Origin of the sequence: Glycomyces sp. NPDC021274 (assembly GCF_040641195.1) — a bacterium.
Lineage (GTDB): Bacteria > Actinomycetota > Actinomycetes > Mycobacteriales > Micromonosporaceae > Glycomyces.
Genome location: NZ_JBFADC010000009.1, coordinates 171,284 through 223,818, shown reverse-complemented (window position 1 = coordinate 223,818; position 52,535 = coordinate 171,284). Strand labels below are relative to the sequence as shown.

The 52,535-nt window shown below is 69.6% G+C and carries 59 protein-coding genes (1 of these 59 cut by a window edge); 32 read left to right on the top strand and 27 right to left on the bottom strand.

The features are described from left to right. The 3 genes from AB0I03_RS19945 to AB0I03_RS19935 all read right to left on the bottom strand — a co-directional run. Nucleotides 1-803 (bottom strand): hypothetical protein (locus AB0I03_RS19945; protein ID WP_360414909.1); only part of this gene is annotated, 803 nt, incomplete at its 3' end. Between the two features lie 431 nt (nt 804-1,234). After that, on the bottom strand, nt 1,235-2,074 hold the full coding sequence (locus AB0I03_RS19940; RefSeq protein WP_360414907.1) for a CPBP family intramembrane glutamic endopeptidase: 840 nt from the start codon (nt 2,072-2,074) through the stop codon (nt 1,235-1,237). A gap of 118 nt (nt 2,075-2,192) precedes the next feature. Beyond that, complete coding sequence (locus tag AB0I03_RS19935; protein WP_360414905.1) at nt 2,193-2,741, bottom strand: hypothetical protein; 549 nt, start codon at nt 2,739-2,741, stop codon at nt 2,193-2,195. Between the two features lie 281 nt (nt 2,742-3,022). On the opposite strand from AB0I03_RS19935, the gene AB0I03_RS19930 reads away from it, so the two are divergent. After that, entirely contained in the window at nt 3,023-4,549 is a 1,527-nt protein-coding gene (locus tag AB0I03_RS19930) for an MFS transporter (protein ID WP_360414903.1), read from the top strand. Beyond that, on the top strand, nt 4,527-5,117 hold the full coding sequence (locus AB0I03_RS19925) for a TetR family transcriptional regulator (RefSeq protein WP_360414901.1): 591 nt from the start codon (nt 4,527-4,529) through the stop codon (nt 5,115-5,117). Before AB0I03_RS19930 ends, AB0I03_RS19925 begins: the two co-directional genes overlap by 23 nt. Before the next feature lie 48 nt (nt 5,118-5,165). Here AB0I03_RS19925 and AB0I03_RS19920 read toward each other — a convergent pair whose 3' ends face one another. Both AB0I03_RS19920 and AB0I03_RS19915 read right to left on the bottom strand, forming a co-directional pair. Then, nucleotides 5,166-6,098, bottom strand: coding sequence for a polyprenyl synthetase family protein (locus tag AB0I03_RS19920; protein WP_360414931.1), 933 nt, complete (start codon nt 6,096-6,098; stop codon nt 5,166-5,168). A gap of 140 nt (nt 6,099-6,238) precedes the next feature. Then, nucleotides 6,239-7,417: an MFS transporter gene (locus AB0I03_RS19915; protein WP_360414899.1), complete on the bottom strand. Its 1,179-nt coding sequence runs from the start codon at nt 7,415-7,417 to the stop codon at nt 6,239-6,241. 530 nt (nt 7,418-7,947) lie between these two features. On the opposite strand from AB0I03_RS19915, the gene AB0I03_RS19910 reads away from it, so the two are divergent. Both AB0I03_RS19910 and AB0I03_RS19905 read left to right on the top strand, forming a co-directional pair. Then, the gene (locus tag AB0I03_RS19910) at nt 7,948-8,859 is read left to right on the top strand and encodes an IclR family transcriptional regulator C-terminal domain-containing protein (RefSeq protein WP_360414897.1); all 912 of its coding nucleotides are present in this window, start codon (nt 7,948-7,950) and stop codon (nt 8,857-8,859) included. A 92-nt stretch (nt 8,860-8,951) separates the two neighbouring features. Continuing rightward, a complete protein-coding gene (locus tag AB0I03_RS19905; protein WP_360414895.1) occupies nt 8,952-10,151 on the top strand; it encodes a hypothetical protein in 1,200 nt (399 codons plus the stop codon). 59 nt (nt 10,152-10,210) lie between these two features. On the opposite strand, the gene AB0I03_RS19900 is transcribed toward AB0I03_RS19905, so the two are convergent. The 4 genes from AB0I03_RS19900 to AB0I03_RS19885 all read right to left on the bottom strand — a co-directional run bounded on the left by AB0I03_RS19900 (nt 10,211) and on the right by AB0I03_RS19885 (nt 14,986). Further along, nucleotides 10,211-11,230, bottom strand: coding sequence for a 2-oxoacid:ferredoxin oxidoreductase subunit beta (locus tag AB0I03_RS19900; protein WP_360414893.1), 1,020 nt, complete (start codon nt 11,228-11,230; stop codon nt 10,211-10,213). Beyond that, on the bottom strand, nt 11,223-13,079 hold the full coding sequence (locus tag AB0I03_RS19895) for a 2-oxoacid:acceptor oxidoreductase subunit alpha (protein ID WP_360414891.1): 1,857 nt from the start codon (nt 13,077-13,079) through the stop codon (nt 11,223-11,225). The genes AB0I03_RS19900 and AB0I03_RS19895 overlap by 8 nt, the downstream gene beginning before the upstream one ends. A gap of 348 nt (nt 13,080-13,427) precedes the next feature. Next, on the bottom strand, nt 13,428-14,351 hold the full coding sequence (locus AB0I03_RS19890; RefSeq protein WP_360414889.1) for a hypothetical protein: 924 nt from the start codon (nt 14,349-14,351) through the stop codon (nt 13,428-13,430). Next, the gene (locus AB0I03_RS19885) at nt 14,348-14,986 is read right to left on the bottom strand and encodes a SigE family RNA polymerase sigma factor (protein ID WP_360414887.1); all 639 of its coding nucleotides are present in this window, start codon (nt 14,984-14,986) and stop codon (nt 14,348-14,350) included. The genes AB0I03_RS19890 and AB0I03_RS19885 overlap by 4 nt, the downstream gene beginning before the upstream one ends. Nucleotides 14,987-15,449: 463 nt before the next feature. On the opposite strand from AB0I03_RS19885, the gene AB0I03_RS19880 reads away from it, so the two are divergent. The 5 genes from AB0I03_RS19880 (at nt 15,450) to AB0I03_RS19860 (ending at nt 20,336) form a co-directional block, all read left to right on the top strand. Then, a complete protein-coding gene (locus tag AB0I03_RS19880) occupies nt 15,450-15,818 on the top strand; it encodes an NADH-quinone oxidoreductase subunit A (protein ID WP_360414885.1) in 369 nt (122 codons plus the stop codon). Beyond that, nucleotides 15,809-16,336, top strand: a complete 528-nt coding sequence (locus AB0I03_RS19875) for an NADH-quinone oxidoreductase subunit B family protein (RefSeq protein ID WP_360414883.1) — start codon at nt 15,809-15,811, stop codon at nt 16,334-16,336. Before AB0I03_RS19880 ends, AB0I03_RS19875 begins: the two co-directional genes overlap by 10 nt. A gap of 51 nt (nt 16,337-16,387) precedes the next feature. Beyond that, entirely contained in the window at nt 16,388-17,137 is a 750-nt protein-coding gene (locus tag AB0I03_RS19870) for an NADH-quinone oxidoreductase subunit C (RefSeq protein ID WP_360414881.1), read from the top strand. After that, the gene (locus AB0I03_RS19865; protein WP_360414879.1) at nt 17,127-18,080 is read left to right on the top strand and encodes a complex I subunit 1 family protein; all 954 of its coding nucleotides are present in this window, start codon (nt 17,127-17,129) and stop codon (nt 18,078-18,080) included. Before AB0I03_RS19870 ends, AB0I03_RS19865 begins: the two co-directional genes overlap by 11 nt. Before the next feature lie 72 nt (nt 18,081-18,152). Further along, entirely contained in the window at nt 18,153-20,336 is a 2,184-nt protein-coding gene (locus AB0I03_RS19860; RefSeq protein WP_360414877.1) for a transglycosylase domain-containing protein, read from the top strand. A 73-nt stretch (nt 20,337-20,409) separates the two neighbouring features. On the opposite strand, the gene AB0I03_RS19855 is transcribed toward AB0I03_RS19860, so the two are convergent. Beyond that, nucleotides 20,410-20,733, bottom strand: a complete 324-nt coding sequence (locus AB0I03_RS19855) for an FmdB family zinc ribbon protein (protein ID WP_360414875.1) — start codon at nt 20,731-20,733, stop codon at nt 20,410-20,412. Nucleotides 20,734-20,888: 155 nt separating this feature from the next. Next, nucleotides 20,889-21,491, bottom strand: a complete 603-nt coding sequence (locus AB0I03_RS19850; RefSeq protein WP_360414873.1) for a 5-formyltetrahydrofolate cyclo-ligase — start codon at nt 21,489-21,491, stop codon at nt 20,889-20,891. A 158-nt stretch (nt 21,492-21,649) separates the two neighbouring features. Between AB0I03_RS19850 and AB0I03_RS19845 the strand changes: the two genes are divergently transcribed. The 4 genes from AB0I03_RS19845 (at nt 21,650) to AB0I03_RS19830 (ending at nt 26,671) form a co-directional block, all read left to right on the top strand. Then, complete coding sequence (locus AB0I03_RS19845; protein ID WP_360414871.1) at nt 21,650-23,692, top strand: diguanylate cyclase; 2,043 nt, start codon at nt 21,650-21,652, stop codon at nt 23,690-23,692. Between the two features lie 140 nt (nt 23,693-23,832). Next, nucleotides 23,833-24,723 (top strand): UTP--glucose-1-phosphate uridylyltransferase, encoded by an 891-nt coding sequence (locus AB0I03_RS19840; protein ID WP_360414869.1) that lies wholly within the window; start codon nt 23,833-23,835, stop codon nt 24,721-24,723. Between the two features lie 54 nt (nt 24,724-24,777). Beyond that, the gene (gene glp, locus AB0I03_RS19835; protein ID WP_360414867.1) at nt 24,778-26,016 is read left to right on the top strand and encodes a gephyrin-like molybdotransferase Glp; all 1,239 of its coding nucleotides are present in this window, start codon (nt 24,778-24,780) and stop codon (nt 26,014-26,016) included. 25 nt (nt 26,017-26,041) lie between these two features. Then, nucleotides 26,042-26,671 carry a GNAT family protein gene (locus AB0I03_RS19830; protein WP_360414865.1) on the top strand — a complete coding sequence of 210 codons (630 nt, stop codon included), beginning with the start codon at nt 26,042-26,044 and terminating at the stop codon, nt 26,669-26,671. Nucleotides 26,672-26,696: 25 nt separating this feature from the next. Here AB0I03_RS19830 and map read toward each other — a convergent pair whose 3' ends face one another. Further along, nucleotides 26,697-27,470 carry a type I methionyl aminopeptidase gene (gene map / locus AB0I03_RS19825; RefSeq protein ID WP_360414863.1) on the bottom strand — a complete coding sequence of 258 codons (774 nt, stop codon included), beginning with the start codon at nt 27,468-27,470 and terminating at the stop codon, nt 26,697-26,699. A gap of 53 nt (nt 27,471-27,523) precedes the next feature. On the opposite strand from map, the gene AB0I03_RS19820 reads away from it, so the two are divergent. The 4 genes from AB0I03_RS19820 to AB0I03_RS19805 all read left to right on the top strand — a co-directional run bounded on the left by AB0I03_RS19820 (nt 27,524) and on the right by AB0I03_RS19805 (nt 29,986). Further along, nucleotides 27,524-27,790: a helix-turn-helix transcriptional regulator gene (locus tag AB0I03_RS19820; RefSeq protein ID WP_360414861.1), complete on the top strand. Its 267-nt coding sequence runs from the start codon at nt 27,524-27,526 to the stop codon at nt 27,788-27,790. Nucleotides 27,791-27,897: 107 nt separating this feature from the next. Further along, nucleotides 27,898-29,031 carry a 5-(carboxyamino)imidazole ribonucleotide synthase gene (locus AB0I03_RS19815; protein WP_360414859.1) on the top strand — a complete coding sequence of 378 codons (1,134 nt, stop codon included), beginning with the start codon at nt 27,898-27,900 and terminating at the stop codon, nt 29,029-29,031. Next, complete coding sequence (gene purE / locus AB0I03_RS19810) at nt 29,031-29,543, top strand: 5-(carboxyamino)imidazole ribonucleotide mutase (RefSeq protein ID WP_360414857.1); 513 nt, start codon at nt 29,031-29,033, stop codon at nt 29,541-29,543. The genes AB0I03_RS19815 and purE overlap by 1 nt, the downstream gene beginning before the upstream one ends. Nucleotides 29,544-29,596: 53 nt before the next feature. Beyond that, entirely contained in the window at nt 29,597-29,986 is a 390-nt protein-coding gene (locus AB0I03_RS19805) for a Rid family hydrolase (protein ID WP_360414855.1), read from the top strand. 113 nt (nt 29,987-30,099) lie between these two features. Here the strand turns inward: AB0I03_RS19805 and AB0I03_RS19800 are convergent, their stop codons facing one another. The 3 genes from AB0I03_RS19800 to AB0I03_RS19790 are packed head-to-tail and all read right to left on the bottom strand — an operon-like array spanning nt 30,100 to nt 31,685. Continuing rightward, entirely contained in the window at nt 30,100-30,540 is a 441-nt protein-coding gene (locus AB0I03_RS19800) for a nuclear transport factor 2 family protein (RefSeq protein WP_360414853.1), read from the bottom strand. 54 nt (nt 30,541-30,594) lie between these two features. Next, complete coding sequence (locus tag AB0I03_RS19795) at nt 30,595-31,086, bottom strand: HPP family protein (RefSeq protein WP_360414851.1); 492 nt, start codon at nt 31,084-31,086, stop codon at nt 30,595-30,597. Nucleotides 31,087-31,142: 56 nt separating this feature from the next. Continuing rightward, complete coding sequence (locus AB0I03_RS19790; protein WP_360414849.1) at nt 31,143-31,685, bottom strand: carboxymuconolactone decarboxylase family protein; 543 nt, start codon at nt 31,683-31,685, stop codon at nt 31,143-31,145. A gap of 111 nt (nt 31,686-31,796) precedes the next feature. Between AB0I03_RS19790 and AB0I03_RS19785 the strand changes: the two genes are divergently transcribed. Genes AB0I03_RS19785 through AB0I03_RS19770 form a run of 4 tightly spaced genes read left to right on the top strand, consistent with a single transcriptional unit; the run spans nt 31,797 to nt 33,354 of the window. Beyond that, a complete protein-coding gene (locus tag AB0I03_RS19785; protein ID WP_360414847.1) occupies nt 31,797-32,318 on the top strand; it encodes a CGNR zinc finger domain-containing protein in 522 nt (173 codons plus the stop codon). Nucleotides 32,319-32,331: 13 nt separating this feature from the next. Next, on the top strand, nt 32,332-32,913 hold the full coding sequence (locus tag AB0I03_RS19780; protein WP_360414845.1) for a hypothetical protein: 582 nt from the start codon (nt 32,332-32,334) through the stop codon (nt 32,911-32,913). Next, a complete protein-coding gene (locus AB0I03_RS19775) occupies nt 32,841-33,023 on the top strand; it encodes a type II toxin-antitoxin system RelE/ParE family toxin (protein WP_360414929.1) in 183 nt (60 codons plus the stop codon). Before AB0I03_RS19780 ends, AB0I03_RS19775 begins: the two co-directional genes overlap by 73 nt. A 46-nt stretch (nt 33,024-33,069) precedes the next feature. After that, the gene (locus AB0I03_RS19770) at nt 33,070-33,354 is read left to right on the top strand and encodes a HigA family addiction module antitoxin (RefSeq protein WP_360414843.1); all 285 of its coding nucleotides are present in this window, start codon (nt 33,070-33,072) and stop codon (nt 33,352-33,354) included. Here the strand turns inward: AB0I03_RS19770 and AB0I03_RS19765 are convergent. Continuing rightward, nucleotides 33,351-34,505, bottom strand: coding sequence for a class I SAM-dependent methyltransferase (locus AB0I03_RS19765; protein WP_360414841.1), 1,155 nt, complete (start codon nt 34,503-34,505; stop codon nt 33,351-33,353). The two genes, AB0I03_RS19770 and AB0I03_RS19765, sit on opposite strands and share 4 nt — an antisense overlap. 228 nt (nt 34,506-34,733) lie before the next feature. Here AB0I03_RS19765 and groES point away from each other — a divergent pair, with 228 nt between their 5' ends. Together groES and groL are read left to right on the top strand one after the other, a co-directional pair. Continuing rightward, nucleotides 34,734-35,033: a co-chaperone GroES gene (groES, locus tag AB0I03_RS19760; protein ID WP_270118789.1), complete on the top strand. Its 300-nt coding sequence runs from the start codon at nt 34,734-34,736 to the stop codon at nt 35,031-35,033. A gap of 89 nt (nt 35,034-35,122) precedes the next feature. Then, entirely contained in the window at nt 35,123-36,757 is a 1,635-nt protein-coding gene (groL, locus tag AB0I03_RS19755) for a chaperonin GroEL (RefSeq protein ID WP_360414838.1), read from the top strand. Nucleotides 36,758-37,049: 292 nt separating this feature from the next. Here the strand turns inward: groL and AB0I03_RS19750 are convergent, their stop codons facing one another. Beyond that, on the bottom strand, nt 37,050-38,786 hold the full coding sequence (locus AB0I03_RS19750; protein WP_360414836.1) for an ABC-ATPase domain-containing protein: 1,737 nt from the start codon (nt 38,784-38,786) through the stop codon (nt 37,050-37,052). Between the two features lie 189 nt (nt 38,787-38,975). Between AB0I03_RS19750 and AB0I03_RS19745 the strand changes: the two genes are divergently transcribed. Continuing rightward, on the top strand, nt 38,976-39,596 hold the full coding sequence (locus AB0I03_RS19745; RefSeq protein ID WP_112135091.1) for a response regulator transcription factor: 621 nt from the start codon (nt 38,976-38,978) through the stop codon (nt 39,594-39,596). Nucleotides 39,597-40,106: 510 nt separating this feature from the next. Here the strand turns inward: AB0I03_RS19745 and AB0I03_RS19740 are convergent. Both AB0I03_RS19740 and AB0I03_RS19735 read right to left on the bottom strand, forming a co-directional pair. After that, nucleotides 40,107-41,234, bottom strand: a complete 1,128-nt coding sequence (locus tag AB0I03_RS19740) for an amidase (protein ID WP_360414834.1) — start codon at nt 41,232-41,234, stop codon at nt 40,107-40,109. Between the two features lie 302 nt (nt 41,235-41,536). After that, complete coding sequence (locus tag AB0I03_RS19735) at nt 41,537-41,941, bottom strand: hypothetical protein (protein ID WP_360414832.1); 405 nt, start codon at nt 41,939-41,941, stop codon at nt 41,537-41,539. Nucleotides 41,942-42,120: 179 nt separating this feature from the next. Here AB0I03_RS19735 and AB0I03_RS19730 point away from each other — a divergent pair, with 179 nt between their 5' ends. Continuing rightward, nucleotides 42,121-42,771 (top strand): VOC family protein, encoded by a 651-nt coding sequence (locus tag AB0I03_RS19730; RefSeq protein WP_360414830.1) that lies wholly within the window; start codon nt 42,121-42,123, stop codon nt 42,769-42,771. Nucleotides 42,772-42,793: 22 nt separating this feature from the next. Here the strand turns inward: AB0I03_RS19730 and AB0I03_RS19725 are convergent, their stop codons facing one another. Continuing rightward, the gene (locus AB0I03_RS19725) at nt 42,794-43,549 is read right to left on the bottom strand and encodes an SDR family oxidoreductase (protein WP_360414828.1); all 756 of its coding nucleotides are present in this window, start codon (nt 43,547-43,549) and stop codon (nt 42,794-42,796) included. Between the two features lie 85 nt (nt 43,550-43,634). Between AB0I03_RS19725 and AB0I03_RS19720 the strand changes: the two genes are divergently transcribed. Beyond that, the gene (locus tag AB0I03_RS19720; protein ID WP_360414826.1) at nt 43,635-44,372 is read left to right on the top strand and encodes a TetR/AcrR family transcriptional regulator; all 738 of its coding nucleotides are present in this window, start codon (nt 43,635-43,637) and stop codon (nt 44,370-44,372) included. After that, the gene (locus tag AB0I03_RS19715) at nt 44,260-44,856 is read left to right on the top strand and encodes an SAM-dependent methyltransferase (RefSeq protein ID WP_360414824.1); all 597 of its coding nucleotides are present in this window, start codon (nt 44,260-44,262) and stop codon (nt 44,854-44,856) included. Before AB0I03_RS19720 ends, AB0I03_RS19715 begins: the two co-directional genes overlap by 113 nt. A gap of 55 nt (nt 44,857-44,911) precedes the next feature. Here AB0I03_RS19715 and AB0I03_RS19710 read toward each other — a convergent pair whose 3' ends face one another. The 7 genes from AB0I03_RS19710 to AB0I03_RS19680 all read right to left on the bottom strand — a co-directional run bounded on the left by AB0I03_RS19710 (nt 44,912) and on the right by AB0I03_RS19680 (nt 49,431). Continuing rightward, nucleotides 44,912-45,556 (bottom strand): dihydrofolate reductase family protein, encoded by a 645-nt coding sequence (locus AB0I03_RS19710; RefSeq protein ID WP_360414822.1) that lies wholly within the window; start codon nt 45,554-45,556, stop codon nt 44,912-44,914. A 193-nt stretch (nt 45,557-45,749) separates the two neighbouring features. Next, complete coding sequence (locus tag AB0I03_RS19705) at nt 45,750-46,388, bottom strand: hypothetical protein (protein WP_360414820.1); 639 nt, start codon at nt 46,386-46,388, stop codon at nt 45,750-45,752. Nucleotides 46,389-46,587: 199 nt separating this feature from the next. Then, nucleotides 46,588-46,800, bottom strand: a complete 213-nt coding sequence (locus AB0I03_RS19700) for a hypothetical protein (RefSeq protein WP_360414818.1) — start codon at nt 46,798-46,800, stop codon at nt 46,588-46,590. A 313-nt stretch (nt 46,801-47,113) separates the two neighbouring features. Then, on the bottom strand, nt 47,114-47,362 hold the full coding sequence (locus AB0I03_RS19695) for a hypothetical protein (protein WP_360414816.1): 249 nt from the start codon (nt 47,360-47,362) through the stop codon (nt 47,114-47,116). Further along, nucleotides 47,355-48,152: a DddA-like double-stranded DNA deaminase toxin gene (locus tag AB0I03_RS19690; RefSeq protein WP_360414814.1), complete on the bottom strand. Its 798-nt coding sequence runs from the start codon at nt 48,150-48,152 to the stop codon at nt 47,355-47,357. The genes AB0I03_RS19695 and AB0I03_RS19690 overlap by 8 nt, the downstream gene beginning before the upstream one ends. A 140-nt stretch (nt 48,153-48,292) precedes the next feature. Continuing rightward, complete coding sequence (locus AB0I03_RS19685) at nt 48,293-48,568, bottom strand: DUF397 domain-containing protein (protein ID WP_360414812.1); 276 nt, start codon at nt 48,566-48,568, stop codon at nt 48,293-48,295. Next, nucleotides 48,565-49,431: a helix-turn-helix transcriptional regulator gene (locus tag AB0I03_RS19680; protein ID WP_360414810.1), complete on the bottom strand. Its 867-nt coding sequence runs from the start codon at nt 49,429-49,431 to the stop codon at nt 48,565-48,567. Before AB0I03_RS19680 ends, AB0I03_RS19685 begins: the two co-directional genes overlap by 4 nt. Nucleotides 49,432-49,770: 339 nt before the next feature. On the opposite strand from AB0I03_RS19680, the gene AB0I03_RS19675 reads away from it, so the two are divergent. From AB0I03_RS19675 to AB0I03_RS19655, 5 genes are all read left to right on the top strand, one after another. Beyond that, nucleotides 49,771-50,118, top strand: a complete 348-nt coding sequence (locus tag AB0I03_RS19675) for a hypothetical protein (RefSeq protein WP_360414808.1) — start codon at nt 49,771-49,773, stop codon at nt 50,116-50,118. After that, on the top strand, nt 50,115-50,426 hold the full coding sequence (locus AB0I03_RS19670) for a hypothetical protein (protein WP_360414806.1): 312 nt from the start codon (nt 50,115-50,117) through the stop codon (nt 50,424-50,426). The genes AB0I03_RS19675 and AB0I03_RS19670 overlap by 4 nt, the downstream gene beginning before the upstream one ends. Next, the gene (locus tag AB0I03_RS19665; RefSeq protein ID WP_360414804.1) at nt 50,416-50,685 is read left to right on the top strand and encodes a hypothetical protein; all 270 of its coding nucleotides are present in this window, start codon (nt 50,416-50,418) and stop codon (nt 50,683-50,685) included. Before AB0I03_RS19670 ends, AB0I03_RS19665 begins: the two co-directional genes overlap by 11 nt. A 124-nt stretch (nt 50,686-50,809) precedes the next feature. After that, the gene (locus AB0I03_RS19660; protein ID WP_360414803.1) at nt 50,810-51,415 is read left to right on the top strand and encodes a hypothetical protein; all 606 of its coding nucleotides are present in this window, start codon (nt 50,810-50,812) and stop codon (nt 51,413-51,415) included. A gap of 156 nt (nt 51,416-51,571) precedes the next feature. Continuing rightward, nucleotides 51,572-52,535 carry the 5' portion of a patatin-like phospholipase family protein gene (locus tag AB0I03_RS19655; RefSeq protein WP_360414801.1) on the top strand. 101 nt of this gene lie beyond the right edge of the window, so 964 of the gene's 1,065 nt are visible here — the first part of the coding sequence; the start codon lies at nt 51,572-51,574; its stop codon lies off the right edge, out of view.

Genomic DNA, 52,535 nt, shown 5'->3' with positions numbered 1-52,535 from the left:
AGGGTGGCGGTGTGCCCGTGGCGAGTGGCGGCCTGGGGGGAGGAGCCGTACCCGGCGAGGAGCTGGTGCAGGGCTTCGGCGTGCCGGTTCGCCTGCGGGGGCAGGAGGCCGCCTTCATCCTCGGTGTCCTGGTCTTCTTGGCGCGGAGGCGGGCAGGCGGTCTTCAGGTACTTGTCGAGCAGGCGACCGGTGGCCTCGGAGAGCTGGCCTTCCAAGGCCCACATGCCATTGCCCTGCGGGATCAGCTCCAAGCGCTGCATCGACTGCTCGCCCAGCTCATCAAAGAGTTCGGACTCTTCGGCGATCGCGGCCCACAGCTCATCCAGGTGGCGGCGCAGCTCCTGGAACGAAGCGTGGGCGCAGTACTCGGCGACCATCGCTTCAGGAGTGGTGCACTCGACTGAAGCATCGAAGGGGGAGAGGACCGGTGCCCGGAAGGGGGTGCGGGCGAACAGGCGCATGGCCGGGGTCTGGTCGAGCTGGCGGACGGCATAGGCGACCTGGTCGATCCGAGCCTTCCCCGAAGTGGCAGCCGAAGCGAGGATCCGGAACTTGCCGGAGAGGCGGGCGATCGCGGCGATGTCGGCGGCGGTGCGGTTGTGGAAGTCGAACTGGGAGACCAGGAGATCACGCAGGGCCGAGTACCCGAACTCGGAGCGGTGGAGGTTCTGCTCCTTCATCTCGATCACCGAGGAGAGCACTGCCGCGTGCTGGGCGTTGATGAGGGCTGCGGCTGCATCGAGGGTGGAGCGGATGGCCTGGGCTTGGGTGCGGGGGTCCTGGGTGGGGGTGGTGGTGGCCATCGGTCACCTCCTCGTATATCCGGTTGATTTCGCTTGTTTGTGCTGTACCAAGCATAGATCGGTCAGGCAGGCATTGTCATCACTCAATCGGGTGATACAGCGGTGTTTCTGCTGGTCAACGGTACTGTGCCCCGCGCTCGGGCGTGTCGGCCCCGCCTCCAGGGGTGGATCCGGGGGCCGAGGTCGCAGTGCGACCGAAGCCCGCTCAGACCTCTTATCGCCGGCGCTTGAACGCCGAGGCGAACAGACCGGCAAGCCCGAGGACCCGCCCGAAGGGCCACCTGCCTCCTCGTCGCCGCCCGCCTGAACCTTGATCGAGGCGTACTTGAAGCCGGGGAGTGAGCTGCGTGTGCTCCTGCCTTGTCCTGCAACGGCTTTCGCGACCGCGGGGTAGGAGTGTTCGGACTGGTCAACACGCTCGCGGAAGTTCGCTACCCCTGCATCAGTTTCTCCGGCTGGGCGCGACCCCGGACCAGGAACAGCGACAGGATCGCGATCAGCGCGTAGGCCGGCAAGGTGGCTCCGGCGAGGGTCGTGAAGGTGTTGCTCGTCCCCGCGGCCGTCTCGTCGATGCCGCCGACGGCGAGGAACGTCGAGGGGTCGGTGAGCGCGTGCAGGAGCATCGGCCAGATCAGGAAGCCTGTGGCGCGCAGCGAGAGGTACATGGCGATGCCGAACACGAACGTGAAGCCCATGGTGAGCAGGACCGTGCCCAATGCCTGCCCCGAGATCAGGTTGGTGGCGTGCATCAGCGCGAACAGCAACGATGACAGCAGCATGACCGCCGGTTCGGAGTAGCCCGCCCGGCGGAGCATGTGGATCGCGATGCCGCGCGCGAGGATTTCCTCCGCGAAACCGATGAGGAGCCCGGTGGCGTAGGCCAGCACGATCACGCCCGCCGAATATCGGCCGTAATCGGTGCCGGCAGCGCGCAGCACGATGGCGAGCACGACGACGGCCGGGGCGATCCACATCCAAGCGCGGCCGCGCACCGGTTGGCGGCCGAAGAGGGGCTGGAACCATCGCAATGCGGCCACGGCGGCCAGGAGCAGCGCCGAGCCGACCAGTAGCGAGAGGGTGAGCTCGAAGAAGAGTGTGCTGGTGTCGCCGAAGGGCTCGTCGCCGATCCGGTCGTCGAAGAGCTTTCCCGCGAGCAGTCCGGCCCCGGTGTACAGGGCCAGGTAGACGGCGATGAACACCATCGCCCGCCACAGGCCCCCGCACTCCATGAACCGCTTGAACCGGTTCGAGGTCGACTCCGGTGCTGACATGGCGGTCTCCCTCGCATGTGGACGGTACTGGGCGAAACCTATCCTGCCGATCACGGAGAGTCAACGAGACGAAGGCCGCGGGGAGCATTCGCTCCCCGCGGCTTTCTTCGTACAGCTGCTAGCCGACCTTGGCCGCTTCGAGTTCGCCGGTCTCGGAGAGCTCGCGGTCGATCTCCTCGAACAGCTCCTCGGCGGCGAACCAGGCCTTGGCGGCCTTGGAGCGCAGCAGCAGGAGCGCCGCGGTGGGGAAGGAGCCGCACACGACGAGCATCGCGGCGGCGCTGACGAAGAACGGGGCTTCGTCCGGGAAGGTCGCGAAGTAGGCGCGGCCGAGGATCCAGAGGTACATCGCGCCGGGGACGATCGCGAGGGCCCACCAGGCGGCCTTGACCGCGTGGGCGCGGCGGCGGCCGAGGCGGACGGCGATGAACGGCATCGAGACGGTGACGGCGACGCTGAGCAGGATCGTGACCAGCCGTTCGACATCGATCGAGCCGATCACGTCGAGCATCGTGTCGTGGCTGGAGGAGGACCTGGTCGCGTCGAACAGGAACCGCACGCCGATCGAGTAGAGCAGCACGATCGCGGCGAACTGGAGCCAGATGACCCCTTGCGCGGCGAGAACGGTCTTCGGCTTGGCAGGGGGCCCGTGGTGTCCGAGTCGCACTGCGCTCCCTTCTCGGCCGCGGATGCGCGCCGAAGGATTCCCCCGGCGGACCATGCGGTCGACGCCAGGACGGTTGAGCTGGAGGCACGGCTCGCGAACTTCGCCGTGGCCGGGGGTGCCGCTTCCTGGGGAAAGCGACCTTTGAACGATAGCGAACCGCGTCCACTCGCGGGGACCCGGTGGGAGCCGGAACACGTTATGCGCTCGCTTTGACACGCCTTGACAGGCCCAATTCTGATAGCTACTGTCAAATGATAGTTACTTCCAGAATTGAGGAACCCATGGCTCCCGTCTCCGCCCGCCGCCGCTGGTGGGCCCTCCTCTCGCTCCTGTTCGGCCTGCTCGTCGTCGGCCTCGACGTCACGATCCTCAACGTCGCCCTGCCGACCCTCGCCGTCGACCTCGACGCCTCCACCGCCGAACTCCAGTGGATCGTCGACGCGTTCATCGTCGCGCTGGCCGCGCTGCTCCTGCCCGCCGGACTGCTCGGCGACCGGCTCGGCCGCAAGAAGGTCCTCCTCGCCGGCCTCGCGATCTTCGGCGCGGCCTGCGCCCTCGCCACCGCCGCCGACTCGGTCGGCGTGCTCATCGCCGCCCGTGCGCTCATGGGCGTCGGCGCGGCCGTGGTCATGCCCGTGTCGATCGCGGTGGTGCCCAGCATGTTCAGCGGCGCCGAGCGCACGCGCGCCGTCGCGCTCCTGACCGCCGGCATGGCGATCGGCCTCCCGCTCGGCCCGCTCCTGGGCGGCTGGCTCCTCGAGCACTACTGGTGGGGCTCGGTGTTCCTCATCAACGTGCCGCTCATCGTGCTCGGCTTCTTCGCGATCGCGTTCCTGCTCCCCGAATCGACCGACCGCAGCGCCCCGCGCCTCCAGCCGTTCGCCGCCCTCGCGTCGGTGCTCGGGCTGGGCGCACTGGTCTACGGCGTCATCGAAGCGCCCGTGGACGGCTGGCTCTCACCGGCCACGCTCATCGGCGGCATCGGCGGTCTCCTCCTCATCGCGGCGTTCGTGCTCTCCCAGATCCGTTCGGCCGCACCGATGGTCGACCTCGGCCTGTTCCGCGACCGGGCGTTCCTCTGGGGCTCGGCCATCGCCACGGCCTCCTCGATGCTCATGATGGGCGCGCTGTTCCTGGTGCCGCAGTACCTGCAGATCGTGCAGGGGCACAGCGCCTTCGGCACGGGGCTGCGGCTGCTCCCGATGATCGGCGGGCTCATGGTCGGCGGCCTCGGGGCCGAGCGGCTCGCCGCCCGGTTCGGCTACCGGGCCACGGTCATCGCGGGCCTGGTGCTCTCGGCGGCCGGCTGCGCCGCTGCGACCGCCACGGGCCCGGACACCGGTTTCGGCTTCGTCGCGCTCTGGCTCGCGGTCCTCGGTGCGGGCTTCGGCATGTCCCTCGTCCCCGCCACCGATGCGGTGCTGGCCTCGCTGCCGCCCGAACGCGCCGCGATCGGCTCGGCCCTGATGCAGACGCTGCGCCAGACGGGCGGCGCGATCGGCGTCGCGGTCTTCGGATCGATCGCCGCCAGCGTCTACCGCTCGGAACTCGACCTGCCGCCGCTCCCGGCCGAGGCCGAGCGCGCCGCCGAGGACTCCGTGGCCGGTGCCGCGGCGGTCGCCGATGCGCTCGGGTCGCCGGAGACCGCGGCGGACGCGTTCGGGGCGTTCACCGACGGCATGGGCGCGGTGTTCCTGGTCTGCGCGGTCCTCGCCGTCGTGGTCGCGTGCGCGGCGGGCCCGAGGTTCCCGAAGCACCCGGCGGCGGGCGAGGCACAATCGCAAGATGAACCGTCCCGGGCTGCGTGAGCGCAAGAAGATCGAGACCCTGCACCGGCTGCAGGAGGAGGCCCTGCGGCTCTTCGACGAGCAGGGCTACGACGCGACGACGATCGAGCAGATCGCCGAGGCCGCGGGCGTCTCCCCCTCGACCTTCTACCGCTACTTCCCGGTGAAGGAGGACGTGGTCGTGCAGGACGAGTACGACCCGCTCATCGTCAACGTCTTCGAGAGCCAGCGGGAGGGGGACGCGCCGCTGGAGGCCCTGCGCGCGGTCCTCGCCGTCCTGTTCGGCGAGTTCACGGACGAGGACATCGAGCGCGTGCGGCGGCGCGTGCGCATGATCCTCTCGGTCCCGGCCTTGCGCGCCCGCCAGGTCGCGCAGTCCGCGGCCACCGAGCGGCTGCTCGCCCAGATGATCGCCGAACGCACCGGCCGCGAAGCGGATGAACTGGAGGTCCGCCACTTCACCGCGCTCGTCGTCGCGTCATGGACCGTCGCCATCAGCGCCTGGTCCGAAACCGACGGCACCAAGGACGACCTCGCCGCCAACCTCGACAAATGCCTCGCCCACCTCGAAGCGGGCGCCCCGCTCTGAGCGGCGCGGGCGGTCAGTCGGGGAGAGCAGAGCGCCCGGGCAATCGGGTCAAGCGTCGCGTTCGATCATGTAGTCGCAGATGTCGACCAGGGCCTTCTGGGCCGGGCCTTCCGGGAGGGCTTTGGCCAGCGCGCGGGCGCGTTCCTGGTACTGCAGGAGCGTGGCCCGCGCCTTGTCCAATGCCTTCGAGCGGCGCAGGAGTTCCAGCGCCTCAGGCAGGTCCTCCTCCGGCACGGGGCCGGCGACGAGTTCGCGCAGGCGCGCCTCTGCCGGGTCGTCGCCGCCGAGGGCGTAGATCACCGGGAGGGTCGGCACGCCTTCGAGGAGGTCCGTGCCCGGGGTCTTGCCCGAGGAGTCGGAGGCGATGTCGATGATGTCGTCGGCGATCTGGAACGCCACGCCGATGACCTCGCCGAACTCCGCGGCGGTCGCGATGGTCTCCTCCGCGGCGCCCGCGAACCAGGCGCCGAACTTGGCGCACGTGGCGATGAGCGAGCCGGTCTTCTCCGAGAGGATCTCCAGGTGCCATTCGACCGGGTCGATGCCCTCGGGCTGCGGCATGGTCTCGTTGATCTGGCCGCGCACGAGCCGCGCGAACGTCGCGGACTGGAGGCGCACCGCGTCGATGCCGAGGTCGGCCATCATCTGCGCGGCCTGGCTGAACAGGTAGTCGCCGGTGAGGATCGCGACCGAGTTGTCCCAGCGGGCGTTCGCGCTCGCGGCGCCGCGGCGCACGAGCGCCTCGTCCATGACGTCGTCGTGGTAGAGCGTCGCGAGGTGTGTGAGCTCGAGGGCGACGGCGGCGTCGAGGATGCCCGGCCGGGCCGGGTCGCCGAGGTGCGCGCACGCGAGGGTGAGCATGGGGCGGAACCGCTTCCCGCCGGCGCGGATGAGGTGGGACCCGGACTGGCGCAGCAGCGGCTGGTCGGTGTCGACGGCTTTGAGCAGTCGTTCTTCGACGAGATCGAGCGAGGCTCGGATCTCTTCGGCGAAAGCCTCGTCGGAGAAGGTCAGCGCGGTCTGGGCGTGTCGGGTGGTCACCACAGCCACACCTTATCGCGTGATCGGCCTGGACTGTTCGGCACGGGAACCGGTAGTCGCGCGGGCCGCAACGAGGAACGTCAATGCGCGAGGCGCTTGCCGACCATGCTGCCCGCGACGATGAACAGGGCCGACGCCGCCATCGCGGCGACCACGGCCGTCCACCCCGCGCCCCAGCCGACGTGGTCGACGAGGAGGCCGAAGCAGATCGGGCCCACCGCGCCGCCGAGGAAGATTCCCGTCTGCGTCACCGAGGTCGCCAGCGCGGGTGCGTCCGCGTACCGCTGGACCACGGCGTGGTTCATCAGCCCCGGCCAGGCCCAGCCGAGGCCGTACGCGGCGGCGGTGCCGAACGGCAGCAGCCACGGCAGCTCGAACAGGTACGTGGCGACGCCCGCGGCCCCGGCGGCGAGCATGAGCGCGATGATCTGGAACTCGCCGCCCTTGCGCACGTCGGCGAGGGCGCCGAAGCCGGTGCGGCCGATGACGCCGGCGATGCCGCCGACCATGAGGACCAGGCCCGCATAGCTCTCGGAGCCGCCGGCGTCGACGGTGAAGGTGGTGATGAACGAGCCGATCGGGGTGGCGGCGAGGGCGCCGAGGAAGGTCGCGACCGCGAACAGCAGCAGCTGCGGGTCGAGGGAGCGCGCGCCCTTGTTCTTGGGCCGCACGGTGGGCCGTCCGAGCCCGGCCAGCGGGATGAGCGCGAGGAGCACGAGTGCGGCGCCGATGACGTACGCCCACCGCCAGCCGAGCGTGAGCGCGACGAGGGGCACGCTGAGCCCGCCGAGCATGGTGCACAGCGGCACTGAGGCCTGCTTGGCGCCGAAGAGGAGTCCGCGGCGGCCCTGCGGCGCCCATTCGCTGAGGACGATGTTCGAGGCGAGCTGCCCGAGGCCGTTCGCGGGCGCGCACAGCACCATGAACGCGGTGAGCACGATCGGGTCGTGGGCGAAGGCGGCGATGCCGAGGAGCCCGGCGGCGGACATCGCGATGGCGACGCGCGCGGTCACGAGCGCGCCGAAGCGGTCGACGAGCCGCCCGGAGGGCACGGTGGTGACCGCGGTGACGGTGAAGTAGATGCCGGAGATCCAGCCGATCGCGCTGAGGCCCATGCCGAGTTCGCCGGTGATCTGCACGGCGAGCCCGCCGAAGAGGAAGAGCGGGAGCACGGCGGCGACCTGGACGGTCATGGCGGCGGTGACGGTGGTCGCGGTCCGGGGGCGGGAGGGGAGTCGGGCGGGTGCGGAGGTGGACACGACGGCAACCGTACTCCGCTTATCAGATAACCGGTTCGGTGCGCACAACGGGAAATCGTGAAGGTGCGTCCCCCTTCCGCGTGATCTGCCTCGGCACTGTCTTGACTCGGGCACACAGCGTGTGCGACTGTTGCGTCTGTACGACAGCACTGCCTAACGACAGTCGACTTCGGCCCCACGGGTCGCACGTCACCTGTGGTCTCCTGCCGGAGACCGCCGTATCGTCTTCTCTCCCAGTGACATTGGGGCAAACGAAACGCGGCGGCCCTGGTGGGAGGGAGCCGCCGCGTTTCGGTTATTCGAATGTTCCGCGGCGGCGACGAGGAAGTTTGGTGGGGACTCGACGCCGCCGCCGCGGTTTGTCCGCGACCGGCGTGAACCGGACCGCGAACGGTGCTGACAGATAGATACTGCCCTGTGTGCGAGAGTGACGCAACCGGTTGGTGTTTATATAGTTAGATACGGCCGGACCGGCCGGCGCCGTACCCGGCGCCGAAGTCGGATCAACTGGTGCAAATTGGAGCGGCGGCATGGTGGAGCAGCGGCGACCAGGGGACGAACCGCAGAGCGGCGTCCCGAACTACACGGGTGCGCCCCGGCAGCGGGCGGCCAGAAGCCGGCCCGCCTCACCGGACCACAAGCCCGCCAAGGGCGCCTCGGCGGCCAGCGCCTTCCCGAGCGCGCAGAGCGAGCCGACCAAGATGATCCAGAGCGTCCAGAGGGCACTGCGCATCATGGAGCTCGTGGGCCGCCACGCGAACGGCGTCACCGCCCCGCGCATCGCCTTCGAATGCGGCCTCAACCGCGCCACCGCCTACAACCTCCTGCGCACCCTCGTCTACGAGAACTACCTGCGCCGCCACGAGAACGGCCGCTACACGCTGGGCCTCGAGGTCTCCGACCGCTACTCCGAGCTGACCCGCGCCATCGCCGGGCCGAGCACGTGCGCCGAGTTCATGCGCCGCATGTCGACCGAGACCGGCTATACGACGTTCATCGCGCGCTTCGTCGAAGGCCGACCGGCCGTCACCGACGTCATCGAGGGCGCACGCAGCCCGCACGTGGAGGACCTCATCGTCGGCTTCGACGACGGCGCCCACGCCACCGCGCTCGGCAAGGCCCTCCTCGCCACCCTCCGGCCGGACGACCGCGCCCGCTTCCTCAAATCCGCCGGGATGCGCCCGTTCACCCGCCGCACCCTCATCGAACCGGACGCCCTCGAATACGACCTCGCCGTCTACGGCGAATCCGGGGTGTACGCCGAGATGGGCCAGTTCCGCGAAGGCGTCGGCTGCGCCGGCGTCGTCGTGCGCGAAGGGGAGACGCCCGCCGAGCGGATCGTCTTCGCCGTCGCGCTCCCGCTCGAGGAGATCCGCTCCTCCTGGCCGGAGCTCACGCAGCGCCTGCGCGACGCCGCCCGCGAACTGGAGCCGCTGCTCTAGGACAGGCCCTGGCCGGGCAACCGAACCGCGCGAGGCGCACGTACTCAGGGGGTCGAAAACGCTTCGGCTTCACCTGAGAGGAACGCGGATCGATGCTACGCACGACCCGGGCAGCGGGCGCCTTCGTCGCCGCGCTGGCCCTGGCGGCCACGGCCGCCTGCACTGACGACGCGAAGGACGGCGACGCGCCCGAGGGCGCGGGCGTGACGTTCGAGGCGCCCCGCCTGGTCGACATGGTCAACGAGAGCCAACGGCTGCTGTACGAACTGGAGACCGCTGAAGTTCGGATCATTCAGGCCTGCATGGAGCTCGAGGGCTTCACGGTCCACGACCAGTTCTGGTTCTCGGTCGTCGAACCCGAGCCGCAGGAGGAACTGTTCGGGGCCGGCGACTGGGGCGACTGGATTCCCTCGGTCGAAGAGGCCGCCGAGTACGGTTTCGGCCAATGGGCGCACGACGACGACGCGGACCCCGATGCGGTCGAGGAGTACGCGGCGTACAAGGGCCACGAACTGGGCGATTCGCCCGAGGACGAATTGGCGCTCGAGGGGGGCGCGGGCGGTCTGCCCGACAACAGCGAGTTCGAAGCGCTGGATCCCCAGGAGCAGTTCGACTGGTACGTGGCCTACCAGGGCGAGGCGGCCGCGCTGGACGAGAACGGCTGGCTGATCGGTGAGGAGGGCGAAGTGGCGGACGACGACGACGCGGTCTATTCCGGTGACGACTTCGCCTACGAGCAGCCTGAACCGGGCGGCTGCCTGCGCGAGATGATCGACGCGCTCTACGGCGAGCTGCGACGGGTCGAGGATCCTGAGGGGAGCAAGAGCCGCGGCGCGTACTGGGAGTATCGCCCGGTGAACCCCATGGACGACTTCGCGAAGGCGGAGGACTCCCGGGCCATGTACGACGAGGCGATCGCCGGGGTCCAGGGCGAACTGGTCGACTGCCTCGCCGAGCACGACCGGCACGGCTGGGAGTTCGACGAGGAGGGCTCGCTTCCGGTCGTCGATTACCTCTACGAGCTGTACGAGGGCGAGGGCAGCGTGGTGGGCGACCACCCGAACCTGCCCGGTGACGCCCCTGCCGACCATGAAGGCAAGAAGGCCTTCGAGATCGCGTTCGCCGTCGATCTCGCCGAATGCGGCGACGAGACCGGCTATCGCGAGACGGCGGCGCAGGCGTGGGCCGACTCCCAGGAGGCGTTCTACGTGTCGATCGAGGTCGAGACGTACGCCTGGCAGGAAGAGATCCGCGGTATCCTGACCAAAGCTCAGGAAGTGCTCGAAAGCTAAGCGGCGCAAGCAGAAGCGGGCCGGACCCCGAAGGGTCCGGCCCGCTTCCCATGCCTTGCCTAGAGCACGGTCCAGGTGTCGCCGGAGTGCAGGAGCCGGTCGAGGGCCTCCTTGCGGTCGACGCCCGTGGCGGCCTCGTCGACCTGGGAGCGCACCTGGGTGTCGTACGTGGGCCGCTTGACGTTGCGGAACACGCCGATCGGGGTGTGGTCGAGCGCGATGCCCGACAGCCGCGACAGCGCGAACGCGTACGCCGGGTCGTCCACATCGGCCTTGTGCACGACCACGTCGGCCTCGTCCACCTCTGCGGCGTCCTTGACTTGGAGCCCGTACCCGGACTGCACGACGACCTTGTCGCCGAACCTGATCGGCTCGCCGTCCTGGAGCCGGATGATCGACTCGTCCCGGGTCTCGGGGTTCTTCAGGACCTCGAACGCGCCGTCGTTGAAGATCGGGCAGTTCTGGTAGATCTCGACGAAGGCGCTGCCCTCGTGCTCGGCCGCGGCCCGCAGGACCTCCTGCAGGTGCGCGCGGTCGGAGTCGAGCGTGCGGGCCACGAACGTGGCCTCGGAGCCCAGGGCCAGCGACAGCGGGTTGAACGGCGCGTCGACCGAGCCCATCGGGCTCGACTTGGTGAGCGTGCCCGGCCCGGAGGTGGGGGAGTACTGGCCCTTGGTGAGGCCGTAGATCCGGTTGTTGAACAGCAGGATCTTCAGGTTCACGTTGCGGCGCAGCGCGTGGATGAGGTGGTTGCCGCCGATCGACAGCGCGTCGCCGTCACCGGTGACGACCCACACCGACAGGTCCGGGCGGGAGACCGCCAGGCCCGTGGCGATGGCCGGGGCGCGGCCGTGGATCGAGTGCAGCCCGTACGTGTTGAGGTAGTACGGGAACCGCGAGGAGCAGCCGATGCCGGAGATGAACGCGATCTTCTCGCGTTCCAGGCCCAGCTCGGGCAGGAAGGACTGGACGGCGGCCAGGATGGCGTAGTCGCCGCAGCCGGGGCACCAGCGCACCTCCTGGCTCGACTTGAAGTCCTTGGCCTTCAGCTTGGGGGCGTCCAGCTTGACGTCAGCCATTCTTGATGACCTCCTCGAGGGCGTCCTGCAGTTCGTTGGAGGTGAACGGCAGCCCGCGCACCTTGTTGTACCCGACGACCTCGGTGCCGGGGAAGTTGTTGCGCAGCAGCATCGTGAGCTGCCCGAGGTTCATCTCGGGCACCACGACGCGGTCGTAGCGCGCGAGGATCTCCGCGGTGTTCTTCGGCATCGGGTTGAGGAAGCGCAGGTGCGCGCGCGCCACGGGCACGCCCTTGTCGCGCAGGCCGCGAACGGCCGCGCCGATCGGGCCCCACGTGGAGCCCCAGCCGAGGACGAGCACGTTCGCGTCGCCCTGCGGGTCGTCCAGTTCCAGGTCGGGCACCTCGACGCCGGCGATCTTCGCCGCGCGGGTGCGCACCATGAAGTCGTGGTTCTCAGGGTCGTACGAGATGTCGCCGGTCTTGTCGGCCTTCTCGATGCCGCCGATGCGGTGCTGGAGTCCGGGCGTGCCGGGCACCGCCCACGGGCGCGCGAGCGTCTCGGGGTCGCGCTGGTACGGCAGGAAGACCGGCTCGCCGGCCTTGTCCACACCGTTCAGCTCGGTCGCGAACTCGACGGAGATGTCGGGCAGCGCGGCGGTCTCGGGCAGGCGCCACGGCTCGGCGCCGTTGGCGATGTACCCGTCAGAGAGGACCATGACCGGAGTCCGGTAGTGGAGCGCGATGCGCGCGGCCTCGAGCATGATGTCGTAGCAGTCCGAAGGGGACTGCGGCGCGAGGACCGCGATCGGGGCCTCGCCGTGGCGGCCGAACATGGCCATCACGAGGTCGGCCTGCTCGGTCTTCGTGGGCAGGCCCGTCGAAGGCCCGGCGCGCTGCACGTCCACGACCAGGAGCGGCAGCTCCAGCGAGACGGCGAGCGAGATGGTCTCCGACTTCAGCGCGATGCCCGGGCCCGAGGAGGTGGTGACGCCGAGCGCCCCGCCCCACGAGGCGCCCAGGGCCGCGCCGACGGCGGCGATCTCGTCCTCGGCCTGCACCGTGGTCACACCGAAGCGCTTGTGCTTGGACAGCTCGTGCAGGATGTCGCTGGCCGGGGTGATCGGGTACGCGCCCAGGAACACCGGGAGGCCCGACGCGACACCGGCGGCGGTGATGCCCCAGGCCAGGGCCTGGTTGCCGGTGATGTTGCGGTAGGTGCCCGAGTTGAGCCGGGCCGGCGGGATCTCGAAGCGCACGGCGAACGCCTCGGTGGTGTCGCCGTAGTTCCAGCCGGCGCGCAGCGCGGCGATGTTCGCCTCCGCGATCGCGGGCTTGGCCTTGAACTTGCCGCGCAGGAACTCCTCGGTGGCCTCGGTCGGACGCGAGTACATCCACGAGACGAGGCCGAGCGCGAACATGTTCTTGGAGCGCTCGGCGTCCTTCTTCGAGACCTCGTGCTCGGCGAGCGCGCCGATCGTCAGGGTCGCGAGCGGGACGGCGTGGACCTGGTAGTCCTCGAGCGAGTCGTCCTCGAGCGGGTTCGCGTCGTAGCCGACCTTGGTGAGGTTGCGCTTGGTGAACTCGTCCGTGTTGACGACGATGGTGCCGCCCGGCTTGAGGTCGGCCAGGTTCGCCTTGAGCGCCGCGGGGTTCATCGCGATGAGGACCTCGGGCTGGTCGCCCGGGGTGAGGATGTCGGTGTCCGCGAAGTGGATCTGGAAGCTCGACACGCCGGGGAGGGTGCCTGCGGGGGCCCGGATCTCGGCGGGGTAATTGGGGAGCGTCGACAGGTCGTTGCCGAGCTTGGCGGTCTCCGCGGTGAAGCGGTCACCCGTGAGCTGCATCCCGTCGCCGGAGTCCCCTGCGAAGCGGATGACGACCCGGTCGAGCTGCCGGACGGTATTCACCTAGTTCTCCTCATGCGGGTTCTGGGGCACGCAAGGACTGCGGCATTCGGTTCGGGGAGCGGGGCTCCGCCGTGTCTGCTACTTGCGATGCTACGCGGGCGTCACCTCGCGATGCCAACCCTGCGACGCGGGCGCGATGTAGGCGACACCACTTTGAGCGATCCGGCTCACATGGTGGGACGCCAGGGAGTCCGCAGTGACCTGGACCTCTTGTTTCGGCTGTCCTGGAGCGCCATTTCCTTTGCGGGCGCGTCCCGGATTCTGGACGCGAGGCGCGCTCGCGGACACGCCGGAGTCGCATTTCCGACTGCGGAGCCGACCGTGCCCCCGACCCCGGCGGGTCTCCTATCAGGACCCGCTGGAGGCGGTGGGCGCGGCGCTCTCGTCGGCGGTCGGCGACTCGTCTGGAGCCGGGCTCGACGAGCTCTCCGACGGCGTCGGCGACGCGGGCACCTCGTCCTGGACGGCCGCGAAGGACCCGGACTCGGCATGCCACACGTACTTGAACGAGCCGGTGTACTCCGGGTAGCCCGGGTTCACGGCCTCGACGGTGACGACGCCGTCCGCGATCGCGGTGACCGCGGCCGTCGAGGTGAGCGTCTTCGGCTCCCACACCCAGCCGAGCTGCTCGAGCGAGGTGCCGTCCTCGTTCCACGCGAACGCGGCCACGCCGACGGTGAACACCTCGCCGGTGCCTTCGGGGCGGCATTCGAGCACGGCCGCCACGTCGTCGGCGCCGTCGCCGTCCACGTCACCGAGCACCGGCCCGACGCCCGATTCGGCGTCGAACGCGATCGCCCAGGGCGTCTCGTCGGTGAAGGTCCAGTCCTCGACGTTCAAGCCGAGGGACACGTCGGCGCAGGCGTCGCCGTACTCGCCGGGGTCGGTGATGACGAGGGTCGTCTCGGCCGGGATCTCGGCCTCCTCGGTCGGCTCCTCGCCGCCGGAGGCGTGCGGGCTCGCCGGGTCGCCGATGCTGTAGGTCGGCGTCTCGTCCGAGGTCGAGGCCTCGACCGTGGTGCTCCCGTTGCCGGAGGGCTCGGGACCGAACGCGATCGGGCCGATCGTCTGGGCCACGGCGAAGCCGCCCGCGGTGACCGCGGTGCAGGCGCCGGCGATCGCGGCCAGGGACATGAGCCGGCGGCGGCGCCGCGCGGCCGGGGCGCGGCCGAGCAGCTCGTTGACGGGCGGCGGCGGGAACTGCGCGGCGGTGTCCGCCTTGAAGCTCGCGAAGGCCGCTGCGACCTTGTCGTCCTCAGGGTCGAAGGTCATGAGCGGTCCTCCTTCACGGATGCTCGGCGGGTCGTGGAACGGGACGTCCGCTGCGCGCCGGGCAGGGCGCGCTTGATGCGGATCGGCATGGTGTCGGGGTCGGCCTCGGCGGTCTTCGCGGCAGCGGGCTTCGCCGCCTTGGCGGGCCTGGGGTCGGCCGCGGTGTCGGTGAGCAGCGCGGCGAGTTCCTTGCGGCCACGGTGCAGCCAGGACTTCACGGTGCCCTCTTTCGCACCGGTCGCCGCGGCGATCGCGTTCACCGTCATGTCGGCCATGTAGTGCATGACGAGTGCCTGGCGGCGCTTGGCCGGGACCTGCTTCAGCGCGGCGACGAGCGCGACGTGGTCAGGGCTCGCGGCCGGAGCCAGCTCCGGCGCGGAGGATTTCTGGAGGAACTTGCGCGCGACCTGGTTGCGGCGGTGGCGGCTCGTGGCGAGGTTCCACGCGACGCGGCGGACCCACGCGACCGGCTCCTCGTAGCCGCCGACCTTGTCCCAGCGCTGCCATGCGCGCAGGAACGCCTCCTGGACGAGGTCCTGGGCTTCGGTGGCGTCGCCGAGGTAGGCGCAGACCTGGGCCGCGAGCTCCGAGAAATGCTTCTCGTAGAGGTCGGTGAACTCCGCCTCCGTTCGCACATCCGCTCCAGCGCAGGTAGGTGGGACAAGGGAATCTTCCGGGTCATCGCGTTCGTGCCCGGCGGCAACCATTGTCGCGTTCGGGAAGGGGGAGACGCGAGGCGGGGTCGTTATGTCGACAATCCTCTCAACGGCGACCGGACCGGCCAAGCCCTCGAAGTCGTCGCCGAGGACCACGGGCCGGTCGAGCAGCATCGTGGCGGACTCGGCATCGACTCGGAGCAGCGTCGGTGCGCCGGCGGCGGTCATGTGCGGTGATCCCATTCCTGTTGCCTGTGCGTTCGCCTCGCCCATACCAGGGGTTCGCGGCGTTCGGGTGAATCCTCTTCGTACAACAACACGCCGAGCCGTGCCGGGCGGTTGCGCCCGGTGCGACGAAGTTCCCCCGAACCGGCCCGGAATCCCACCGATTCGCCCGCGCGCACGGGTATCGCGGGGCGCTGCGCGCCGCTATGGTGTCGTTATGCACACGACCCGGTTGAGCGATTACGCCGTATTCGGGGTGCTCCTGCTCGCGGGGTTCGCGTTCGTCTTCGTCGCGATGACCGCCAATCGGCTCCTGAGGCCGAGCGCGCCCTCGCAAGAGAAGGGCCAGACCTACGAATGCGGGGTCGACCCGGTGGGGAAGGACTGGGCGCAGGTCCAGATCCGCTACTACGTCTACGCGTTCCTGTTCGTGCTCTTCGCGGTCGAAGCGGTGTTCCTGTTCCCGTGGGCCGTGGTGTTCCGGGCCTTCGGGCCCGCCGCCGCGGTCGAGATGGGCGTCTTCGTGGGCGTGCTCGCCCTCGGTCTCGCCTACGCCTGGAGGAAAGGGGTCCTGCGATGGCGGTGAAACTCCCGTTCCCTTCGCGCCCGAGCGAGACCAACATCCTCGGCGAGCCGATCCGCTTCGTCCTCAACTGGGGCCGGCGCTATTCCCTGTGGGTCTTCAACTTCGGACTCGCCTGCTGCGCCATCGAATTCATCGCGGCCTCGATGAGCCGCCACGACTTCATGCGCCTCGGGGTGATCCCCTTCGCGCATTCGCCGCGCCAAGCGGACCTCATGGTCGTCTCCGGCACGGTGACGGACAAGATGGCACCGGCGATCAAGCGCCTCTACGAGCAGATGCCCGAGCCGAAGTACGTGATCTCCTTCGGCGCCTGCTCCAATTCCGGTGGGCCCTACTGGGACTCGTACTGCGTCACCAAAGGCGTCGACCAGATCATTCCCGTCGACGTCTACATCCCCGGCTGCCCGCCGCGCCCCGAAGCCCTGCTCTACGGCATCGGCCAACTCCAGAAGCAGATCGCGGCCGAGCCCCTGCGGCGCAAGCCGAGCATGCGCGCGCTCCTGAGGAGGCCCGAGTGAACCCTATAGGATATATCCTATTTCCTATAGGATCTGACCCGAGGGGGCGTCGTGCCTGACTTCTGGGAGGACCGCGTCCGCACCGCCCTCAGCGCGTACACGGGCGACCGAGAACTCGGGGCCGACGGCCCGCGCGCCGTCGCCGACGTCGACCCCAAGGACTGGCACGAGGCCGTGCGCGCCTGCCGCGACGAGGTCGGCTGCGACTTCTTCGACTGGCTCTCCGCGGTCGACGAGGGCCCGGCCGAGCCCGCGACCGCAGACGGTCCGCCCGGCCCGATCCGCTTCCGCATCGTCGCCCACCTCTGGTCGGTGAGCGAACGCCGCGGCGTCCTCCTGCGCGCCCTCCTCACCGAAGGCGCCGTCGCGTCCGTCGTCGACCTCTACCCCGGCGCTGACTGGCACGAACGCGAGACCCACGAGATGTTCGGCGTCGACTTCCCCGGCCACCCCGACCTCCAGCCGCTCCTCCTCGCCCCCGAATTCGAGGGCCACCCGCTCCGCAAGGACTTCATCCTCGCCTCCCGCGTCGTCAAGCCCTGGCCGGGCGCGAAGGAACCCGGCGAGGGGCAGGGCCAAGTTATGGCTCGCAAGCATCGCCAAGAGGGCACGGTCCGCAAGCGCGCCCCCAAGCGCCCGCCGGGCGTCCCCGAAGACTGGATCGAACCTCGGCAGGCCGACTCGCCAGCGACGCCGGCCGCGACCGAACCCGATCCGAGCAATGGGCCGATCAGTGGCCCGCCCGCGTCGCCTGGCGCGACCGAACGGGACCCGCGATTGAGGCGTCCCGATGCTTCTTGAGATCGCGGTCAAGCTCGCCGCCGTCCTCGCCGCGTTCCTCGTGCTGCCCCTGGTCGTCGGCCAGACCGAGCACAAGCTCATGGCCCACATGCAGGGCCGCCTCGGACCGATGCACGCCGGCGGCTTCCACGGCTGGGCCCAGCTCATCGCCGACGGCGTCAAGTTCGCCCAGAAGGAGGACCTCGTCCCCGACGACGCCGACAAGCCCGTCTTCAAGCTCGCGCCCGCCGTCGCGCTCCTGCCCTACCTCCTGGTCATCCTCTTCATCCCGCTCGGCCCAGGCGACCTCGTCGGATCGAGCCTCGACATGGGCCTGTTCATCGTCGTCGCGCTCGTCGGCGTCGGCGTCCTCGCGGTCCTCATGGCCGGCTGGTCCTCCGCGAACAAGTACACGCTCGTCGGCGCGCTGCGCGGCGCCGCGCAGCTCATGGCCTACGAACTGCCGCTCGTGCTCGCCGCCGCCTCCGTCGCCGTCGCGGCCGGGACGCTCAGCCTCCCCGAGATCGTGGAGGCCTGGAACCCCTGGTGGCTCCTCTGGCAGGCCCCCGCCGCGCTCGTGTTCTTCACCGCCGGGCTCGCCGAGATCCGCCGCCCGCCGTTCGACGCGCCCGTGGCCGACTCCGAACTCGTCTTCGGCTACCTCACCGAGTACGCCGGGCTGCGCTTCGCGCTCCTGCTCCTCGCCGAGTACGTCGGCATCGTCGTCATTTCGGCGCTCACCGTCGTCCTCTTCCTCGGCGGCTGGAAGGGCCCCGGCCCCGAATCACTGGGCTGGCTGTGGACCCTCCTCAAGACCGGCGCGCTCGCGGCCGTCGTCATCTGGCTCCGCGTGGCCTGGCCGCGACTGCGCGTCGACCAGATCCAGGCCCTCTGCTGGAAGGCCCTGGTGCCGATCGCGCTGGCGCAGCTCGTGCTGACCACATCCGTCGCACTGGCACTATGAGGCACTTGCATCCCATTAGGAATCCTTCAAGCCGCCGCAACCCTTTGGCGAGTTTCGCGCGTATTCAGCTGCATGGAATCAGGTCGAGACGCAACCGAGACCGACGATCCCGGACGCACGATCAACTTGCGGCCCTTCAGGAGACGGCCCAAGGCCGAGCCCGAGGCGCCCCCTGAGCGGCCGCCGGGCTCCAAACCGAAGCACCGCCGCAAGAAGCGCACGATCGCGGCGCTCAGCCTCGCGGCCCTCGTCCTCGCCACCACCGTCTCCGTGGTCGGCTCGGTCTTCTACGCCAATGTGGACCTCCCCGAGGAGCTCGACGACGCCCTCAGCCAGGGCTCCACCGTCTACTACAGCGACGGCACCACCGTGATGGGCGAGCTCGCCGCCGAGCGGCGCACCTCCGTGGCGCTCGACGAGATCGCCGACGACGTCGAGCACGCCGTGGTCGCCGCCGAGGACGCCAACTTCTACGAGCACCCCGGCGTGGACGCCAAGGGCGTGCTCCGCGCCCTCGTCAACAACGTCAAAGGCGGCGACAAGCAGGGCGCCTCCACGCTCACGCAGCAGTACGTGGGCCTGGTGGCCGACATCCGCGGCGACGGCTCCTACCTCCGCAAGGCCCGCGAAGCGGCCATGGCGATGAAGATGGAGGACGAGTTCACCAAGGACGAGATCCTCAACCACTACCTCAACATCGTCTACTTCGGACGCGGCGCGTATGGGGTCGAGGCCGCCGCGCAGGCGTTCTTCGGCACCTCGGCCGCCGAGCTCTCGACCTCCCAGTCCGCGCTCCTGGTCGCCCAGATCAAGTCCCCGGACGGCCCCTTCGACCCGCGCGACCCCTACGGCCGGGGCGGCGACCTCGAGGCCGCGACCGAGCGCTGGGCGTACGTGCTCGACCAGATGGTCGTCACCGGCGAGCTCGAGCAGGTCAAACGCGACGCCATCGTCGACCTCCCCGAGACCCTCGACCCGACGAACGACCCCGAAGGGCTCGGCCCGGAAGGATTCATCACCAACGGCTTCGTGCTCCGGGAGCTCGCCGACGCCGGGATCGGCACCGACGAGGTACTGCGCGGCGGCTTCGACATCGTCACCACCATCGACGCCGAACTCCAGGAGCTCGCCGTCGAGCAGACCGGCATCCGCGAGGTCACCGCCGCGGACGAGAACATGGCCGCCGCGCTCACCGCCGTCGAGCCGGGCACCGGCCGGGTCCTCGCCTACTACGGCGGCGAGAACGGCGCGGGCCTCGACCTCGCCGCCGACGTCGGCCACCGGCCCGGCACCGCCTTCAACACCGTCGTCCACGCCGCCGCGGTCGACGCGGGCATCGACGCCTGGTCGCCCGTACTCGACGGCTCCTCGCCCCGGCAGTTCGAGACCTACCTCGACGACGAGGGCGAGCCGATGGACCTGGTGAACATCGGTGGGGCACAGGACCACGAGGTCAGCCTGACGGACGCCGTCACCCAGAAGCTCGACACCCCCGTCTACGAGGTCGCCGAGGAGCTCGGCGGCGACGCCATCGCGCGGACCGCCGCGTCGCTCGGCATCGACCGCATGTGGGACCCGCACGACCTCGACGAGCACGGCGTGGCCGCCGAGATCGACCCCGCGCAGGCCACCGGCGTCCATCCGGACATCGGCATCGGCGCGTACCCGATCACGACACTCGACGCGGCCGTGATGCACGCGGCGGTCTACAGCGGCGGCGAGGTCGCCGAGCCCTACTTCGTGGAGACCGTCAGCGGCCCCGAAGGCGGGCTCTACGAGGTCGAACCGGCCGCCGTCGACGCCGAGATCGACCCGGCGGCAGCCTCCGAGGCCCAGCTCCCGCTGTACCTGAACGGCGCCGAGCGCGGCGGGTACGGGGTCGGCGTGAACGCCTCCGCCACCTGGCACACCGGCTTCGCGCCGGGCCTCGCGCTCGCGGTCTGGGCCGGGGACGAGACGAAGGAGGGCGACGGCAGCTCGCACGAGGGCACGATCGCCGAGGGCATCTGGTGGCAGGTGATGGACGGCCGCTCCGACGAGTACCGCGGGCCTCCCGAAGGGGAGATCGCCGATGCGGAGTCCCGGCGGGAAGCGGAGTGGCAGGCCGACGAGATGGCAGAAGAAGCGGTGACCTACGAGGAGCCCGGGCTCGACGAGCAGACTGAACCGGAGGCCCCGACGACCGAGTCCACCACCGATGAGCACTCAGCGAACGAGGAGACGACGGCGTCCTCGCAGTTCGGGGAAGGCGACTAGCACGCGGTGAGCACGCCGGTGCCCGGCCGCGTCACGCGACCGGGCACCGGTGGAAGTTGCAGCTGTGCGCCGCTCAGGCGGCCTTGGCGGCGCTCTTGGACTCCGACTTGGCGGTGGAGGCGGCGGCCTTGGGCTCGGACTTCGCCTCCGACTTGCCCTCGCTGGGCTTCGCGCCGTTCTTGGAGCCGTTCGAGCTCAGGGAGCTGGAGTCGCTCGACCTGGAGTCGGTGCGGTAGAAACCGCTGCCCTTGAAGGTGACGCCGACGTTCCCGAAGACTTTGCGCAGCGCGCCCTTGGCTTCGCAGCTCGGGCAGTCGCTGAGGCGCGCTTCGGAGAACGACTGGTGTTTGTCGAACTCGTAACCGCACTCCTTGCAGCGGTATTCGTAGACAGGCACGTCCTAGACCTCCAGCACTCAACACAGATCCCGATCGACATTAGCAGTCAACGCCGAAGAGTGCTAATCCCATCCCGTGCGACCTGACAGGTCACAGGAGCGCCGGCAAGCGTGCGGGCGGTGGACCGGCCCGGCCGCGGCCCGAGGTGTGCGGCCTATCTCAGCGAGATGAACCCCCGCGCCGGGGTGACCACGCCCGTCACCGGCCGGTCGTGCGGCTCGGCGGGGACCATGAAGCCGAACTCGCCGTCGCGCAGGAGCGCCACCACGGGCACGTCCGGGCCGACCCGGGCCAGCGCACGATCGTATGAACCGCCGCCCCGGCCGAGCCGCATCCCATCATCTGAGACGGCGACGGCGGGCACGATGACCGCCGCGGCCTGCTGGACCGCCTCCGGTCCGAGCACCGCCCCGCCCGGGTTCGGGCCGTCCCCGCCTTCCGAGTTCGCGTCCGGTTCCCCTTGGCCCCCAGGGCCTCCGGCCTCGCGCCAGGCGAGATCCTTGTCCGGCAGGAGCACCGGTTCGAGGACCTTGTAGACGACCGCGAGGCGTTCGGGCAGTTCGGGTTCGAGCACCGCGCCCGGTTCCGAGCCGAACGGCCGGTACGCCGCCACGACGGCGCCTTCGTCCACGACTTCGATCAGGAAGTCCCGCAAGGCCTTCCATGTGGCCAGATCGGCGTATCCGCGCTGCTCCCCGGGCATCGCGTTCCGCGCCTCGAGCAGCTGCCGACGTGCGGCGCTCTTCGCCTCTTGCATGCCGTTCCTTCCCTTCTGTCGCCGGTACCTGGGAGGATTCCCCTGAACGGAGATCTCCACTCACCCTTTCGGTTAGTCCCGTTTACATAGCCTTGCCGCGTCGTGTCGAGTCGGTAGCTCTAGGTAGTCTTCTAAGTAGTGAACTTGAGGGGGATTCGGTGTCGCTGCGCTCACGGCTCACCACGGCGTTCCTCGTCGTCGTGCTCGGGCCGGTCCTGGTGGGGGCCGTCTTCGTCGCTGCCGTCATGTCCCATCTAGCGGACTCCCGCGGGGAGGCCCTGGCGAACTCGGCGGTGACGATGGTCGACTCGACCCTCGGCACCATCTGCGAACGCATCCAGGCTTCGGCGGCGGCGGTGGCATTGAACTACCGTAACGGCGATCAGGAGAACGCGGTCGAAATGGCGCAACTCCTCGTCGACCGGGCGGTGGTCGACGGCGTGGTCTTCTCGAGCCTCGCGTCGGTCGGCACCAGCCCGGGCACCGACATCGGCGCGGAGGCCCCGGACGGCTCGTGGGTCGACTGCGGCGAGGCGGTCGCCTACGCCGGGGCGGGCCCGATCGTGGCGCTCGGCGCGCAGGCCGAGGTCCAGAACGCCGACGGCTCCACGTCGGTGTTCACCGCGTTCCGCGAGGTCGACCAGACGTTCCTGGCCCGCCTCGCCCGCGTCGCGGACGCCGACCTCATCCTCCAGGACTCCCGGACCACTCCGCTCTCGGTCGGCAGCGCCGACGCGGGGCGCTGGGACTTCACGGACTCGTTCCTGCCCTTGAGCATCGGCACCGTGGCCACTGACGTCACCCCGATGTACTGGACTCTCGCCGCGATGGTCACCGCCTCGGCGTTCTGCGCGGTCGGCCTCGCCGCGTGGCTCGCCCGCTCGACCACGAGGCCGCTCGCGGAGCTCTCGGCCGCCGCCGAGCGGGTCGCCCAAGGCGACCTCAACGTGCGCGTCCCGGTGCACGGGCGCGACGAGGTCGCGCAGCTCGCGTTCGCGTTCAACCGCATGACCGCCCAGACCCAGTCGTACGTCAACGCCCTCACCGCCTCCCGCGACCAGATGCGCGGCCAGCTCGGCCGCCTCGGCCAGACCCTCACCGCGACCCTCGACCTCGACCGCATCCTGGAGGTCATCCTCGACACGGCGATGGTCACGGCCGGGGCCGAGGCCGGGGTCATCATGCTGGTCGACGTGGACGACGCCGACCAGCTCCGCGAACGCGCCGGCGAAGGCGACCTCGGCATCACCGAGCCCGCGAGCATCCGCATCGGCGAAGGGATCATCGGCGCGATCGCCGCGGGCGGCGTGCCCGCCCACGGCCGGATCGTCGACGGCCGCTTCGAGGGCCGCCACCGCGCCGCGACCGAACCGGACGCCCACACGATCGTCGCGGTGCCGTTCAGCGGGCGCCAGCCCGTTGATCCCGAGCTGAGCAGTGGACGCCATCCTGTGGACCACGAGGCGGGCGTCGACCAGGCGCGCCGGGGTCGACCGGTCGAACACGCCCGCGGCGGCGAAGGCGAGTTCGGCGGCGCACCGCGCACCGACGCGGGCGTCCTCGGCGTGCTCGTCCTCTACAACCGGATCGCCGGGGACGAATTCGAACCGGGCGACGTGGACACGCTGCGGACCTTCGCCGGGCAGGCATCGGTCGCGGTCGAGAACGTCCTCCTGCACCGCCACGCCGAGCGCCTGAGCCTCACCGACCCGCTCACGGGCCTGTGGAACTACCGGTTCATGCAGACCTCGCTGCGCCGGGAGGCCGAGCGGTCCCGCCGCTACCAGCGGCCCTCCGCGCTCCTGGCGATCGACCTCGACCGCTTCAAGGACGTCAATGACACCTACGGCCACCCCGTCGGCGACCAGGTCCTCGTCGAGCTCGCGCGCCGCATCACCGGCCAGATCCGCGAAGTGGACCTCGCGTTCCGCCACGGCGGCGAGGAGTTCATGGTCCTGCTGCCCGAGACCGACGCGGGCGGCGCCTCGGTCGTCGCCGAGCGCCTCGGCAAGGCCGTCAACGCCCGCAAGTTCAAGGTCAACGACGCCTCCGGCGGGCGCGAACTCAACATCACCGTCTCCATCGGCATCGCCGTCCTCGGCGACCACGCCGAGACGGCCACCGGCATCCTCGCGGCCGCCGACGAAGCCCTCTACGCGGCCAAGGCCGCGGGCCGCGACACCTGGAGGGTCGCGGTCTGAACCGTCCGGCAGGCGGAGGCATCGCCCCTGGCAGCCCAATGGCCCCACGCCCGGTCCCGGACCACCCGACATGAACGTTCACCCGGTGTTCGGCAGGGTGGCTGACCGCCGACGCAGCGTGTGCACGCTACCCTCGCGGTATGTCAGCAACCGCGCCCCGCGCCACGAAAGCCGTCATTCCCGCGGCCGGCTTCGCCACCCGCTTCCTGCCGGTCACCAAGGCCATCCCCAAGGAACTCCTGCCGATCGTCGACAAGCCCGTCCTCCAGTACATCGTGGAGGAAGCCGCCGCCGCCGGCGCCGATGACGTCACCCTCGTCACCGCCCCCGGCAAGGACGCGATGATCGACTACTTCGACGCCCGCGCCGACCTCGACAACGCCCTCAAGGCCAAGGGCAAGGACGCCATGCTCGCCAAGGTGAAGGCCCCCGAGAGCATCGCCGAGATGACCGCCATCCGCCAAGGCGGCGCCAAGGGCCTCGGCCACGCCGTCGGCCGCGCCGCCGGGCACGTCGGCGACGAGCCCTTCGCGGTCCTGCTCGGCGACGAGTGGTGCCACCTCGACGACAAGCTCCTCCCGCGCATGATCGACCTCCAGGCCGAGACCGGCGGCATCGTCCTCGCCCTCATCGAGGTCCCCGACGACCAGGTCTCCCGCTACGGCGTCGCCGCCGTCCGGGCCACCGACGCCGAGGACGTCGTCGAAGTGACCGGCCTCGTCGAGAAGCCCGCCATCGAGGACGCGCCCTCGAACCTGATCCTCATCGGACGCTACGTCCTCCCCGGTGCCATCTTCCCCGTGCTCGAGCGGACCGAGCCCGGCAGCGGCGGCGAGATCCAGCTCACCGACGCCATGGAGGCCATGCGCGCCAAGGGAACCCCCGTCCACGCGGTCGTCTTCCGCGGTCGCCGGTACGACACAGGGGAGCCTGTCGCGTACCTCCAGACCCTGGTCGAGCTCGCAACCCAGCGGGACGACTTGCCCGGCTTCAACGCCTGGCTGCGCGAATTCAGTGCGACACTTGACTGACCCGGCGACCGCGAGGCGGCGCTGAGAGGAACTTGACCGACGGGGGGATGAGGAGTGAAGGGGACCGGCGAGGCGACACCATTGGCCGACTTCCTGGCGAAGGCGCTGGCCCTGGTGCGACCCCTGCCGCCGGTCGACATCGACATGACCCAGTCGACCGGGTCGGTCCTGGCCGAGAACGCCGTGAACCCCGGCCCGCTCCCCGCCTTCGACTACGCCGCGATCGACGGCTACGCGTGCAACGGCGACGACATCGCCGGCGCCAGCCCCGAACGCGGCGTGGGCCTCAAGGTCCTCGGCGACCTCGCCGCCTCGTCCTGGCGCCCCGTGCGCCTGGTCTCGGGCACCTGCTTCTCCGTCGCCGCCGGCGCCGCCCTTCCGGTCGGCGCCGACATGGTCGTGCCCCTCGCCTGGACCGACGAGGGCATGGCCACCGTGGACGTCCGCCAGGTGCCGCGCCGCGGACACGGCGTGCGCCGCATGGGTTCGGAACGTCCCGCGGGCGAGATCCTCGCCCACGAGGGCCGCCGCGTCACCCCCAACCTCATCGGGCTGCTCGCCGCCGCCGGCATCGCCGACGTCGTCGTCCGCCCGACCCCCCGCGTGGTCGTCATCGCCACCGGCGACGAGCTCGTCGACACCGGCCGCCCCTCCCAGCCGGGCCAGCTCATCGACGTCAACTCCCACCTGGTCACGGCCGCGGCCTCCGAGGCGGGCGCGCACGCGTACCGCGTCGGCATCTGCGACGACGAGCCCGACGCGCTCCGGTCGGTCCTCGACGACCAGATCCTCCGCGCCGACCTCGTCATCACCACCGGCGGCACGGGCCTGGGCCCGGGGGACATGGTGCGCCGCACCTTCTCCCGCGACGGCGCCGTCGACTTCAACCCGGTGGCCGTCTACCTCTGCGAGACCATGGGCTTCGGCACCATCGGCCCCGAAGAGGTCCCCGTCGTGTGCCTTCCCGGCGACCCCGTCGCGGCCACGATCGCCTTCGAGGTCATCGCCCGGCCGCTGATCCAGCGCCTCGCCGGAGCCGAGCCCGTTTTCCGGCCCAGCGTGCGCGCCAACCTGACCGAGCCCGTATCCTCACCGAGCGGGCTGCGCGAATTCCGGCCCGTCCGCGTCGCCGAGAGGCGCGGCGGCGGCTACACCGTCGCCCCGCTGGGAGCCACGTCCTACACGCTCTCCGGACTGGCCGAGGCGACCGGTCTCATGACGATCGGCGAGAACGCGACCCGGGTGCCCGCCGGATCGACCGTAGACGTGCTGCTCCTGGACCGGAACCGATGATCAACAATCCGCAGCTGGACGACGAATGACCCTCTCCAACCCCGGTTGGCCTGTGCACTTGAACCACGGCGACGTCAGCGTCCGCCCCTTCCGACGCTCCGACGCCGCCCGCTGGTCGGAACTGCGCCGCGCCAACGAGGCCTGGCTCGCCCCTTGGGAGCCCGGCACCGGCACCACCTGGTACGAAGCGCACTCGCCCGCGGCGTTCCGCGCCATGCTGCGCGGCCTCAAGCGCTCCATCAAGGACGGCACGAGCTGGCCTCTCGCCGTCTGCTGGCAGGGGCAGCTCGCCGGCGGCCTCACCGTCGGCAACATCGTGCGCCGCGCCTTCGGCTCCGCGTACGCCGGCTACTGGATCGACCGCGGCCACGCCGGGAAGGGCATCACCGCCACCGCGCTCGCGCTCGTCATCGACCACGCGCTCACCGTCGGCCGCCTCCACCGCATCGAGGTCAACATCCGGCCCGAGAACGGCCCGTCGAACCGGGTCGCCGAGAAGCTCGGCCTGCGCCGCGAGGGCCTGCACAAGCGGTACCTCTACATCGACGGCGACTGGCGCGACCACTACGGGTACGCCGTCACCGCCGAGGAGATCGCCTCCGAGCGCATGATCGACCGCATGGCCCGCCTCGCCCGGACCGAAGCCGAGCATTGAACGCCGAGGGGGCCGCGCGGCCGCGTCACCCCTGGTCGCGGGCGGTGAGGACGATCGGACCGTCCTCGGTGATCGCGATCGTGTGCTCCATGTGCGCCCCGCGCGAGCCGTCGGCGCTGCGCAGCGTCCACCCGTCCGGGTCGTAGACGATCTCGTCGGTGGTCTGCAGGAACCACGGCTCGATCGCGATGACCAGGCCCGGCTTGAGCTTCATGCCCCGGCCCGGGCGGCCGTCGTTCGGCACGTGCGGGTCGCCGTGCATCGTGCGGCCCACGCCGTGCCCGCCGAACTGCGTGTTGACGCTGAGGCCGTCGCCGCGCGCCACGGTGGCGATCGCGTGCCCGATGTCCCCGAGCTTGTTCCCCACCGTCGCGGCACCGATGCCGGCCTCGAGCGCGCGAGCGGTCGTGTCGATCAGGTGCAGGTCGCGCTCGCTCGCGTTGCCGACCACGATGGACAGCGCCGAGTCGGCGACCCAGCCGTCCACTTCGGCCGCGAAGTCGAAGCTCACCAGGTCGCCGTCCTGGAGCTTGTAGTCGAACGGGAGGCCGTGCAGCACCGCGTCGTTCACGGAGGTGCACAGCACCTTCCCGAACGGGCTCGCGCCGAACGACGGGTGGTAGTCCACGTAGCAGGAGACCGCCCCGGCCTCCTTGATGCGGCGCGCGACCAGGTCGTCGAGTTCGAGCAGGTTCATGCCGACCTCGGCGGTCCGCTCCAGCTCGGTGAGGATCCCGGCCACGAAGCGTCCGGCAGGGCGCATGGCCTCGATCTCGGCGGGGGAGTAGTACTCGATCACGGACGGCCTCTCATATGTTGGTGGTATTTGTATACCGGTACTATAATACCGGTATGATTCGACAGCCGCTGCGGCCCGAGGAACACGAGCGCGGGCGCGCGCTCGGCCGGACGCTCCGTGCGGCACGGGGCGCCCGCAGCCTCCCCGACGTCGCCGCCGAGGCCGGCATTTCCCCGGAGACGCTGCGCAAGATCGAGACCGGGCGCATCGCCACACCGGCGTTCTTCACCATCATGGCGCTCTGCGGCGTCCTCGGGGTCACGGCCGACCAACTCGCCGAGGACATCGAGCGCGGCACCCCGGGCCGCGTGACGACCTGAACGCCGGGACCGCCGAATCCGAGTGGGGCGAGGCCGCGTGACGATCCAGGTCACCCGCGCCACCGGTTCGCTCGGGGCGCAGGTGGAGCGCGGGTTAGGCTCAGGCCGTGGACGCCGCGACGCAACTTCCGACGGTGGGCATGATCGGCGCCGGTCAGCTCGCCCGCATGACCCATCAGGCCGCCATCGCCCTCGGGCAGAGCCTCAAAGTGCTCGCCGGGGACCCGGCCGAGAGCGCCGCGGTCGTCACCCCCGCGACCGTGTTCGGCGACTACCGCAACGTCGACGACCTCCGCGCCTTCGCCAAGGGCTGCACCGTGATCACCTTCGACCACGAGCACGTCCCGCAGGACGCCCTCCGCGCCCTCACCGCCGAAGGCGTCGAAGTCCAGCCCCGCCCCGAGGCCCTGCTCTACGCCCAGGACAAGCAGGCCATGCGGACCCGCCTCGCCGCCCTCGGCCTGCCCCAGCCCCGCTGGGCCCCCGTCGACTCCATCTCCGACGTCGAGGCCTTCGGCCTCCCCTGCGTCCTCAAAGCCGCCACCGGCGGCTACGACGGCAAGGGCGTGTGGATGATCGACACGCCCGCCGACGCGCAGGCCGTCCTCGCCTCCGGCATCCGCCTCATCGCCGAGGAGCGCATGGCCCTCCAGCGCGAACTCGCGGTCCAGATCGCCCGCTCCCCGCGCGGCGAGACCGCGGTCTACCCGGTCGTCGAGACCGTCCAGACCGGCGGCATCTGCACTGAGGTCATCGCCCCCGCCCCGCACCTGAACGACGAGACCGCCTTCGAGGCCCGCCGTATCGCCGAAGCGGTCGCCAAGGACCTCGACGTGTGCGGCATGCTCGCCGTCGAACTCTTCCAGACCTCGCACGGCCTCTTCGTCAACGAGCTCGCCATGCGGGCCCACAACTCCGGCCACTGGACCATCGAGGGCGCGCGCACCAGCCAGTTCGAGCAGCACCTCCGCGCCGTCCTGGACTACCCGCTCGGCTCCACCGAGACCGCCGCGCCGTACACCGTGATGGCCAACGTCCTCGGCGGCGCCCCCGGCGGCCCGCGCATCGACGAACGCCTCCAGCACCTCCTCGCCGAGGACCCGGGCGCGCACGTCCACCTCTACGGCAAGGCCGTGCGGCCCGGCCGCAAGATCGGCCACGTCACCGTCTGCGGCGACGACCCCGACACGCTGCGGCGCCGCGCCCTGCGGGCCGCGAAATGGCTCCAGGAAGGCGAGTAATGGCAGCACAGCACCCCCGGGTCGGCGTCATCATGGGCTCCGACTCCGACTGGCCCACCATGGAACCGGCCACCGAAGTCCTCACCGAGTTCGGCGTCCCCTTCGAGGTCCGCGTCGTCTCCGCCCACCGCACCCCCCACGGCATGCTCAGCTACGCCGACTCGGCCGCCTCCCGCGGCCTCCAGGTGATCATCGCCGGCGCCGGCGGCGCCGCGCACCTCCCCGGCATGGTCGCCTCCGCGACGCCGTTGCCCGTGGTCGGCGTCCCCGTCCCGCTCAAATACCTCGACGGCATGGACTCCCTCATGTCCATCGTCCAGATGCCCGCCGGCATCCCCGTCGCCACCGTCTCCATCGCCGGGGCCAAGAACGCCGGCCTCCTCGCGCTCCGCATCCTCGGCTCCGCCGACGAAGCCCTGCGCGCCAAGCTCTCGGACTACCAGGTCGACCTCGAGCGCATGGTCACCGAGAAGGACGCCAACCTCCGCTACCGCCTCGCCCACCCCGAGTAGCAGGTCTCGTAAAACGGGTTTCCGCCCAACGGCGCCGGCCATAGACTCGCGTTGTGTCTGACGCTGAACTGCACCCCACCGGGGGATACGAGCATGTGACCGTGGTCGAGGCCGGGCGGCTCGCGATGCTCGCCGGCCAGTGCCCCGTCGACGGCGACCAGCAGGTGGTCGGCATCGGGGACCTCGACGCCCAGATCGACCAGACCGCCGCGAACTGCCTCGCCGCACTGGCCTCGGTCGGCGCCGGAGCCGACGACGTCGTCCGCTCCGTGGTCTACGTCGTGAGTGCCGACAGCGCGGTGGTCGGCGCCGCCTGGCACCGGTTCTCCGAGCAGACCGAACTCGGCCCCGCCTTCAAGGCCGCGAGCACCGTCGTCGGCGTGACCGCGCTCGGCTACCCCGGCCAGCTCGTCGAGGTCGACCTCACCGCCCGGCTTCCCTGACCTTCCCAAGACTCCGATCAGGACGCGGCGAAGGCCGGGAACCGCTCGTGGCGGTGCCCGGCCTTGCTTGCGTATGCCCGCTCCTGGCGAGCACGTCTTGCTCGGCCCGCGGCTCAACGCTCGCTGTCGGGGCGACGGCCGAAGATCCGGCGGTCCGTCTCCGCGATCGCCAGGTCGTTGATGCTCGCTTCGCGGCGGCGCATCAGCCCCTCAGCGGTGAACTCCCACATCTCGTTGCCGTGGCTGCGCCACCACTGGCCTTCGTCGTCGTGCCACTCGTACTGGAACGTCACCGCGATCCGGTCCTCAGTGAACGCCCACAGCTGCTTCCGCAGCGCGTACTCGTGCTCCCGCGCCCACTTCGCGGTGAGGAACCGCTTGATCTCCTCGCGGCCTGTCAGGAACTGAGAACGGTTGCGCCACACTGAATCCGGCGTGTACGCGAGCGCCACGCGCTCGGGGTCGCGAGTGTTCCAGCCGTCCTCGGCGGCCTGCACTTTGGCGGCGGCGGACTCGGCGGTGAACGGCGGCAGCGGGGGACGGGTCTCTGACATGACGTAATCCTTTCTGGACGGCGCTCGGGGGAGCGCCGTGCGTCTACGGGAGGGTCACCACCACTGCGTCGGATACCGGTGCGCGGGAAGCACTCTGCCCAGCGCCCAGCCGACGAGCACCGTGGCGGCGCTGGCGAGGAGGATCGGATCGAGGAGGAACCACACGGACGGGCCGGACGCGCCGATGATCGCGGCGGTCGCCGTCGCGGGCGGGTGCGGGGCCTTCAGCAGCAGCATCGGCGCGGTCGTCAGCCCCGCCGCGATCGCGGCCGTCCAGAGCGACGGCCCGAGGACCGCGACCGCGGCCAGGCCCACGACTCCCGCGCTGAGCTGCCCGAGCAGCATCGCGCGGGGCTGCACGAACGGCGCTTGCGGCGCGATCGCGATGATCCCCATCGCCGCCACCCACGGCAGCGCGAACATCGCCGCGCTGGTGGCGGCCTGGAGCGCGGCGAGCGCGAGCAGTCCGGTCGTCCCGGCGATCGTCGGCACGGCCACCTTTGCCCAAGCGGGCCTGGCAGTCTGGGATTTCAAAAGGACGGTCATGGGGGGTGCTCCATTGTGCTTTCGGCGACCCGGAAGGACCGGGCCGCCGTCAGTCCCTAGAGGTCGTGCCGGACGACCGGCCAGTCGATGTCGGTGTCGGCGGTCTTGTTGAAGTAGTTGGTGAAGACCTGGAGCGCGACGTTGGCGACCACTTCCGCGATCTCCGCGTCGCTCAGACCCGCATCGCGGGCGGCCTTGAGGTCGGCGTCCTCGACGCCGCCCTTCGCGCGCAGCACTGCGCTCGCGAACGCCAGGGCCGCGGCGAACTTCGGGTCCTCGGCTTCACCGCGGCGCGCGGCCGCGATCTGGTCGGCGTCGAGCTTGGCGACGTGCTCGCCGAGGTAGGTGTGCGCCGAGAGGCAGTAGTCGCAGCCGTTCTCCTGCGCCACGAGCAGCGCCAGGCGCTCGCGTAGCGGCGCGGGGAGCACGCCGGCGGCGAGTGCGCCGGAGAAGCCGAGGTAGGCCTTGAGGACGGCGGGGCTGTTGACCATCGCCTTGGTCATGTTCGGGGTGACGCCGAGGGCCTTCTGGACGCCGGCGAGGAGGTCGGCGGCTTCGCCGGTGGCGGTTTCGGCCTGGATCAAGGGGAGGCGTGACATGGTTGGTGCCCTCCGTGTTTAACCGTCTAACTTTGTTTAGCCGGTTTGGTAGTGAGAACACTAGCGACCCGTCAAACCGCCTACAAGAGTTTTGGTGGTTATAATTGAGAGATGACCGTCACGCGCCCGCTCATGGGAGAACCCCTGCCGCTCGACCTGCTCGACACCGTCTGGATGGAGAACGGCTCCCTCCGCGACGTCTTCGACACCCCCGGGGCACTAGAGGGCTGGCTCGCCGAGCACGAGTTCTCCGTCGACGCCCCTGCGCGGGAAGTGCGCGAACACCTCACCGAGGCCCGCGAGTCGATCCGCGCCTTCCTCGCGAAGGAAGACGACGGCGAGGCGCGGCTGAACGCGGTCCTCGCACACGGGACCCGCAACCCCCGCCTGGTCGACGGCCGACCGGCGATCGAGGACTCGGTCGACGGCCCCGCCCACCTCCCCGGCTGGAAGTGCGCCGTCGAGCTCCTGGACCTCCTCGAGCGCAAGGGAGATCGCATCCGCAAGTGCGCCAACCACGAATGCGTCCTCTGGTACCTCGACACCACCCGCAACGGCAGCCGCCGCTGGCACTCCATGGAGACCTGCGGGAACAGGGCAAAAGCCAAACGCTTCCAAGACCGCCACGCCTGAGAGGACACCGCCAATGGGCAACGAACCGAACGATGCCGCGCCTGCGCTTGGGCGTCAGAACCTGCGCGAGTTGATCGACGACCACATCCGAACGCACGGCGCGTTCACCGACGCCGAGCTTGCAGAAGGGCGGGCCGCGCTTTACGGCGTTGGAGAGGCGGCCGCAGTCGCGGCAGGCGCTGCGGGCGAGAAGTCAACGAGGCAGGCGCTGGATGACTTTCTGGCCCTCGCGGACCAGGTCTCGAAGACTGCGGTGTTCTCGAATGTCGACGCCTCGGGCAGCGCGGAACCGATTGCGGTGACGGCAAAGGCTTGGGAAGGCGGCTGGGAGCTTCACATCGAGGGTGTCGGGGTTACGCAATCTGCGGGGGTATCGGACGCCGAGGCGACGGTGCGGGACTACCTGAACCTCGACGGGCTCGACCGCGACGCGCCGCTTGACATCACCTTCGAGTTCCGCGGACGCCACACTACCGGTCGCCGAGGTTCGACGACACCACGCAGCGCGTCGCGCTCAAGAAGCTGGTCATGCTCGATGCAGCCGAGACGATCGAGGATCTGCGGGTGCCGCCCGGCAACCGCCTTGAGAAGCTGAAGGGCGACCGAGGAGGACAGCACAGCATCCGAGTTAACCAGCAATGGCGGGTCTGCTTTCGCTGGACGGATGCCGGTCCGGAGGAGGTAGAGATCGTTGACTATCACTAGATTGAGGTTGAAGCGACACGGGAAGGGGAGACCGATGGAATCTTTGATGCCGCCGATTCACCCGGGAGAGATCCTTGCTGAGGAGTTCCTGGAGCCGCTTCGCGTCTCGCAGTACCGCCTCGCTAAGGAGATTGGGGTCTCGCCTCGGCGGATCAACGAGATCGTGCACGGCAAACGGAGTATCACTCCTGGCACCGCCTTGCGGCTCGCGCGGTACTTCGGCACCTCCGACCGGTTCTGGATGAACCTTCAGAACCGCTACGACCTTGAGGTCGAGCGCGAACGGCTCGGCAACGACCTTCGCCAGATCAAGCCGTTCGCTGCCGCCTAGACCTCTGCGCAGAGGATTGCCGCATGGGCGTTGCCTAGCCGCGTGAGCACCAGCGTCGCTTCGTTGCCGCCCTTGAGCTTTAGCTGCTTTCGCAGGGCGGCCGGGTCGATTCCTGTTCCTCTTTGCTTGATCGTCAGGCGGCCGATGCCGCGCTCCGCCAGCAGCGCCTTGAGCTTCTTGGGGTGGAGGGGCCAGACCTCCTCCACCTTCCAGGCCCTCGCGAACGGGGTTTCGACAAGCCGATCGCTGTACAGGTACGCGATGGTCTCGTTCGCCGTGTGGGCTTCCAACTGCTCCGCCAATTCGGCGACCAGTCCCGCCCGGATCACCGCGCCGTCAGGCTCGTACAGGTACGCCGCGACCTCGCCCACCGGTGCCTGCACTTGACCGCTGCCCGTCAGCTCGTGCCACTCGCCCGCCTTGCACAAACTCGCTCTGCGCGGCACCTCGGCCGCCTCGCCCAGCCACAGGCAGGCCTCGACCACGTCCCGGTCCACCGAGACCCATTCCGCCTCGGCCCCTTCGGGAATCCACTCGTGGCTGATGCCCGGGCCGAGCTTCAGCGCGGCGAACCTGGTCTTCGACATGCGGGCCAGCAGCTCATTCAGCGGCGGCGAGTACTCGGCCGGGTTGAAGTGCCGTCCGGCCCCGGACCGGCGTGCGGGGTCTGCGAATGTCGACTCCAGCAGGGGAGTGCTCAGCGCGTCGCCGACCTCGATCGTGACGGCCAGACCCGCGGCCCCCGCGTTCGCCCTCGCATACTCAGCCGTCGCCTCGCTCAAGTCCACGGCCTCGACCCGCAGGCCCGCCTCCGCGAACGCCAGTGCCTCCGTCCCGAGCCCGCAGCACAGGTCCGTCACGGCCTCCGCGTGGCGCGCGAACCGCGCCGCCCGCCGCTCCGCGACGACCCAGCGGGTGGCCTGCTCCAGGCCGGCCCGCGTGAAGTAGAGGTTCGCCGCGCGTTCGCCGAATTTTCTTCGGGCCTTCTCCCGGAGCTCCGCGAGCGTCAGGGCCGCCGCCGCGAGGTCGGGTTCGACGCCGGCCTTTCGCAAGGTCAGCGGTGCCCGGTCGCCGTCGCTGCGCAGGGCTTCGGCCGCTTGCGTCTGGAGTTCAGGGCGGGCCTTGAGGGCGGCGAGCAGGCTGGTGTCCACGTGCCTCATGGTATGACGTTGGAGACCCGGTGTTGACGGTCCCCACCTGGGCGAACTAACTTACGCCTTAGCACTCGCAGACCGAGATTGCTAAGCGCTATGATCGGCTTGGCACTCTCGCCTCGAGAGTGCCAACAGCCACGGGCCGGTGCCTCGGCACCCGCGACGACGAGACCCGCGCCGTCGTGGCGTACATCCGTATTGAACACGCAGGTTTGGAGAAACCAAGTGAGCAAGGCTGCCATCAAGCCGCTGGGCGACCGCATCGTGGTCCAGGCGAACGAGGCCGAGACCACCACCGCCTCTGGTCTGGTCATTCCCGACACCGCCAAGGAGAAGCCCCAGGAGGGCACCGTTCTGGCCGTGGGCCCGGGCGCCTTCGACGACAAGGGCAACCGCCTCCCGATCGACGTGAAGGTCGGCGACGTGGTCATCTACTCCAAGTACGGCGGGACCGAGGTCAAGTACAACGGCGAGGAATACCTCGTCCTGTCCTCGCGCGACGTCCTCGCGGTCGTCGAGAACTAGCACGCCTGGGGGCCCGCAGCGGCGATGCTTGCGATTCGCAAGTGCGCACAGCTGAGGGCCCTTTCGTGCATTAGGAAGGGACAACACCCATGCCGAAGATTCTCAACTTCGCCGAGGACGCGAGGCACAACCTGCTGAGCGGTATCGACCAGCTCGCCGACACCGTCAAGGTCACGCTCGGCCCGAAAGGCCGCAACGTCGTCCTCCAGCGCTCCTTCGGTGCGCCGCTGATCACCAACGACGGCGTGACCATCGCCAAGGAGATCGAGCTCGCCGACCCGTACGCCAACCTCGGCGCGCAGCTGGTGAAGGAGGTCGCGACCAAGACGAACGACGTCGCGGGCGACGGCACCACCACTGCGACCGTGCTGGCGCAGAAGATGTCCCGCGCGGGCATCAAGGCGGTCACGGCCGGGGCGAACCCGATCGCGATCCGCAAGGGCATCGAGGCCGCGGCGAACGCCGTGTCCGAGGAGCTGCTCCGCCAAGCCATCGAGATCTCCAGCCACGAGAACATCGCGCAGGTCGCGGCGGTCTCGGCGCAGGACCCGGAGATCGGCGAGCTCATCGCGAAGGCGATGGACGCGGTCGGCGCCGAAGGCGTCATCTCCGTCGAGGACGGCTCCAGCCTGGAGACCGTGCTCGAGGTGACCGAGGGCATGCAGTTCGACAAGGGCTTCATCTCGCCGAACTTCATCACCGACCAGGACTCGCGCCAGACGGTCTTCGAGGACCCCTACATCCTCATCACCAACTCCAAGGTCGGCTCCATCGAGGAGCTGCTGCCGGTGCTGGAGCGGGTCGTCGAGACCTCGAAGCCGCTGCTGATCATCGCCGAGGACGTCGAGGGCCAGGCCCTCGCGACCCTGACGGTGAACGCCCTGCGCGGCACGCTGCGCGTGTGCGCCGTCAAGGCTCCGGCCTTCGGCGACCGCCGCAAGGCGATCCTGGGCGACATCGCGGCCCTCACGGGCGCCGAGGTCATCTCTTCCGAGGTGGGTCTCGAGCTCAAGGCCGCCGACCTGTCGCACTTGGGCCGGGCCCGCCGCGTCACCGTCTCCAAGGACGCCACCACGATCGTGGACGGCGCCGGGGAGCGGGAGACGGTCGACGCCCGCATCGCGCAGATCAAGCAGCAGGCCTCCACGACCGAGTCGTCCTGGGACCGCGAGAAGCTCGAAGAGCGCCTCGCGAAGCTCTCGGGCGGCGTGGCCGTGATCCAGGTCGGCGCGGCCACCGAGGTCGAGCTGAAGGAGCGCAAGCACCGCATCGAGGACGCGGTCAACGCGACCAAGGCCGCGGTCGAGGAGGGCATCGTCGCCGGCGGCGGCGCGGCCCTGGTGCACGCGATCGCGATCCTCGAGAAGATCGAGCTGGACGACCCGGAGGCCCGCGTGGGCCTCAAGATCGTCGCCGAGTCGCTGTCCGAGCCGCTGCGCCGCATCGCGATCAACGCCGGCGAGTCCGGCGACGTGATCGTGAACGGCGTCGACGGCAAGGGCTGGCGCGAGGGCTGGAACGCCGCCACCGGCGAGTACGAGGACCTGGTCGCGGCCGGGATCATCGACCCGGTGAAGGTCACCCGCAACGCGCTGCTCAACGCCGGTTCGATCGTCGGCATGCTGCTGACGACCGAGGTCACGATCGTCGACAAGCCCGAAGAGGAAGAGGAGGCCGGTCACGGCCACTCGCACTCCCACGGCGGGCACAGCCACTCGCACTAGCGAGGGCCGATCCCCCACGGGTACCGCACGACAGCAAGGCCGCCGACGAAGTCGGCGGCCTTGCTCCGTCTCCGGGTCGCTGGTTTAGCCGCAGGTCGATCGGGGGGTCGGAACCCCAAGTGTCAACATCCCGACAGTTAGTCGCACAACTGTCGGGAAACCGATAGAGTTCAAGTGCCTTCGCGGCCTTTGGGGATCGGAGCCGCGAAGGCACTTTTATACCTGCAATCGGGTGGTTCGCCCCAGCCTCGAACAAGGCCCGCCGTACGCCTCGATGCGATTGCGCCGCAAGTCATTCGCCGCTCTGGCGCACCCGCAGCTCCCGCATCCGGTTGAGCGTCGCGGCCACCTCGTACCGCCGCGGCACCGCCACGTCGATGTCGCGGATCCGCAGCAGCTCCGCCGCGCCGCCGGCGTCCAACGCCTCGTCCAGGCGATCCAAAGCCGCCGCCATCGTGGCCTCGCCGTCAATCCAGCCCTGCTGCACGGCCGCCTCGATCGCCAGGCCGATCCCGGTCGTCATCGCCGGGTCGGTGATCTGCTCCACCGAGCGCACGTCCACATCGGACTCGCCGAACCGCAGCCCGTCCGTGCCTCCGGCCTTGATCTTCTGCTTCCCGCGCGACTCGGACGACACCGACTGCGGGTCGATCACCCGCGCCCGCGGCATCCGGAACCCCTCGGCCTCGACCCGCCGCCCGGTCGGCTTGGCCGCCAGGGCCTTCGCCCGCTCCGTCACGTCCTCCGGCCGGTACGCGTCCATGAGGATCACCCGATCGGCGACGTCCATGTAGTCGCCCGAGCCGCCCATGACGAGGATCGTCGCCACCGCGTGCTCGTCGGCCATCGACCGCACGAGGTCCACCAGCGGCGTGAGCGGTTCGCGGTCCTTCGCCACGAGCTCCTGCATCCGCGCGTCACGGATCATCAGGTTCGTCGCGGCCGTGTCCTCGTCGATCAGCAGCGCCTTCGCGCCCGCCTCGAGCGCCTCCACGATCGCGGCCGCCTGCGAGGTCGACCCCGACGCGTTCTCGGTCGTGAAATGCCTCGTGTCGTCCCCGCTCGGCAAATGGTCGACGAACGCGTGCACGTCGACGCCCGTCACCGCGCGCCCGTCCTCGGCCCGGATCTTCACCGCCGACCGGTCCGCGACCACGAACTCCCGCCCGTCGCCCGGAATGTGGTCCCACACCCCGGACTCCAAGGCCCGCAGCAGGGTCGACTTGCCGTGGAACCCGCCGCCGACGATCAGCGTCACTCCCGGACCGATCCCCATGCCGCGCACGACCCCCGCGTGCGGCAGCTCGAACTCGACCGCCATCGACTCCGGGCTCGCGAACGGCACCCCCGCTTCCAGCGGCCTGTCGTCCACACCCGAGCGCCGGGCGAGCATAGACCCGTCCGCCACGAACGCCACCAGTCCCGAGGCCGCCACGGCCTCCCTGAGGGCCTTCACGTCGTCGGCGTGGCGCGTCCACACCAGCACGTCCGCTTCGCTCACCGAGAGCGCCTCGTCGGCCGCGTCAGGCAGGACCTCGCACAGCAGCCGCGCGGCCTGCCGGCCCGCGATCCGCCGCCCGTGCCCGGGGAACTGCGCGCCGAGCCGGAACACCACCGACCCGTCCGCGCCCACGGTGCACGAGGCCCGCCGCAGGATCTCCTGCCCGCCCCCGTCGATCCGCAGGTCCCTTGTCGTGCAAGCCCTCCGCAGCCGCTTGGCCAGCAGCACCGCCAGCGCGTCCCGCCGCTCCGGCGTCGCGTACCAGTCCGACGCCAGGTCAGCGGCCTCGGCGTCGAACTCGAGCGCCACCCGGCTCGGCGGCGCGTACGGGTCCGACTGGACTCTGGAAATGTCCAGAATCGCCGGTCCTGCCCACCATTTGCCACGCAAGGATTTATATCGGCCGTAACTCGTACCTTCCAGGGCCGTTAGTTCGTTAGACAAGTCATGGCGAGGTGGATGTGAACGATGGTCACCAAAATCGCGGGACTCGGCTCGGTACGGTCGTCCGCCTCTTCGCTGTGTCATGCCCCCAGTTTCCCACCCGGGTCGGGGATCTCGCGGCAAGCGAACCCGAACACCATGCGTCCACGCCCCGCCCCGGTATCCGCGAAAAGTCACTCGAAAAATCCGCGCGAACTCGCGTCATGGCGGCGGACCGCCTGCGTGCTGGTAACAGAGACACGCACGGCCTACCGCAGCGAAAGGTAGAACAAAGTGAGAACCGTACTGGTCTGTGTTAAGACTCCTCAAGCCGGACAGAAGATCTCGGCCTGCGCGACCCGCATGGGCTTGGCGCAGGCGGTCAAGTCGGTCGAGGGCTCTCCCGAGCTGTTCCTCGAACTCGGGCGCCGCCAAGTGGACGTGGTGCTGGTCGACGTGGCCTTGGCCGCGCCCGACCCGGTCAAGTTCGTCAAGACCGTCCGCGCCCGCTCGCCCCGGACAGGAGTCCTCCTGTCCGGCGCGGCCGATCCGCGCACGGCGGCCATGGTGGTCGCCGCCGGCGCCCGGGGTGTCATCCGCACCCCGTCCAACAACTCCGACGACCTGCTGGTCGCGCTGGCGCAGGCGATCATGTTCGCCTCGCCGACGCTGCAGCGCGTCACGGAAGCCGTGCCGCGGCAGCGCTCGACGCTGCAGGGCATGAAGCTCACCGAACGCGAACTCCAGGTCCTGCGGGGCATGAGCGAAGGGAAGTCCAACGCGGAGATCGGGCGCGACCTGTTCGTCTCCGAAGACACCGTCAAGACCCACGCGCGGCGCATGTTCCGCAAGCTGGGCGCCCGCGACCGGGCCCACGCGGTGGCCGAGGCCTTCCGTTCGGGTCTCGTCTGCTGACCATCCACTAGTGACGAACGCGTCCCGACTGGCAGGAACGGACGCGCCGTCCCCCGGAACGACACGCGCGCAGCGGACGCCGCGGTGACCGGCAGGGTCACGCACGGCGATCCGGCGAAGCGCACCTGACACGAGCAGTAGAGCAGCACGCGCTTTCTCAAGCAGCACAAGCGAACGGTGACAGACGGGACCGAGGGATCCGCGGGGTTAGGGGCGGTGAAACGCCCCCTAAGGGGCCCCGCGGCACGGCCCTCGACCCGGTCCGCCGGCACCGGTCCGTGCGACCCGGTGGTCTCAGGAGGCCGTCGCCACAGGGGAGCCGCCACCGCCGTCCGGATCGTTATCGGCCGCTTGAGGCACGGGACGCCCATCGTCCCGGCCGAGCACGAAAGCCTTGACGATCGCCTTGCGCGAGACGACGACTCGGCCCATCACGAACGGGCCGGGCCGTTGCCTCGCGCGGCGATCGCCCTGACCCGGTGGCACCGCCAGTGCCCGCGTCGTCAGCGATCAGGCCAGTTCCAGCAGCCGTTCGTCGCCGCCCGGGGCGGCCACGAGCTGGAGGCCCACCGGCAGACCGTCGACCGTGCCCGCCGGTACCGCAAGACCCGGTGCGCCTGAGAGTCCCGCGATGCACGTCAAGCGCACGATCGCCTCGCGGTTCGGCGAGTCGCCGATCGTGAACGCCGGTCCCGGCGCGGCCGGGATCGCCAGTGCCGTGCCCTGCGGCAGCCGGTCCCGGACCAGTGCCGTCACACCGCTGCGGACCCGCTGCGCCGCAGCGATGTCCGCGCTGTCGAGCTTCGCCGCGTTCGCGAACCGCGCCGCCACGCCCGGCCCGAACACCGGGTCGTTCGCCTCGATCCATGCGCCGTGCGTCTGCCACGCCTCCCAGGCCTGCAGCGTCGCGTATGCGACCCGGGCGGTCTCCAGCGGTGTCGCGTCGGTGCTCTCGGCGAACAGCGGCCCGCGGTCGATCACCAGCCCCAGCTCCTCGACCTTCGGCAGCACGGCCTCCCGCGTCGCTTCCGGGATCTCCGCCCAGATGTCGTGCGGCACCAGCAGTCTCGTGATCGGCCCGGCCTCCGGCGTCCCCTCCAGCAGCAGGCCCATCGCGAGCCGCAGCGTCGCCGCGTCCCGCGTGAGGACCCCGGCCGTGTCGAACGACGGCGCGAGCGGCACCGCGCCCTCCAGGCTCACCCGCCCGTGCGTGGGCCGCAGTCCGTACAGGCCGCAGTAGGACGCGGGGACGCGGATGGAACCGCCGGTGTCCGTGCCCAGCCCGATGTCAGCGCGTCCCGACGCGACCGCCGAAGCGGAGCCCGACGACGACCCGCCCGGCACCCGGCCCGGCGCGGTGGGGTTCTCCGGGGTGCCGTAGTGCGCGTTGGTGCCGTTCAGGCTCCACGCCAGCTCATCGGTGATCGTCTTTCCGACGACCCTCGCGCCCGCCTCGCGCAGGAGCGCGACCGCCTTCGCGTCGGCGCTCGGCACCTCGTGGGTCTCGAGCCAGCGGGGGTTCCCTGCGCCCGTCGGGACGCCGGCGAGATCGAACAGGTCCTTCACCGCCAAGCGCAGGCCCGCAAGGGGCCCTTCGCGTCCGGCGTCCTCGATGGTCCTGATGAACGGGTCGGTCAAGGTCCAGCTCCTTCGGCAGTGGGCGTCGCGCCCGGTCGTGCCCCAGTGTTCCGCAGCCTCGGCGAACGGCCCGCCGAGGGCCGCGGCGAGCCGGCGTGTCGCTCAGTCCGACGTCGCCGACTTGGCGGCTTCGGTCTCTGAGCGGCTGCGCGGCGATGCCGTCGTCTCGTGTTCCGCCTCGTCGAGACGTTTCTCCACGGTTTCGCCGCCGCGAAGTAATGCCTTGGGCTGCAACGAGTTTCGCCGCCGCGCGGTGAGGCGGAGGCCTCGGTGCGCGGCGGCGTAGGTAGTGCCTGAGTTTCTTAGGCGTCAAGCGCCTCGGTGATCTTCTGGGCCATCGCGGCCATGCTCGGGCTCGGCGCGCCCTTGTGCGCACGGGTGGCCGCTTCGGCGGCGGTGATCACGGTGGTCCGGAAGTTCGCCGCCTCCTCAGCGTCCTGCGCCTGGAGCAGGTGCACTGCCTCGGTGAGCGCGGGCAGCACCTGGTCGGCCAGGGCCGCAGCGGACTTCGCGCTCAGCTTGAAGTCGTTCTTCTTCGAGGCCAGCACGTGGCCGACGGCGCCGGTCGCGGAGGCGTACGCCAGCGTCCCGTCGGTCGCGACCTTGTGGGCCGACCCGGCGATGCCGGCGAACGACATGAGCGTGATGGCGCCGAAAGCGGCGGTGCGGATGGTGGTCTGGTCCTGGGCGGTGAGGTCGACGTTCATGTTCTTGCTCCGTTTTCGTTCGGTCTTGCCTGCTGATGAGGCAACTATCGACCGCCCGCCTTGCACCGCCCTGACACCGACCTGACACCCCGCTGACACCCGGACGCCGTACCGAATCGCGAGGTCCGGCCCGCACCGGATCCGGCGCGGGTGTCGGGGCGCGGCCATACGATCGGACCATGACGACAACCATCACACCGAAGCAGTTCCATGAGGCCGGCGGTGTCGACGACTGGCGGGTGCTGTGGTCCGTGGCGTTCGCGCTGTACCGCACCGGCGATTTCGCCACGGGCCTGCGGCTCGTCGCCGAGATCGGCCGGCTCGCCGAGGCCGCCGGGCACCACCCCGACCTCAATCTCCGCTCCACAGTGCTCGAAGTACGGCTGGTCACGAAGGAGCGCTGGTCGCTGACCGAGACCGACCTCGAACTGGCACGCCAGATCGCCCAGGCCGCCGAAGCGCTCGGCGTCCGGGCCGACCCCGGCTCGACCCGCACGTGGGAGTTCGCGCTCGACGCCCTCGACGTGGACAAGGTCCGGGCGTTCTGGTGCGCCGTGCTCGGCTACGAGATGGTCGGCGACTCCGACATCGGCGACCCGGACGGCCTGTACCCGCCGGTGTACGTGCAGCAGATGGACGTCATGCGGAAGGGCCGCAACCGCATCCACATCGATGTCGGCGTCCCGCACGACCAGGCGGAGGCGCGGGTCGCCGCCGCACTGGCCGCAGGGGGCACGCTCGTCAATGACCGGTTCGCCCCGATGCACTGGACCATTGCCGACCCGGAGGGCAACGAGGTCGACCTCGCCACCTGGGTCGGCCGCGACTGAATCGCACCGCTGCTCGGCCGGACTAGAGCTGCGATCCGCCGGTGGCGTCGATGACCTGGCCGGTGGTCCATCGGCCCGCCGCTGAGGCGAGGAACAGGACCGGGCCGGTCACGTCCTCGGGTTGGCCGACTCGGCCGAGGGCGGCCCGGGCTGCGGCGGTGGCCTGCGCTTCCGCGTTGCCGCGCAGCCAGGACGCGTTGACGTCGGTGTCGACGATGCCCGGCGCGACCGTGTTCACCGTGATGCCGCGGGGCCCGAGTTCCGCGGCGAGGGCGAGCGTGAAGGTGTCGACCGCGCCCTTGGTCATCGCGTAGGCGATGCCTTCGGGGAAGGCGATGCGGGTGACGCCCGAGCCGATGTTGATGATCCGGCCGCCGTCGGGGATGAGTGCGAGGGCCTTGCGGGTGATGAAGAACAGCGACCTGGTGTTGACGGCGAAGACGCGGTCGTAGTCCTCCTCACCGACCGTGCCGATGCCGCCGTATGCGCCGATGCCGGCGTTGTTGACGAGGATGTCGAGCGGGGCGCCGCGCAGTTCGGCGGTGAGGGCGTCGATGAGGGTGTCGGCCGCGCCGGGCTCGGCGAGGTCGGCCTGAACCGTGAAGGCAGTGCCGCCTTCGGCTTCGATCGCTGCGACGGTTTCCTTGGCGGCCTGCGCGTTCGCGCCGTAGTGGACGGCGACGCGGGCCCCGGCCCCGGCGATGCCGAGGGCGATGGCGCGGCCGATGCCGCGGCTGGCGCCCGTGACGAGTGCGGTCTTGCCCGAGAGGGTGAACATGGCGGCTCCTTTGTTGATCGATCACTCAATAAAGCGACGGGCACGACGGTACCAGATTCTTGAGCGATCGCTATACAATGGGTCGGTGACCAGAGGAAGACCCAGGTCCTTCGACCGAGACGCGGCCCTTGAGCAGGCCCTGCGCGTGTTCTGGCAGTACGGGTACGAGCCCGCCTCCATCGCCGTCCTCACCGACGCGATGGGCATCCGGCCCGCCAGCCTCTACGCCGCGTTCGGCGACAAGCGCCGCCTCTTCAGCGAAGCCGTCGCCCGATACCAGGCGACCTACGGCGCCTTTCCCGGTGCGGCGCTTGCCGAAGAACCCACCGCCCGCGGCGCGATCGAGCGGATGCTCCGCGAGATCGCCGCCAACTACACCGACCCGGGCCACCCGCCCGGCTGCCTGGTCATCTCCGGCGCGGTCAACCACGGCCCCGACGCCGCCGAAGTCGAAGCGGAGCTGCGACAGATCCGGCTCCAGTCGCGGGCGGCCGTCGCCGAACGCCTCCGCGAGGGCGTCGCGAACCGCGAACTTCCCCAAGACGCCGATACGGACGCACTCGCCGAGTTCATCGCGGCCGTCGTCCGGGGCATGTCGCGCTCCGCCCAGGACGGCGCGACCGCCGCGGAACTCCTCGCCGTCGCCGACCTCGCCATGAGAGCCTGGCCACGACCCTTAAGGGCCACAAGCGAACCGCGAGGAGTCGGCGATGTCGATCAAGGGAACCGAAAGCTATGCGGGGGCTCAGGGCTTGCCGCAGGTCGTCGCTGCGGCCGTCGAGCTTGCGGAGCAGCTCGGGTTCTCCTCCTCATGTCGTCTTGAGCAGGGGCGGCTGCTGTACGCGCTGGCGGGCGGTGCCGCCGGGAGCATCGGCGAGACCGGGACCGGTTGCGGCGTGGGACTCGCCTGGCTCGTCGCGGGACGGCGGCCGGGGGTGCGGGTGGTGAGCGTGGAGCGCGATGCGGAGCGAGCGGCGAGGGTTTCAGAGCTGTTCGCCGACGTGCCGGATGTTGCAGTGCTGCACGGGGACTGGACCATCATCAACGATCACGGCCCGTTCGACCTGCTCGTGGTCGACGGCGGCGGCAACGGCAAGCGCGGTGCCGCCGCCGACCCGGAGCGGCTGCTTCGCTCGGGAGGCAGCGTCGTCATTGATGACTTCACGCCGCTGACCGAGTGGCCGCCCATGCACGAGGGCCGGCCGGACACCGCGCGGTTGCGCTGGCTCGAGCACCCGGCGCTGCTGGCCGCCGAGGTGCGCCTTGCCCCTGATCTGTCGACGATCGTGGGGACCCGCCGACCGTAGCGTCATGAACGCGGAAGCGGCCCTCCCCGAGTGGGGGAGAGCCGCTTCGAATCGACTACTTCTTCCAGAACAGGTGGTGCGTGACGCCGCTCGGGCTGGGGACGACCTCGAGGTGGAAGCGGTCCGTCAGCTCCTCCGGGGACTTCCAGAGCTGCACACCGGAGCCGAGCTCGACCGGCGCGACGGCGACGTGCATCGTGTCGACCAGGCCGGCCTCGAGGAATTCGCGAATGGTCGTGGCACCGCCGCCGAGCCGCACGTCCTTGCCCTGAGCGGCCTCCTTCGCCGCTTCGAGGACCGACGCGGGGTCGGCGTCGGTGAAGTGGAACGTGGTGTCCGACAGCGTGAACGACGGCCGCAAGTGGTGCGTCATCACGTACACCGGCGTGTGGAACGGCGGCTCCTCACCCCACCAGCCCTGCCAGTCGAGGTTCTTCCAAGGGCCGCGGTGCGGGCTGAACTTGTTGGCGCCCATGATCTCCGCGCCGATGTTGTGCTTGAAGTCGCGGGTGAAGTAGTCGTCCAGGCCGCGGGTCCCGCCCGGGTCGGTGCGGTTGGGCCAACTCGCCGTCGCGCCCGCCCAGGACATCATTTCCGCCGGGTTGGCATGGCCGAACGGCCGCTCGAGACTCTGGCCCTCACCAGCGCCGAACCCGTCCAGCGACACGACGAAGTTCTGGACTCTGAGAAGCTGACTCATGTGGTTGACCTTCCCTGGTGACTGCCGTTGATGTAGTTGAGACTTCACCCGCCCCGCAGATTCATCGCTACCGCCGACGCGAACGATGTGCCTCGGGTCACTCTAGGTTCTTTATCGCGCGATAGGGTGGAGTCCTCTCACCCCGCACTTGTCAAGGTCACGGAGATCGACTACAGCACCCGTCTAGCCCGTTCTAGCGGCGTCGGGTCGTCAGGGCGGTTTTGATGGTGCCGTCGTCGATCAGGTAGAGCCGGATCGCCGTGGCGGCTGCGATGAACAGCAGTGTCAACGGCGTGAACATCAACCCTCCGGCCAGGCTCGGGTCGCCGAAGCTCGGGTCGACCCGGCCGAGCGGGTCGAACACGATGATCAGGTGGTCGCCGCGCTCGAGTGCTTCGTCGCGGCCGGTCGTCAGCGTCGGCGGATCCCACCCGACGCACCTGAACTCGTGCTCCGACTTGGGTTCGTCGCCGTCTTCCATGTGAGCGATGTAGTCGTTTCGGTAGGAAACCGCGCACTCGACATCGATGCCGTGATGCGCGAGCGCGAACTGGTTGAAGGCCGGTACCAGCGCACCGGAACCCGCAGCGATGAGCAGAGGAAATACCAAGGTGGCCTTCCAGTTCCGGCGAGCCCGACCGCGGAAGCACAGGACGGTCGCGGCGACCACGGGCGCTGCGATGGCAGCGAAGCCGAGGGCCTTGCCCCACCCTGGGATCGGTTCGGAGACGAACAGATGCAGCGACAGGACGATCGCCGTCAGCGCGACGGCCGCGAGCGGCAGCGCGATCGCGAGCGTGATTTCTCGGCGGGCGTTGAGGGGAGGCCCCAATGGGCGACTCGGGCGTCGGTCGGGGCGGGGGTTGCGGGGCATGGGGGTTCCCGTCGAAGAGGTGTACTCGGCGAGTTCGCGGTTGGAGAGTGTGTCGACTCGTTCACGAAGGCGTGCCTCGAGACCGGGGTCTTCCGTAACCTACAACCCTGCACAACGGTCTGGGGCCCCAGTCATCTTTCGGTGCCTTGTCGGGGGATCACCAGTCCCATTCGAGGGTCCCGATGTCCGAGCCGGGAGGGAAGCGGACCGAGAACAGCGAGCGCTTGTCGCGCTGGTCGATGTCTGCGGGGGCCTGGACGCCGCGGGCTGTGGCGTACTCGTACAGCTCGGGGTCCGGTGTGCCCTCTTCCATGTACATCCTGACCAGATCCGCCATGAGCTGCGGATCATCAGTTACCGGCTTGCCCATCGAATGCATCTCCCGCCCGGCTCTGGCACGACTATTCGTCGTGGCGGAGATCCCACACCAGCTGCCCTGGGCCATCGAGTTCTGATCCCGGCGGCCACGACATCACCAGTGGGGGGTCTACTTCCTCCGAGTAGCCCGGCGGGAACACGCCGAGGCTGTGAGCGAATGCCGCGAGTTCCTGGCTTGAAAGCTCGTCAGCGCGTTCCCTCAGACGGGCCTCGATCTCCGGGTCCGTGGTCGCCAAGGGCATCAAAGGGTCGCTCATGCGATGGCCTTTCCGTTGCCGCGGTAGATGTATCGGTTCCGAGGGCGGCTACTCGTCGCCGTCGCCGATGTCCCAGACGAGCACACCATCGGCATCATCGGGCATCCAAGCAGGCCACGCCAATGCGATGGGCGGGTTCCTGCCTTCTTCGAACCCGGGCGGGTAGAGACCGAGCGAATGGGCGTACTCGGCGAGTTCGCGGCTAGAGAGTGTGTCGACTCGTTCACGAAGGCGTGCTTCGAGCTCGGGATTGTTCGTAACCTGCAGACCGGCCCAGCGGTCCTGCGCGTCAGTCATCTATCGCCTCTCCGGTTCCGATGTAACGGCGCCTCGATCGTGACCCGTCTTCGTGAACGGTCCAGACGAACAGCACGGCCTTCTCGGGGAGAATCTTCTCCAAGTTGACGTCACAACGGTAGGGGTCGCCGCTTTCCTTGCCGCAGGTCGGGACATTCAGGTACAGGACAGCCTCGGACAATTTCCATCTTCGCATTTCGGCCGCAGCGTCCCGCTCGGCGTGCCAGGTGGTCGTGTAGTGCTCATCCGAGCGCCATGGCTCTCGCAAGTCGCCGCATGGTGGCGCATGACCCTTCCGATGCGGCCGGAAGGTTTCGGCGTTCACAGGCCGCCCATCGCCGGTGTACAGGAATCCGCGCGCGGAGGTGCGGCCCTGGGCGTTGCGGGGCCAACCTTCCCGCCGAACCGCGTCGATGCATTCGGCGACGGGCCTGCGGTGTGTGAACCCCGGAACCGGAGGTTGCCGTGTCCACGGCGGATCCGCATTCCGTGACCGGATGTCGCTTGGCGAGCTTTCGCCTCCGCTCAAAGCGCGGCCGGCGCGAGCGGCTTCGGCTGCGGCCAGGGCGGCTTCGAGTCGGGAGGCGATCTTGCTCGTCTGCGCTTGGCATGCTTCGAGGCCGGCTGCGACTCCGGAGACTTGTGCTGCTTTGGCGTCGACACCGAGGTCAGCGAGCTGGTCGCGCAATTCCTCTGTCAGAGTTTGCGAGCCGCGGAGATCCGCGAGAAGCTGCCGGGTCTGAGTGATTGCAGTTCGGATGGCGGCGGTCAAAGCTTCGATCGAGGCCACTGCGGAGACTCCGAATTCGGGAGGGGCGTAGAGGAGCCTAGCGAATCTTGATGGAGCCGGGGTAGTTCGTTGTGGGGGCGAAGAGAAGGCGCGCTTCCCCTTGCAGTGGGAAGCGCGCCTGGTCGTGTGTGCCGGAGTGCCTAGGAGCCGGCTCCGGATTTGAGGTTGCCGAGAAGGGTGGTGAAGTCCGCCGTGGGGAGGGCGAAGATCGGGGAGTCGCTGCCGAGCTTGGAGTCGCGGAGCTCGAAGCCGGCCGGGGCGGGGCGGGCCTCGACGCAGTCGCCATTGCCGGTATTGGCGCTGCGGGTGCTCTTGCGCCAGTGGGCGCAGGCGACTTCGACGCAGTCGCCGTTGCCGGTGCTCTGGCTCCGGGTGCTCTTGCGCCAGATCCGCTGCTGACCGGCCGCTTGACTCATTCGCGCTTCACTTCTTTCAACTCTCGGGCGATGCGCTCGGCGCTCGCCTTGGAGTCGAGGGCGACGTCGTTCCAGAGCGCATCGTAGGTGCTCTTGAACGAGTCTATGTCAGGGTCTTCCTCGTAGATCGCGGCGGCAACGCTGTCGATGTACACCACGGCGGGGAGTGGTTCAGGCAGTTTGAAGATGGTGTAGCCGACCCCGATTCCGGCTGCGATGTGGGTCCAGGCATCAATCGGAAGGAGCCTGATTTCCGCCTTCGGGAGCTCGGCGATTTCAAGCAGTCGTTCCAGTTGCTCTGCGGTCACCTCGGTGCCTCCGACGCGCTGGCTGAGGATCGACTCATGCATTAGGAGCTTGATCTGCGGGCCGTTGCGTTTGGTGAGCACGCTGGTGCGCAGCATTCGCGCCTCGATCTGTCGCCGGAGGGTGACCGGATCCTTCCGCATTGGGCCGTTGCTCATCAAGGCCTCCGCGAACCGCTGAGTTTGTGCGATGCCGGTCATGACGGTGAGTTCCAAGATTTGGATCTCTTCAGCTTCGCCCTCCATCCAGATGTGGTTGGCGAGGTTCTTGATGTAGGGCTGGAACGAATCCACCCAGCCGCGTTTCGGCGCGTCCTCGTTGATCTGGATCAGGCTCGCCCGCTCCAGAGGGTCGTTGACACGGTAGAGGTCGAGCAGTGTCAGAAACACGTCACCGGGCATCGGGTATTCGCCTGACTCATAGCGACTCAGGGTCGCAGCCGTCTTGCCGATGTGGTCGGAAACCTCAGACCCCTTGAATCCCAGGTCTTCTCGGTAGGTGCGCATCGTCCTGCCGATGTATCGGGCTCGAGCGGTGGGCGGGTTGGGCTTGGCCATGAATACCCCCAGAAGCCTCATGCGCCACATGAGTGTTGCGCTGATCTCTATGCAGCGTAACATTTTCCGAATTCCACTGTCCAGAGACTTGCGTTGGGTGCATCAGTTGTGTCAACCTAATGTCACGGTCGTAGCCGCAAGGCGTGATCGATCAAGGTGGACTTCGCTCCATGTCGGCTGGTTCGGTGGGGGATCAGCCGGTGCCCGTCCCCGGACCCCCGTTCGGGGGCGGGCAACATTGACAACTGCATTCGGCCGCTCATAGGCGCGGCCCGCGCGGTACACAAATCTTTGGCGAGATTCCCGCGCGGGCCGCTTACACAAGAGAGGCGTGCTCTCATGGCACTACTCAGCCTAGCTCGCGACAACGTGCCCGCCTGGGCCAAGACCGCGCTCCAACTGCACCGGCCCTACCGGACCTGGCTCGGGTTCGGGCGCTTGCGCTGCGAATGGTGCGGCCAGCGCTGGGGCCGTCACGGCTGCGAGTACCGGAAGTCGGCCGCGCGGGCGTTCGTGCTCAACGCCAGCCGCGCCCAGCACGCGGAAGCCGTCGCTTCCGGCGAGATCACCAACGACGACCTGCACTTGCGTCGCCGTCCGCGCCGGTCCGGCGCGCATCGGCGGGAGCCGCGTCCCGTGCCCGGCCCGCTCGCCGAGTGCCTTGCGATCGCGGAGCTGCTGGCATGAGCGGCATCAAGATCGGCACCGCCGACTTCACCGGCCGCGTCGTGTCCGGCCTGATCCCGGACGCCGAGCCCGGCTCGGTCGTCCTCCGGCAGCTCTACCCGGGGGAACCCGTGGACATCGGCGTCGTGGACCATATCGAGCCCGTCACGGCGCAGCTCACGATCTACCCGGACCACCGCAAGGCCTGGAGCGACGCCGACCGCATGGCGCTGTCCTTGTTCTTCGCCGACCGCTACCGCGATCGCCACCGGCTGGAGACCCTGCTCGACTGCGTCGAGGTCCTCGGGGGGTCCGCCGGTGTCCGCTGAACCCGAATGCTGGGTCCTGCTCGGCGACTTCTCCTACTCGACGGGGATGGGCGGGCATATCCGCTTCATCGTTGAGCGGAACACCGAAGACCCTGCGCTGCATGGCATCAGCTCCGACGAGGACAAGGGCGCGGGGCTGCGTCCGGTGGCCGTCTTCACGGAGCCTGCCAGGGGGCCGGTCCAGTGGCGGCCCACGTGGAAGGGCGACCGGATGTGCGCCGCGATCGAACGCGACGCGCGCAGGGTCGCCTCGGGGTAGTGCTTCCGCACAGGGCTAGATCGATGTTTGTCGCTATTTGGTCAATCGGCGTTCTGGGTCCCCGTGTGTCCATGTTGCACTGACATGCTGTAGGTGAGCCGTCGCCCTTCGAAAGGACCCGAATATGCGCCTCCTCAGGCGGATCTTGCTGGCATTCGCCCTTGCCGTCAGCACGACCATGATCATCCCGACCACTGCTGTCCAAGCCGGCCCCGGCTACTGGACGCAGCTCTGCTTTCCTCCCGTCGTTCCTGGGCCGGTGCCCGGGACGGTGGTGATCAACACCGACTGCCCGGGGTTCGCCATCGAGTTCAACGACTGCCCACCCAACTGCACTGCCTGGATCGGTCGATGGGTCCAGGACATCGACCCCGTCTGGCAGCGCGAATACCACTTCGCATGGGACAAGGCCCTCGAAGCGTTGCGGGACTCCCACCTCTCCCAGGACCCGAAGCTCGCCGAGCAGCTTCGGTTCGAGGCCATCGACGGCTTCACCCATGCCGCCAAGATCCGGGCGGAACTCGGCGACGAACTGAAGCTGCACGAGGTCGGCTGGATCGACACCAAGACCGGCAAGTTCTTCGAGGACGAGTCCGGGATGCTGTGGAAGATCGGCGAGCACCTGATTGCCGGGCAGCAGCTCATGATCGAGTCGCTGGAGAAGCCTGAGCTCCAGGACGAGGCGATGGCCCACTATGAGGAGGCACTCGGCCTGCTCGGCGTGAAGTGATCCCCGCGTGAGCGGCGTCCCCGCTGGTCCCCGGGTGTCACCGAGGGGCGAGCGGGGACGTGCACGCCGATTTCGGGTCTGCGCATTGTGGCCGTTTCCGGTATTCTGAGGACAATCCGATTCCGCCGCTGCACCGCACCCCTGAGCGAGGCCGAATTGTCCGATGCATACGCCCATGACGCCCCCCGGTATTGGAACGACGATCACCCCGTCCTCGAGCTGATCCGGGCGCGCCAAGCCGCCGGCTCCGCGCCGGGCTCAAGGGTCGACGGGTGCAAGCTCGGCCTGGCCGTCGAGGGCGGCGGGATGCGGGGAGTCACCTCCGCCGCGATGCTCGTCGCCCTCGACGACCTGGGCCTGCGCGGGGTCTTCGACGCCGTGTACAGCACCTCGTCGGGCTCCATCAACGCCGCCTACTTCATGGCGGGCGGCGACTGCTGGTACCCGCTGACCATCTACTTCGACGACCTCTGCACGCGCGATTTCGTGGACATGCGCAACATGTTCACCAAGCGCCCCATGCTCAACCTCGACTACGCGTTCGAGGAGGTCCTCGAGAAGATCAAGCCGCTCGACTTCGAGAAGATCCTGAAGAGCCCGGCCGAGTTCCACGTGACGATCAGCCTCGTGGACAGCCTCACGCCGATCGGCCCGCACGAGTTCGAGTCCAGAGAGGACCTGAAGTCGGCGCTGAAGGCGAGCTGCTGGATGCCCGTCGCCGTCCCCGGCACCGGCATGTTCCGCGGCCAGCGCGCCCTCGACGGCGGCGTGCTCACCGCCCACCCCCACCTCCTAGCCCTGGAAGACGGTTGCACCCACGTGCTCTCCCTCAGCACCAAGCCGCTCAAGCCCCCGCCGACCCGCCTCTCGCCCGGCCGCCGCTACTCCATCGCCTACCTGGAACGCATCCAGAAAGGACTCGGCAAGGCCTACGTCGCCTCCCAGTTCCAGTACCGCACGCAGCGAAGGCAGTTGCAGCGCTGGATGACCGAGCCCGGCGACGGCCCCAAGGTGCTCGACCTCGCCCCGCTGCCGTGGATGAAGGAGGTCGGCAACCAGACCAGGGACCGCGACGCGCTCATCGAGGCCGCCCGCCACGCCCACGCCGTCATGGCCGCCG

Coding starts and splice junctions, on each gene's coding strand:
- AB0I03_RS19940 (WP_360414907.1), bottom strand. CDS start 2,074: ATGTCAGCACCGGAGTCGACCTCGAACCGGTTCAAGCGGTTCATGGAG.
- AB0I03_RS19930 (WP_360414903.1), top strand. CDS start 3,023: ATGGCTCCCGTCTCCGCCCGCCGCCGCTGGTGGGCCCTCCTCTCGCTC.
- AB0I03_RS19925 (WP_360414901.1), top strand. CDS start 4,527: ATGAACCGTCCCGGGCTGCGTGAGCGCAAGAAGATCGAGACCCTGCAC.
- AB0I03_RS19910 (WP_360414897.1), top strand. CDS start 7,948: ATGGTGGAGCAGCGGCGACCAGGGGACGAACCGCAGAGCGGCGTCCCG.
- AB0I03_RS19905 (WP_360414895.1), top strand. CDS start 8,952: ATGCTACGCACGACCCGGGCAGCGGGCGCCTTCGTCGCCGCGCTGGCC.
- AB0I03_RS19900 (WP_360414893.1), bottom strand. CDS start 11,230: ATGGCTGACGTCAAGCTGGACGCCCCCAAGCTGAAGGCCAAGGACTTC.
- AB0I03_RS19890 (WP_360414889.1), bottom strand. CDS start 14,351: ATGACCTTCGACCCTGAGGACGACAAGGTCGCAGCGGCCTTCGCGAGC.
- AB0I03_RS19880 (WP_360414885.1), top strand. CDS start 15,450: ATGCACACGACCCGGTTGAGCGATTACGCCGTATTCGGGGTGCTCCTG.
- AB0I03_RS19875 (WP_360414883.1), top strand. CDS start 15,809: ATGGCGGTGAAACTCCCGTTCCCTTCGCGCCCGAGCGAGACCAACATC.
- AB0I03_RS19865 (WP_360414879.1), top strand. CDS start 17,127: ATGCTTCTTGAGATCGCGGTCAAGCTCGCCGCCGTCCTCGCCGCGTTC.
- AB0I03_RS19860 (WP_360414877.1), top strand. CDS start 18,153: ATGGAATCAGGTCGAGACGCAACCGAGACCGACGATCCCGGACGCACG.
- AB0I03_RS19850 (WP_360414873.1), bottom strand. CDS start 21,491: ATGCAAGAGGCGAAGAGCGCCGCACGTCGGCAGCTGCTCGAGGCGCGG.
- AB0I03_RS19840 (WP_360414869.1), top strand. CDS start 23,833: ATGTCAGCAACCGCGCCCCGCGCCACGAAAGCCGTCATTCCCGCGGCC.
- AB0I03_RS19830 (WP_360414865.1), top strand. CDS start 26,042: ATGACCCTCTCCAACCCCGGTTGGCCTGTGCACTTGAACCACGGCGAC.
- AB0I03_RS19820 (WP_360414861.1), top strand. CDS start 27,524: ATGATTCGACAGCCGCTGCGGCCCGAGGAACACGAGCGCGGGCGCGCG.
- purE (WP_360414857.1), top strand. CDS start 29,031: ATGGCAGCACAGCACCCCCGGGTCGGCGTCATCATGGGCTCCGACTCC.
- AB0I03_RS19800 (WP_360414853.1), bottom strand. CDS start 30,540: ATGTCAGAGACCCGTCCCCCGCTGCCGCCGTTCACCGCCGAGTCCGCC.
- AB0I03_RS19795 (WP_360414851.1), bottom strand. CDS start 31,086: ATGACCGTCCTTTTGAAATCCCAGACTGCCAGGCCCGCTTGGGCAAAG.
- AB0I03_RS19790 (WP_360414849.1), bottom strand. CDS start 31,685: ATGTCACGCCTCCCCTTGATCCAGGCCGAAACCGCCACCGGCGAAGCC.
- AB0I03_RS19785 (WP_360414847.1), top strand. CDS start 31,797: ATGACCGTCACGCGCCCGCTCATGGGAGAACCCCTGCCGCTCGACCTG.
- AB0I03_RS19780 (WP_360414845.1), top strand. CDS start 32,332: ATGGGCAACGAACCGAACGATGCCGCGCCTGCGCTTGGGCGTCAGAAC.
- AB0I03_RS19770 (WP_360414843.1), top strand. CDS start 33,070: ATGCCGCCGATTCACCCGGGAGAGATCCTTGCTGAGGAGTTCCTGGAG.
- groL (WP_360414838.1), top strand. CDS start 35,123: ATGCCGAAGATTCTCAACTTCGCCGAGGACGCGAGGCACAACCTGCTG.
- AB0I03_RS19750 (WP_360414836.1), bottom strand. CDS start 38,786: ATGACACAGCGAAGAGGCGGACGACCGTACCGAGCCGAGTCCCGCGAT.
- AB0I03_RS19735 (WP_360414832.1), bottom strand. CDS start 41,941: ATGAACGTCGACCTCACCGCCCAGGACCAGACCACCATCCGCACCGCC.
- AB0I03_RS19730 (WP_360414830.1), top strand. CDS start 42,121: ATGACGACAACCATCACACCGAAGCAGTTCCATGAGGCCGGCGGTGTC.
- AB0I03_RS19725 (WP_360414828.1), bottom strand. CDS start 43,549: ATGTTCACCCTCTCGGGCAAGACCGCACTCGTCACGGGCGCCAGCCGC.
- AB0I03_RS19715 (WP_360414824.1), top strand. CDS start 44,260: ATGTCGATCAAGGGAACCGAAAGCTATGCGGGGGCTCAGGGCTTGCCG.
- AB0I03_RS19710 (WP_360414822.1), bottom strand. CDS start 45,556: ATGAGTCAGCTTCTCAGAGTCCAGAACTTCGTCGTGTCGCTGGACGGG.
- AB0I03_RS19700 (WP_360414818.1), bottom strand. CDS start 46,800: ATGGGCAAGCCGGTAACTGATGATCCGCAGCTCATGGCGGATCTGGTC.
- AB0I03_RS19695 (WP_360414816.1), bottom strand. CDS start 47,362: ATGACTGACGCGCAGGACCGCTGGGCCGGTCTGCAGGTTACGAACAAT.
- AB0I03_RS19685 (WP_360414812.1), bottom strand. CDS start 48,568: ATGAGTCAAGCGGCCGGTCAGCAGCGGATCTGGCGCAAGAGCACCCGG.
- AB0I03_RS19680 (WP_360414810.1), bottom strand. CDS start 49,431: ATGGCCAAGCCCAACCCGCCCACCGCTCGAGCCCGATACATCGGCAGG.
- AB0I03_RS19675 (WP_360414808.1), top strand. CDS start 49,771: ATGGCACTACTCAGCCTAGCTCGCGACAACGTGCCCGCCTGGGCCAAG.
- AB0I03_RS19670 (WP_360414806.1), top strand. CDS start 50,115: ATGAGCGGCATCAAGATCGGCACCGCCGACTTCACCGGCCGCGTCGTG.
- AB0I03_RS19660 (WP_360414803.1), top strand. CDS start 50,810: ATGCGCCTCCTCAGGCGGATCTTGCTGGCATTCGCCCTTGCCGTCAGC.